Source organism: Vibrio sp. RC586 (assembly GCF_000176715.1).
In the GTDB taxonomy this organism is placed as follows: domain Bacteria; phylum Pseudomonadota; class Gammaproteobacteria; order Enterobacterales; family Vibrionaceae; genus Vibrio.
The window spans coordinates 57,501-115,171 of record NZ_ADBD01000003.1; the positions used below are offsets into that span (position 1 = coordinate 57,501).

Genomic DNA, 57,671 nt, shown 5'->3' on the forward strand with positions numbered 1-57,671 from the left:
AAACTTTTAAGTTCAGATTGAGCCGCTCAGTAAGCTCATCAATAAACTGATAGGTTTCGGGGAACAGATAGCCGGTATCGGTTAAAACGACGGGAATGTCACTCTTCACTGAAGTTAATAAATGAAGCATCACTGCGGCTTGGATACCAAAGCTCGATGACAGTGCATGATTGCCTTGCAGATTTTCTAGAGCCCATACGACGCGCTCTTGTGCGCTGAGGGATTCCAGATGTTGATTGACTTCCGTTAGGCGCAGCGTTTGCTGCACCTTGTTTAACGTCAATAACTCTTCCAGAGTTGGAGCGGTATGGTTAGGCATAGAAATCCCTCTTCGAGATAATGACCTCTTCGATAATGCCTGCACGGATGGTGAAGTCGCCAAATCCTTCACCGTCCAGACGCTCGCTAGCCCAGCGTCCCACCAACTCATCAATTTCTTGAAGGGTTTGCGTGTCGGTAATGTTCTCTTTATACATCTTAGGAATGCGCGTTCCATTTCGATTGCCGCCTAAATGGAGGTTGTAGCGACCCGGCGCTTTACCGACTAGGCCAACCTCAGCCAACATGGCTCGACCGCACCCATTCGGGCAGCCCGTCACACGCAGAATTATGTTCTCTTCTTTTGGTAACGCATGTTTTGCCAAAATACCTTCCACTTGCGTAACAAAAGAAGGGAGAAAACGCTCGGCCTCCGCCATGGCCAGTGGACAGGTTGGGAAGGCCACACACGCCATTGAGTTGATGCGCTGCTCACTCACACCATCATCGATCAAACCATGACTACGCGCGAGCTGTTCAATATGCTGTTTCTGATCCGCTGGCACACCAGCCACAATCAAGTTTTGGTTAGCCGTCATGCGGAAATCGCCTTGATGAACCTTAGCAATCTCTGCCACACCCGTTTTCAGTGGTTTACCCGGGAAATCCAACAAACGACCATTTTCAATAAACAGGGTTAAATGATGTTTACCATCGATACCTTCAACCCAACCAATCCGATCACCACGACTGGTAAACTCATAAGCCCGGCTTGGCGCAAACGCAATTCCCGCGCGTTTTTCAACTTCGGCTTTGAATACCTCAGCCCCTACACGATCTAAGGTGTACTTGGTTTTGGCATTTTTACGGTTAGAACGGTTACCCCAATCGCGTTGCGTACTGACCACCGCTGCCGCAACCTCCAAGGTTTTCTCCAGAGGAATAAAACCAAAGTCATCGGCACGACGAGGATAGGTTGAAGTATCGCCGTGCGTCATCGCAAGCCCCCCCCCCACCAACACGTTAAAACCGACCAACTGGCCATTTTCACCAATCGCGACAAAGTTCAAGTCATTGGCGTGCACATCCACATCATTGTGTGGCGGGATCACAACAGTAGTTTTGAACTTACGCGGCAAATAGTTTGAACCTAAAATCGGCTCTTCATCTGGCCCTTCGATCTTTTCACCATCCAACCAAATCTCTGCATAAGCGCGTGTTTTCGGTAGTAGGTGCTCGCTGATCTTTTTCGCCCACTCGTAGGCTTGCAGGTGCAGTTCAGATTCCACGGGGTTAGAGGTACACAAAACGTTACGATTCACATCCCCTGCGGTCGCAATCGAATCGATACCAATACTGTTCAGAGTTTGGTGCATCAGTTTGATATTCGGCTTGAGTACCCCGTGAAACTGGAAAGTTTGTCGTGTGGTTAAACGGATACTGCCGTACAGAGTCTGTTCGGTCGCAAACTTATCGATCGCGAGCCACTGGTGAGGAGTGATGATCCCCCCCGGCATACGAGCACGGAGCATGACATTGTGCAAAGGCTCAAGCTTCTGCTTACTGCGCTCAGCACGGATATCACGGTCATCTTGCTGATACATGCCATGAAAGCGGATGAGCTGGAAGTTGTCCGCGGTAAAACCGCCAGTAATGCGATCTTGCAGATCTTGCTCGATCGTACCGCGTAGAAAATGACTCTCACGCTTTAGGCGTTCATTATCCGACCATGGGCCGAGCACTTCGCCAAGCACTTCTTGTACTGATGGGTTTTGATTTGTGCTCATTAGTAGACATCCCTTTGATAACGTTTTGCTTTACGCAGTTCACTCACATATTCTTCGGCTTGCTCACGACTCAAGCCACCTTGTTGCTCTACGACAGTAATCAATACCTGGTGCACATCTTTCGCCATACGTGATGCATCACCACACACGTAGAAGTAAGCACCTTCCTGTAGCCACTGCCACACCAACTCCGCCTGCTCTAACAAACGATGCTGTACATAGACTTTTTCATGCTGATCGCGGCTGAAAGCAACATCTAAGCGGTTAAGCACACCAGACTTAAGATACTTTTGCCACTCAACTTGGTAGAGGAAATCTTGGGTAAAGGTGCGATCACCAAACAACAGCCAGTTTTTCCCTGCTGCACCACGGTTTTCGCGCTCTTGAATAAAGCTGCGGAAAGGTGCAATGCCCGTTCCGGGGCCAACCATGATCACCGGAGCATTATCATCACTCGGCAACTTGAAGTTGTTATTGTGCTCAACAAACACTTTAATCGGAGCACCCTCTTCTAACTGATGAGCTAAGAAGCTGGATGCGCCACCAAAGCGCTGTTCTCCCTCATGCTCATACTCAACAACCCCAACCGTAAGATGCACTTCTTCACCCACCTCACTTTGACTAGAGGCAATAGAATAAAGACGCGGTGTTAAGCGACGCAAGAGTGACAACAGCTGAGAAGCTGAAAGCGAGATTTTTTCTTCGCGCAGCACATCTATGACTTGAGTGCGAATCGCGTATTCACGTAATTGCTCTTTATCCTGAGCTAAAGACTTTAGCTTTTCGCTTTGCGCAAGTTCAGCATATTGCGCCACCAACTGCGGATTGGCTGCAGTAATTTCGTAATGATGAGTGAGCGCCGTGTGCAGTGAGAGTGTTTCACCATCCACTTGAACTTGTTCATTACCAGAGAGGCCAACGCTATCCAGTAATGCATCAACCAGTTGTGGGCGGTTCTCGTACCAAACACCTAACGCATCACCCGGTTGGTAAGTGATACCTGATTCAGCCAAATCAATTTCAATGTGACGCACATCTTTACCAGAATCACGACCAGTAATTTTTTGGCTAGTCAGTAAGCTGGCAATGTAAGGTTGCTCTTTACTATAAAGCTCACTGGTCGCACTGGTTGTAGCTTGCTGTGGCAAGCCAGCGACTGAAGTTAGCGCTGCCAATTCTTCTTTTAGAATACCCAGTACTTTTGCGCGCCACTCAGCGGCAGAAGTTTGATAATCCACATCGGCATCTAAGCGTTCAACAAAACGCTGAGCACCCAAATTCTCTAAAAACTGGTCAAAATCTTTGCCGGTTTGACAGAAAAACTCATAACTCGAATCACCAAGCCCTAACACGCCATATTTAAGGTTGGGCAGCTTGGGCGCTTTTTTCGATTTTAAGAATTCATGCAAAGTCAATGCATTATCAGGAGCTTCTCCTTCACCATTGGTTGAAGCAACAAAGATCACATGAGTTTCTTTAGCTAAGTCTTTGCCTTTGTACTCACTCGCGTCAAATAACTGGGCTTGGATGCCTGCGGCTTGCGCCTCTTTTAATAGCGCTTGAGCAACACCTTTAGCGTTACCTGTTTGCGAAGCAAAAATAATAGTTAACTTGCCTGCTGCTGCCGCCAACGGCAGTGTTTGCGCTGAAGACAATTGAGGAGCATTCAGCGCATTGGATTGACTGAGCCCCCAAAAATAACCACTCACCCAAGCCAATTGCTGGGGATTGAGTTGGGTAACTGTCTGTTGAAGTTGATTAAGTTGTAGATCATTTAACGGACTAGCGAGCCCAGCTAGTGCCGGAGGTAGAGTGTTTCCTAAAGACATCGTCACGACTTCCCTATTCATTGCATGACGATAGATTAATCACTCTTTTTAATAACAAGAAAGAATAGATGTGAATGTTTTATAACTTTTCGACTTAACCGTCTCACTAATGGTTTTCAATTCGAACCTGACGAAACCCGACCGCCATGGCGGATTGTGAAGCACTATCGAGATCGATATAGCGACACTCTTCGCCATTTTCATCAGTTAACAACACAAATCCACCCATTTGATGGCGAAATTCGACAATCCATTCCCCCTCTTGAAAGGAGGGCTCAATAATCGCCTCAACGAGTTGTTGCGTTTGATATAGCTCTCTTAACTCAGAAATAGTCATGTTGCTCTCCAATCCTTAGCTGATGAATAAAAGGTAAGCATGGTCCAGATAGCAAAAATGAGCCAACCTGTGGCTCATTTGAAAGGAATTCATTAAAGCAAAGCTCAATAATGAGAAATCAATTAGAAACTAAATTGTGCTCCAAGGAACCAACCATCAACAAAAACAAAAGACTGCTTAACATCCACTGACTGCTTGGCAAGCTCCGTAAATTCAAGATCCACCACGCGATAACCGGCCTTAAACGCCACATCTCCCGCAGCAATCGGCAAACGATACTGAACACCAGCCATCACATCAGAAGATTTCAAATCACTATTGTTACCAAAATCAAATTGGCCAATCAGATCAAACTGCGTGTTAGGAATAGTGATTTCTGCACTGGCGTACCAGTTAAAAGTGGTTTGATCAAAATCGTAGCGGCGCGCGTCTGGCGCTTGATAATCACTATTCGCGTATTGGGTCAGAGTGATACCCGCATCAAACCTCATCAACTCACGATCGAGCAACTGGTAGTAGAAGGTGTAATCGTACTTATCGAAAGAGGCAAAATCCGCTTCAAGATTGGTGTAGCGTAAATTCACATTCGGCAAATATGGCAGTTGATGCTCAAAGGCGACATGCAGGTTGGGGCGTTAGCATCATCACGACGAGTGTTATCAATCTTGGTACTCGTTAACCACATATCTGCGCCAACAGTTGCGGTAGAAGATGACCCTGCAGCAAAAGCTGAAATAGGCGCGATCATCAATGCAGAGACCAGTGCCGCCAATGCAGTTTGGTTCATGAGCTATGCTCCGTTAAGTTTCGATTAAAGGATGATTAAGGTCAGAGATGGTAACACAAACCTAAAATCAACAAATCATTTTGTCATCACTTAACGGGAAGCACTCACTCTATCTCGCATTAACCAGATCACGACTAAAATGACCACCAGCCAAGGTAAGAGTTTCAATACTATGCCTAACATACCGAACAGTGCCATCACCAAAAAAGCCAATGCTATTGCACCAAATACACTCACAAGGGTGATCCCAGTAACCAACAGTGTCGCGGCAAAGACCAAAATAAAGATCAATTCAAACATGTTTTATACCCTCTCTAGATATTCATCTGTGATAAGCAGATTTCAAGCCAACTATAGACGACAAGCAACTGCATGATTTTGAATAAAAAATAAAGCCAATCGTCTGTAAGACAGATTGGCTTTACGAAAATTGTGCTAATTTCGCTAATATTTAGTGTTTTTTACACACCCAACTCTTGGTAAGGGATTTTTGCCAACGCTTGTTCGACAACTTCTAATCCAGCACCCAGTTTATGTGCATTTTCACTGATATGACGTCGCCATTGACGAGCACCTGGCATATTTTGGAACAGCCCTAACATATGGCGAGTCATATGACCAAGATGTGTACCTTGCGATAACTCACGTTCAATATAAGGCATCATTTCATGGATCACTTGCGAGCGTTTTTTCACTGGGGTATCCAACCCGAAAATTTGCTGATCAACTTCTGCAAGCAAGTAAGGGCTTTGGTACGCTTCACGCCCAATCATCACACCATCAAGATGTTGAAGATGCAGTTTCGCTTCTTCCAACGTTTTCACACCACCATTGACCGCAATAGTTAAGTGCGGAAAATCACGTTTAATTTGATACGCTCGTGAGTAATCTAATGGCGGAATTTCACGATTTTCTTTCGGGCTTAAGCCACTCAGCCACGCTTTGCGCGCATGAATAGTAAATTGTTCACAACCGCCTTTCTCTGCCACAGTAGCGATAAATTGGGTTAAAAACTCATACGAATCCTGGTCATCAATACCGATACGGGTTTTTACTGTCACCGGAATATCGACGACCGAGCGCATAGCCGCCACACATTCCGCGACCAAGTCAGGCTCAGCCATTAAGCAAGCACCAAAACGGCCATTCTGCACACGATCAGAAGGACAGCCCACATTCAGGTTAATTTCATCATAGCCACGATCTTGCGCCAGCTTGGCACAATGCGCTAAATCCTTGGGATTAGATCCACCAAACTGCAATGCCACAGGATGCTCTTCTTGGTTATAAGCCAGAAAATCGCCACGACCATGGATGATCGCGCCAGTGGTGACCATTTCAGTATACAGAAGCGTTTGTGAAGAGAGTAAACGATGGAAGTAACGGCAGTGGCGGTCGGTCCAATCGAGCATCGGAGCGACTGAGAGTCTGCATGAGTGAGTCATAGGTGAACGTCCCCATTTCAGTCTAAAAACAACCACCGCGCGGTGGCGAAAAATCAAAGTCCGGCATTTTAATCGTATCTTGGCTGAAGTGCTAATTTTTGTTCGCTATGCCCTAGCATGAAATCGCAAACTCACGAGGGTTACTCAGTACATAATGTTCATCGTGAGAAATGCGTTGTGAATGAAACCTGCGTCCCAAGCCACAGGGGTTAGTTGTATCGTTTTTGAGCCAAATAGGGTAATTTACGCTTATTCAATGAGATGACTTGAACTACCACCCACTTTTTACGTGGATTTTATTTAGACTCTCAACGATATTCATCTCTACATAGTATATTATTACTTAAGTCCAACAGTGATGGTGATGGTTTTGGACAACAAGCTAATCAAGCAAATTGAAGAAATATGTGCAGCCAGAGGGGTTCGACTCACCTCGCAGCGTAAAACTGTATTTGAGTTGATCTGTGCCAGCAAACGTTCATCGAGTGCGTATGAGTTGCTGGAAGATCTTAAAAAAAGTGAACCACAAGCTAAGCCTCCGACTGTATATCGAGCACTGGATTTTTTGCTAGAACAAGGTTTTATTCACCGAGTTGAGTCCACCAACAGCTTTATTTCTTGCTGTTCATGTAACGCCCATAAGCATTTCTCACATCTATTGATTTGTGACCAATGTGGTAACGTGATTGAATCTCGAGATGATAGTCTGGTAGCCTTGCTAGCAAGTAACGCGGAGAAACACGGTTTTACGATAAGCAATCATGTCATCGAGTCACATGGAGTTTGTCAAACCTGTCTCTCGAAAGAGAAAAAGCAACAATAGAAGAAGGTTATGCGCGCTGAATTTGTAAACCCGTTTTTAGCGTCTTTAATGAACGTGTTGAAAACCATGGCTTCCCTTGAGTTAAAGCCACAAAAACCACGTATCAAGAAAGATGAAATTGCTCGCGGCGATGTTTCTGGTCTGATCGGTATGATTGGCCCAACAACACGTGGCTCCATGTCTATCACCTTTGATGAAAGCCTAGCGCTGGAAATTATGCAGAATATGCTGGGTGAACGTCCTAATGGTCTCAATGAAGAAGTCACCGACATGGTTGGTGAGATCACAAATATGGTGACAGGCGGAGCTAAGCGTATTTTGGCTGAAAGTGGCTTTGACTTTGATATGGCTACCCCTGTGGTTGTGTCAGGCCGAGGGCATACCATTCGTCACAAGTGTGAAGGAGCGATCATTATCATGCCGTTTTCTTCACCTTGGGGTAATGCGTTTATCGAAATCTGTTTCGAATAATTCAACGCATCAATTTATCCTTGAACTAGCGTTAAAACCAAAGATCTCTGGATTCAACACCCACGATGAAACTTGCAAAAACCGGACATCTGCTGTCCGGTTTTGTTTTGCCTGTCAATAGGTTACCACCTATCTCATAACAGCATGCTGCCAACGTCAACTCACAGTATGTGGTTGGATACTCCATCGGAATGCTCATGACTTAGTGCAATAGGAAACTAGAGAAAAAAGGCCTTACATTGTAAGGCCTTGGTATCAAAAACGTTTTAGCTCAGCACAATTAAGCACGAAAGGCTTTAAAAGCGTTGATCAAACCGTTGGTAGAACTGTCATGCGAATTCACATCCGCATTATCCGCCAGTTCAGGTAGGATCTGGTTCGCCAATTGTTTACCTAATTCGACACCCCATTGGTCGAAACTGAAGATATTCCAAATCACACCTTGTACGAAGATTTTGTGTTCGTACATCGCAATCAAGTTACCCAGCGTGCGTGGTGTAATTTGCTTGACCAGAATCGAGTTGGTTGGACGGTTACCTTCAAACACTTTGAATGGTACTAACGCTGCGATTTCTGCCGCCGACTTACCTGCTTTTTCTAATTCAGCTTGTACCGTTTGTGCTGATTTACCAAATGCCAGTGCTTCGGTTTGCGCAAAGAAGTTAGACATCAGTTTTTGGTGGTGATCGCTCACTACGTTATGACTGAGCGCCGGAGCAATAAAATCGCACGGGATCAGCTTAGTCCCTTGATGGATTAACTGGTAGAAAGCGTGCTGGCCGTTAGTGCCTGGCTCACCCCAAATAATTGGGCCAGTTTGGTAAGTCACAGGGTTGCCATCACGGTCAACGTACTTACCGTTAGATTCCATGTTGCCTTGTTGGAAGTAAGCCGCGAAGCGATGCAGGTACTGATCGTAAGGCAGAATTGCTTCTGATTCTGCACCGTGGAAGTTGTTATACCAAATACCAATCAGCGCCAAAATCACCGGAATATTGCTTTCAAACGGTGTATTCATGAAATGCTGATCCATTTCATGCGCACCCGTCAACAACTCAACAAAGTTGTCGTAACCAATAGACAGAATGATAGAAAGACCAATCGCTGACCACAGAGAGTAACGACCGCCTACCCAATCCCAGAATTCGAACATGTTGTCGGTGTCGATACCAAACTCAGCGACCGCTTTACCGTTCGTTGATAACGCAGCAAAGTGTTTCGCGACATGTGCTTCATTGCCCGCCACTTTTAGGAACCAATCACGCGCTGTGTGGGCGTTGGTCATGGTTTCTTGAGTAGTGAAGGTTTTTGAAGCCACAAGGAATAGTGTGGTTTCCGGATCCACTTTTTTCAGTGTCTCCGCCATGTGCGTACCATCAACGTTAGACACAAAGTGCATGGTCAGATGGTTCTTATAAGGTACCAACGCTTCGGTCACCATGTATGGACCAAGGTCAGAACCACCGATACCGATATTCACTACATCAGTAATCACTTTGCCGGTGAAACCTTTCCACTCACCGCCAATCACACGCTCAGAGAACGCTTTCATTTTAGCCAGTACAGCGTTCACAGCTGGCATCACATCTTCACCGTTCACCAGCACAGGTGAATTGCTGCGATTACGCAGTGCCGTGTGCAGAACAGCACGATCTTCAGTCTGGTTGATCGCTTCACCTTTAAACATGGCCGCAATCGCTGACTGAAGTTCGGTTTCTTTAGCCAAAGCAAACAGGTGCTGCATGGTTTCAGCATTCACAAGGTTTTTCGAATAATCGACCAGAATGTCTTGCCCAAAGCGCGCAGAGTATTTAGCAAAACGTTCACTGTCTTGCTCAAAAAGTGCTTTTAAGTCCATATCCTGAGCGGATTCAAAATGCGCGGTCAGCGCTTTCCAAGCTTGGGTTTGCGTTGGATTGATATTTTTCAACATGGCATCTATCCCGATGTTACTGTGGTTTTATTCCATCTCAATACAGGCTTAGCTCTGCCGATGGAATCCCCGATTTAAGCAAAAAGAATAGGTTAAAAATGCGTTTTCCGCGTGGGAATAACATGTAATTAATTTTCAGTGAATCATTATGAGCGAACTCATTTTCACCCACTTTGCGATAGGTCACGTAAACACCGACCCTAACTCATTTTTGTCTGGTAATCTGCGTCGCTCACCTTACCCTTAAACATTCACTTTGCCAATATACTTAAGGAGCTGGCTTTATGTGGCAGCAGCAACAAATCCAGTTACGCCCACGTCCACGGGGATTTCACCTGATCACTGATGAAATTGAACAACAATTACCACAGCTCAAAGCGTTAAATGTCGGTTTGTTACATCTATTTATTCAGCACACCTCCGCCAGTCTCACCATCAATGAAAATGCCGATCCCACTGTGCGCCAAGATATGGAAGCCCATTTTAACCACATAGTTCCTGAAGGTGCGCCTTACTATCGGCACATTTATGAGGGCGATGATGACATGCCTGCTCACATCAAATCTTCATTACTCGGATGCAGTGTGAGCATACCGATTTGCAATGGTCGATTGGAGTTAGGAACTTGGCAGGGAATCTATCTGGGAGAGCATAGGGATCATGGCGGAGCGAGGAGGATCATCGCCACGATTCAGGGTGAATGAGTAACCAAGAGGTTCACTCACCGACATTTGAGTAGACGGTGAGCGAGACCATAAATAACCAGGCTAAATGCCTGCTCCTGAATAAGACATTTCCACTCGCGATGTGAGTTTAGTGACTAACTCATACCCAAGCGTACCGATATGGGCGGCCACTTCCTCAACGGGAAGTTCACGTCCCCACAGCATGGCTTCATCGCCCACACAATCGGTCGCCTCTGGCCCTAAATCGACCGTCAGCATATCCATTGATACACGGCCCGCAATGGGCACGCGGCGACCATTGACTACCACAGGCGTACCATTCGGTGCAGTGCGTGGATAGCCATCTCCATAACCAATCGCAATCACACCAATTTTGGTATCACGTTGGCTGGTCCAAATACCACCATAGCCCACGCTTTCTCCTGCTTTCACTTCGCGCACTGCGATCAAGTGTGATTTCAAGGTCATCACTGGCTGATACCCCAACTCCTCAGCACTTTTTTCAGCAAAAGGAGAAACGCCGTACATAATAATGCCCGGTCTCACCCACTCGAGTTGGCTTTGAGGCCAAGCCAATAATCCTGCTGAGGCAGCTAATGAACGCTCTCCCTGACAGCCTTGAGTCAGCGACAAAAACAGCTCAGTTTGTTCTGCGGTTGTGGATTTATCTAGCTCATCAGCACAACCGAAATGGCTCATATAACGCAGCGGTTTTGCCACGTTGGCACATTGATGTAAGCGATTGACGAAATCTCGATACTGCTCTGGGCGAACGCCTAAACGGTGCATCCCGCTATCCACCTTCAACCAGACCATGACGGGGGTTTCTAGCTGAGCTTGCTCTAGCGCTTGCAACTGCTCTTCACAATGCACTACCGTCTGAATATTGTTGGTCACCAGCACCGGTAAATCACCCGGCGAATAAAAACCCTCAAGTAACAAGATAGGCTTTACTACTCCGCTAGCACGCAGTTGTAACGCTTCTTCAATTCGCGCCACACCGAAGGCATCCGCTCCAATCGCATAACGCGCGATATGACGCAGACCATGACCATAACCATTGGCTTTAACCACCGCCATAATTTTACTGTGCGGAGCTTGCTGTTTGACGCGCTGCAAGTTGTGCTGCAACGCATCCAAATTGATGTAGGCAGTTGCCGCCTTCATATAGTTCATCGAATCACTCATCGTCAAATGCAGGTCCCGCATAGTTGTCGAAACGAGAATATTGTCCTTGGAAAGTCAAGCGCACCGAGCCGATTGGGCCGTTACGCTGTTTACCGATAATGATTTCTGCCGTGCCTTTCAGAGCACTATCTGGGTGATAAACTTCATCACGGTAGATAAACATGATCAAGTCCGCGTCCTGCTCGATAGATCCCGATTCACGCAAGTCCGAGTTAACTGGTCGTTTATCCGCACGCTGCTCCAAAGAACGGTTCAACTGCGACAATGCCACAACAGGCACATTCAACTCTTTGGCCAATGCCTTCAATGAGCGAGAAATCTCAGCAATTTCTAGAGTACGGTTATCGGTTAACGCAGGGACGCGCATTAACTGCAAATAGTCGACCATGATGAGAGATAAACCACCGTGTTCACGAGCAATACGTCGTGCTCGCGAGCGAACTTCGGTTGGAGTCAAACCAGAGCTATCATCGATATACATGTTCTTCTTCTCCATGAGGATCCCCATGGTAGAAGAGATACGCGCCCAATCTTCATCATCAAGCTGACCGGTACGAATTTTGGTTTGGTCGACACGTGATAACGACGCCAACATACGCATCATGATCTGTTCTGCTGGCATCTCAAGCGAGAAGATCAGCACTGGCTTATCTTGCTCCATCGCCGCGTTCTCACACAAGTTCATCGCGAACGTGGTTTTACCCATCGAAGGACGAGCTGCGACAATGATCAAATCGGAACCCTGTAAACCGGCGGTTTTCTTATTGAGATCAGTAAAGCCAGTGTTAACCCCTGTCACCCCATCCTGCGGCGTTTTGTACAGCAGCTCAATCCGCTCTAACGTACGTTCCAAAATGCTATCGACGTTTTTCGGGCCTTCATTTTCGCTGGTACGCGCTTCGGCAATCGCAAAGACTTTACTTTCGGCCAGATCGAGCAGATCTTCGGCATTACGTCCTTGCGGATCATATCCCGCATCCGCAATTTCATTCGCCACACCGATCAGGTTACGCACCAGTGCACGCTGTGCCACAATCTCCGCATAAGCATTGATGTTGGCAGCACTTGGGGTATTTTTAGCTAAATCAGCCAGATAGGCAAAACCACCGACATCTTCCAACTGCTCACGCTGTTCAAGATATTCAGACAGTGTAATTAAATCGAGCGGTTTACCCGCTTCCAAAATCGATTTTACCCCGTCAAAAATCAAGCGATGCGGGCGACTGTAGAAATCCTGAGTCACCACGTGTTCTGAAACCGTATCCCAACGCTCATTATCCAGTAGCAAGCCACCAATGACGGATTGCTCAGCCTCTAATGAATGCGGGGGAACCTTGATTGCATCAACTTGTGCATCAGAAGTTTTACGGTTTCGATTATCAGTACGTGGATCTGCCATGACTTCGCTTTAAGTAACTTTTGAATGTCCGCCATTATAACGAGAATCCGTAATTTGTAATTAAACCTGAGAAAGTTTGTGTGCAAGCTAACCAGAATTGACCTAGGGTTGACCCAAAGCAAGCTCTGAATTTTTACTATGCCACCTCAATGTTCATCAAAGAGGTTGTTGTGTCCAAAAAATCACTTTTCTGCATGAGTTTGGTGCTATCCGTTGGTGTGCTGGCAAATGAAAACTCTAGTGAAGATAAGGACATCAGCCTACCCTCTCCTTGGAAAAACCAAGTCGAATTTGGCTATCAGGCTCACTCCGGCAACACGGAATCTGAATCCATCAATTCACGGATCAAATCAGAATACACCTCTGGACGTCACCGAACCTACGGTGAATGGAAGTTTTACAAACTCGACAAAGATGGCAAAGAAGACAAACGTCAATCGACCTACGCGCTACAAAGCGACTACAAACTCAGCCCGAAAACCTATTTGTATAGTAGCTTTTATGGTACCGATTCTCGCTATAGTGCTTATTTCAAAGATTACACCCTCTCAGGTGGTTTAGGTTACCAATTCGCTTATACCGATGATGTGGTACTGGAGCTCGAATTGGGGCCTGGTTTTCGTTACCAAAAACCCAACTTAGATGAAATCGATGATGATGATATCGTGTTTCCCGATCTGGTAGAGGAAGCCATTTTTCGGGGAAATCTCAAAGCGGAATGGCAAGCTTTAGATAACCTCAGATTCGAGGCAGAAATGACCATGGTCGCGGGTGAAAGCAACACCAGCCTTGATAGTGATGTGAGCTTAACCAATGAGATTACTGACCATATTGCCCTGAAAATTCGCCAGTCACGTCAATATCACGATCGGGTACCGGAAGGTTTAAGTAAGGCAGACAGCGTAATTTCGGTCAACCTACTGTTTGAGTTCTGAATTTTACACATAAAAAAACACCAGCCGAAGCTGGTGTTTTATATTCGTCAGTAACTGAAATTACTCAGCAACAACTTGTACTTTCGCAGTTGCGAAAACTTCAGAGTGAAGTTGAACGCTAACTTCGAATTCACCAACGTTGCGCAGAGCGCCTTCAGGCAGGCGAACTTCGCTCTTAGATACTTTAACGCCAGCTGCAGTGATTGCATCAGCGATATCACGAGTACCGATAGAACCGAACAGTTTACCTTCGTCACCAGCTTTAGAAGCAATAACAACTGCTTCCAGAGCGTTAACTTGGTCAGCACGAGTTTGAGCAGCAGTCAGTTGCTCAGCAACTTTTGCTTCCAGCTCTGCACGACGGCTTTCAAACATTGCAACGTTAGCTTTAGTTGCCATTACTGCCTTACCTTGTGGGATAAGGAAGTTACGAGCGTAACCAGATTTAACGTTTACTGTATCGCCAAGGCTGCCTAGGTTACCGATTTTATCAAGTAGAATAACTTGCATTGCTTAATCCTCTTTCTTAATAAACGGTGCCGATTACTGATGCTTGTCAGTGTACGGCAGTAGAGCTAGGTAGCGAGCGCGTTTGATTGCACGAGCTAGCTGACGCTGATATTTAGCGCTTGTACCAGTGATACGGCTAGGAACGATTTTACCAGCTTCAGTGATGTAGTTCTTGAGAGTTGCTACGTCTTTGTAATCAATCTCTTGTACGCCTTCTGCAGTAAAACGGCAGAATTTACGACGACGGAAGAAACGAGCCATGGGCTATCTCCTGATCTATATTTGAGAAATTTTGTCGGCATGCAGCACTAATTTACCTACGCCATTTCGGCTGGTTTGGTAAGCCACAAAACCGCTTACCAAAATGCTACTGCCTTGTACTAAATTTTGAGTTAATGCATCTGACCTAACCCCACTCACCACCACCGGTAACCGACAAAAAACTTGTCGCGGGAGGTCAGCTTCTACCATCGTAGAGTGATGCTCTAGCCAAAAATGGCAATGTTTAACACCCGATGGACTTTGGCTTCGAACCGGAGCTTTTGCGACAGTGCCGCTCAACTCGATTCGATTGGTCATCAAACCATTACTCAACGTCTGCGTCGAATTTCACTTCGTCACGCTTAACACGCTCTTCACGAGCTTTCAGCATGATTGAAGGTTCAGTGATAGCAGCTTTAGTACGCATGATCATGTTACGTAGAACTGCATCGTTGAAACGGAAAGCAGTTTCTAGCTCATCAACCACTGCTTGATCAGCTTCAACGTTCATCAGAACGTAGTGAGCTTTGTGCAGTTTGTTGATTGGGTAAGCCAGTTGACGGCGACCCCAATCTTCTAGACGGTGGATTTTACCGCCCGCTTCAGTGATTGAGCCAGTGTAACGTTCGATCATACCAGCAACTTGCTCGCTTTGATCTGGGTGCACCATGAATACGATTTCGTAATGACGCATTATTTGCTCCTTACGGATTATTCAGCTTCCAGAGTTGGCCCGGTCATCCAGAGGAAGCAAGGAACTAATGATAATTGACCGAGAATTAAGGAGCGGGAATAGTACAGAAAGGAAGCAGCTTTAGCAAGGGAATTCTCTGGGGAGCGCAGGAAAATCACAAGGCAGAAAAACACTCTCTTCTGCCTCGTAATACTGAGTAGCTCACATTATTCTTCATCCACAAACTGAGCTTGTAGGTAGTTTTGGATACCTGTCATGTCAATAAGTCCAAGCTGGGTTTCTAACCAATCAACATGCTCTTCTTCATCTTCCAAGATATCTTGAAATAGGTCCCGTGAAACGTAATCACGCACTTTTTCTGCGTAAGCGATGGCATCTTTCAGATCGGGAATTGCTGCTAACTCAAGTTTGAGATCACACTCCAACATCTCTTGCACGTCTTCACCAATCATCAATTTACCAAGATCTTGTAAATTGGGGAGCCCTTCAAGGAACAAGATACGCTCCACGATATGATCTGCGTGTTTCATCTCATCAATCGATTCGTGATATTCCTTATCGGCAAGATGTTTTAACCCCCAATCTTTGTACATTCGTGCATGTAGAAAGTATTGGTTGATAGCAATTAACTCATTAGCGAGCACTTTATTGAGATGTTGAATAATGACCGGATCACCTTTCATAGCATAGCCCTCCTCTTTGGCTCTATTAACTGTAGAACCAATTAGAAGAGAGTCAAAAAGTGTTGCCCGTTAACTTGCCATTTTGAACTGGCTAATCAGTGATTCCTCAATGATCTCTTTAGCTTGGCGCACACACTTCCCACACTGTGAACCCAGTGCAGTGCAACGCTTAATACCTTTGATATCCGTTATCCCTTGCTCGGCAACCAATCTCCTGATCTTTTTGTCTGAGACACTATGACACAAACAGACGTACATAAAACAACCTCAACAAATCCATGCTCGAAACATAAAAGAGAATCACTCTTATTTCCACCGCGTTTGCTATTTTGATCAGATCGTATAGTTATAAGAAAAATAAAGAAATGGTTTGGAATACGGATAAGGAAAGAGGGAGTCAATATCAGTTGTCTTTCGAGGAAACTAACATGCTATTTTAGCTGTAAAGGGAAAGATGTGGCAAAAGCAAAAATAGGCGAAAATGCTTATAACTAAAAATGAAAAAGGGAAGCCGAAGCTCCCCTTTTTCGATGCAGCATTGCGCGGCAAGATTAACGCAATTAAGCGATGATCTTCGCTACAACACCAGCACCTACAGTACGACCACCTTCACGGATCGCGAAACGTAGACCTTCGTCCATCGCGATTGGTGCAATCAGGTCTACAACCATCTTGATGTTGTCGCCTGGCATTACCATTTCTACGCCTTCTGGAAGCTCGATGCTGCCTGTTACGTCAGTTGTACGGAAGTAGAACTGTGGACGGTAACCTTTGAAGAATGGAGTATGACGGCCACCTTCGTCTTTTGACAGTACGTATACTTCTGATTCGAACTTAGTGTGTGGGGTGATTGAACCTGGCTTCGCCAGTACTTGACCACGCTCTACTTCGTCACGCTTAGTACCACGTAGTAGTGCACCAACGTTCTCACCTGCACGACCTTCGTCAAGCAGCTTACGGAACATCTCTACACCTGTACAAGTAGTAGTTACTGTGTCTTTGATACCTACAATCGCAACTTCGTCACCTACACGCAGAATACCACGCTCGATACGACCTGTTACTACTGTACCACGACCTTGGATTGAGAATACGTCTTCGATTGGCATCAGGAATGCCATGTCTACTGCACGCTCTGGCTCTGGAATGTAAGAGTCTAGCGCTTCTGCTAGTTCTACAATCTTCGCTTCCCACTGTGCTTCACCGTTTAGCGCGCCTAGTGCAGAACCTTGGATTACTGGCAGGTCATCACCTGGGAAATCGTACTCAGAAAGTAGCTCACGCACTTCCATTTCAACCAGCTCTAGAAGCTCTTCATCATCAACCATGTCACATTTGTTCATGAATACGATGATGTAAGGAATACCTACCTGGCGACCCAGCAGGATGTGCTCACGAGTTTGTGGCATTGGACCATCTGTCGCAGCAACAACTAGGATACCGCCGTCCATCTGTGCAGCACCAGTGATCATGTTCTTAACATAATCCGCGTGTCCTGGACAGTCTACGTGTGCGTAGTGACGGTTTGGTGTGTCGTACTCTACGTGAGAAGTATTGATTGTAATACCACGCTCACGCTCTTCTGGTGCGTTGTCGATTGACGCGAAGTCACGAGCTTTACCGCCGTAAACTTTAGCAAGAGTAGTACAGATAGCTGCAGTTAGAGTTGTTTTACCGTGGTCAACGTGGCCGATAGTACCAACGTTTACGTGCGGTTTCGTACGTTCAAATTTTTCTTTAGACACGATCGTGTTCCTTCCTAGTTATGATTCGCTTTGGGTAGCTGTACCCAAAGCGCGCCAGAAATTGCTATTTTATGCGCCAACTCACGTCAGCGCAATAGATTCGTTATTAACCAACAACGGTTAACCACGCTCTGCGATAATTGCATCAGCAATATTTTTCGGCACATCAGCGTACTCAGCAAACTCCATAGAGTAAGAGGCACGGCCTTGTGTGGCAGAACGCAGGTCAGTCGCATAACCAAACATCTCAGAGAGTGGGACTTTAGCGTGGATGATTTTCAGTCCCGCAGGACCTTCATCCATACCTTCGATGATACCGCGACGACGGTTCAGATCGCCAACAACATCACCCATCCAATCTTCTGGTGTAGTTATTTCAACTTTCATTAACGGCTCAAGAAGAACAGGTTGCGCTTCAAGCGCACCTTTCTTGAATGCCATAGAACCAGCGATTTTAAACGCCATTTCGCTGGAGTCGACATCGTGGAATGAACCATCAAACAGGGTAGCTTTGACATCCAACACTGGATAGCCCGCTAACACACCGTTGTTCATTTGCTCCTCGATACCTTTCGCAACTGGGTTGATAAATTCTTTTGGAATCACACCACCCGCGATTGCGTCAACGAAGACAAATCCTTGACCAGGCTCAGCAGGTTCAATTTTCAGCCATACGTGACCGTATTGACCACGACCACCTGACTGACGAACGAACTTACCTTCCACTTCCGATTTACCACGAATGGTTTCACGGTATGCCACCTGAGGTTTACCTACGTTACAATCGACACCAAACTCACGTTTCATGCGATCGACGATAATATCTAGGTGAAGTTCACCCATACCAGAAATCAGCGTTTGACCCGTTTCAGCGTCAGTTTCTACGCGGAATGATGGGTCTTCTGCGGCTAGTTTACCTAGAGCAATACCCATTTTTTCCTGATCGGCCTTAGAACGAGGCTCTACAGCGATCTGAATAACTGGTTCAGGGAACTCCATGCGCTCCAGAATCACAACATGATTCGGATCACACAAAGTATCGCCCGTGGTGACATCTTTCAAGCCGATGGCCGCTGCGATGTCTCCCGCACGAATTTCTTTGATTTCATCACGCTTATTGGCATGCATCTGTACGATACGACCAAAGCGCTCTTTCTTTTGCTTCACGGAGTTGTAAACCGCATCACCCGAGTTAACCACTCCAGAGTAGACGCGAATAAAAGTCAGTGTGCCAACAAAAGGATCGGTAGCAATCTTAAACGCGAGTGAAGAAAACGGTTCGTTGTCGTCAGCGTGACGCTCAACACTGTTTTCTCGTTCATCAATACCTTTGATCGCAGGAACATCTGTCGGTGATGGTAGAAACTCAATCACTGCATCCAGTACCGCTTGTACGCCCTTGTTCTTAAACGCACTACCACAAGCTGCGAGAACAATTTCGTTATTGATGGTGCGCTGACGCAGAGCTTGTTTGATCTCTACTTCGCTAAGTTCACCATCTTCAAGGTATTTTTCCATCAACTCTTCACTGGCTTCGGCTGCTGCTTCCACAAGGTGGTTACGCCACTCTTGGGCAAGCTCAAGCATATCCGCAGGAATTTCTTCATAAGTGAAGCTCATGCCTTGATCGGCTTCATTCCAGTTGATGGCTTTCATCTTGATAAGGTCGATGACACCTTTGAACTCTTCTTCTGCACCAATGTTGAGTTGGATTGGAACAGGGTTCGCACCAAGACGATGTTTAATTTGGCCTACTACGCGTAAGAAATCTGCACCTGCACGGTCCATTTTGTTAACGAATACCATGCGTGGAACGCCGTATTTGTCAGCTTGGCGCCAAACGGTTTCAGACTGAGGTTCAACACCTGATGTGCCACAGAATACGACCACTGCACCATCAAGCACACGAAGTGAACGCTCTACTTCGATCGTAAAGTCAACGTGTCCAGGGGTATCAATGATGTTGATGCGATGTTCTTGGAATTGCGCTTCCATACCACGCCAGAAGGTGGTGGTAGCCGCAGAGGTAATGGTAATACCACGCTCTTGCTCTTGGACCATCCAGTCCATAGTCGCAGCACCATCGTGAACTTCGCCAATTTTGTGAGAGAGGCCAGTGTAGAACAGAATACGCTCAGTAGTGGTTGTTTTTCCTGCATCTACGTGAGCACAGATACCGATGTTACGGTAGCGCTCAATAGGAGTTTTACGAGCCACGATTGTATCCTCTTACTAAGGTCAACCTTAGAAAATAGAAATGTGCTGCGAGAGAACCTCGCAGCACAGAAGGTATTACCAGCGGTAATGAGCGAACGCTTTGTTCGCTTCTGCCATACGGTGAACGTCTTCACGTTTCTTAACAGCAGAACCTTTGTTTTCAGCCGCATCCAGCATTTCAGCAGCCAGACGAGCAGCCATAGATTTTTCACCACGCTTACGCGCAGCTTCAACCAACCAACGCATTGCCAGAGCATTACGACGTACTGGACGTACTTCAACTGGCACTTGGTAAGTTGAACCACCTACACGGCGAGATTTAACTTCTACCGCTGGGCGAACATTTTCAAGAGCTTCTTCAAAAACAGCTAAGTGGTCTTTACCAGACTTCTCAGCCATAGTGTCTAGTGCAGTGTAAACGATTTTCTCTGCAGTAGATTTCTTACCGTCAACCATAAGGATGTTAACGAATTTTGCCAGCAGTTCAGATTTGAACTTTGGATCTGGAAGGATCTTACGCTGACCAATGACGCGACGACGTGGCATGGAATATTCTCCGTTGTCTTCTTCAGGTTTTTTCCAAAACTTTTCAGTTTTTTCAAAAAATTCAAATTAATTTAGTGTTTGGCCTTACTTAACGGATTCCATTAAGACTTAGGACGCTTCACACCGTACTTAGAACGAGCTTGTTTACGGTCGTTCACGCCAGCACAGTCAAGTGCGCCGCGAACAGTGTGGTAGCGAACACCTGGAAGGTCTTTAACACGACCACCACGGATCAGTACAACACTGTGCTCTTGTAGGTTGTGACCTTCACCACCGATGTATGAAGTAACTTCAAAACCGTTAGTTAGACGTACACGACATACTTTACGAAGTGCTGAGTTAGGTTTTTTAGGTGTAGTAGTATAAACACGAGTACATACACCACGCTTTTGTGGGCACGCAGCTAGTGCTGGCACGTTGCTTTTAACAACTTGCTTAGCACGTGGCTTACGAACCAACTGGTTAATAGTTGCCATTAACTAGCTCCTGATTTACTTAAAGTAAGCTTGTGAAAAATCTACCCCGACTCATGCAAACAGATTGCACAAATAGGGACGCAAAATTCTATGCAGCAGTGGGAGGTGTGTCAAGAAATATACAGATCTTTTTTCCTGATCCTGCTGTAGCTTTGTTTAGCCGACATTTTTCAGAAAAAGAACTTCTACCATGTGATTGATTTATCATGATTTATTGTCAAATCAACAAAATCGTTCATGCTCACAATATGAATACTGGGATCAACGTTTTTCAGCCAACCACGCGCTTGCAGATCCTCCTGCAGTACCGACCACGCGATCTGATCATGCATACTCATTCGATAAGGCGATTGAACTGCAGCAGCGTACACCGCATTTTCAGTTAGCAATACGGCATCACCCGGCAGCAAATACGCAACGACTAAGGGCAATTTTTCAAGGTGCTTGACGATATGCAGCATGTGAGATCCTTAAAAAGTTAGCAATTGATCGTAACTACGCAGTAAATGCGCTAGTTCTTGTGATTCCAAGACTTCTACATCTATCAGCAGATCTTGTTCACTCAGCCCCCAACGCTGCAAACTCTGTTGGCAGACATAGCGCGCTTCGACATCGTACAGATCCAACAACTTGAATGCCGCGATATAGTCACGACTTAGAATCACTTCTGGTTGCTGATTTTTCACGAGCTGCAACACGCCTTCGCCAACAAAAAACAGGGCTTGCTCGTCACTGTAAGCTGACGTGGCGAGAATGGCATCAAGCCCTTCTCGCCCTGCGGCGGTTCCATGCGGTGGAGTATGGAATACCCATGCGACTTTATTCAAAACTGCACCACCCTATCTTGTTCTAATAACGCTTGTGCGAGGCTACCTAACCCAGCCTGAGTGAAATGAGATGCGAGGTTATGGCTACTTAAACCGTGTTGTTGAGCCTCTTGCTCACTTACCACCCCGCGACGTAGCGCCGCAGCGACACAGGTTTCAAGTTGCACGTTATGTGCTTGGGCGAGCGTTTGCCAACCTTGCAGTAAGTCGAATTCGTCATTGGCTGGTACATGGGTTGCCGAACCATTCAGCACACCATCTTGATAAAAGAACACACTTTTCAACGTATGCCCTTTGGCTATCAGCATGTTGGCAAATAGATAGGCATTACGAGCTGATTGGGTGCCGTATTGCGGCCCGTCAACCACCAAGGTGTAAGTGAGAGGGATCACTTCTCATCATCCTCAGTTTTGCGCTGACGAATATAGAGATAAACCGTGTGCTTTGAGATATTCAGACGATCTGCAACACGGTTGATCGCATCTTTGATGTCGAAGATGCCTTTATCGAACAACGCCATTACGATCTGACGGTTTTTGGTGTTGTTGGAGACCGATTTATCGCCATTGATTTCTTCGATCGTACGTTCTACGGTTTGATCCACTAACTCTTCAACGTCACTGGCGAAGTTCACCGAAGAAGCCGCTTCTTGTGCTTCCTGAGTTGGCATGAAAGATTTCAGCACTTGTGAGAAAGGAGCATCAAGGTTGACGTTGATACACAACAAACCAATCACTCGGTTATCGCCATTACGGATCGCCACGGTGATCGACTTCATCAATACGCCACCTTTGGCACGCGTGAAGTACGAGCGAGAAAAGTTACGCTCAGACCCTTCAATATCACGTAGCATTTTCAGCGCCATGTCAGTAATCGGTGAACCCACCTGACGACCGGTGTTTTCACCATTGGCAATTTTGATCGCTGAAGTATTCAAATCTTCAAGCGAGTGTAAAACGATTTCACAAAATGGGCCAATCAGGCTAGCAATACCATCAACAACTGCCTCATAGGAACGAAGAATCACCTTATCGTGCTCGGTAAATGGCTTGACGTGCACCGATTCCATCTCCAGCAGTAAATCGACATTCATGGTTTCTGTCATAGTCACTGTGCTTAAACCTTAGGATGAAAAATCAACAAATTGCTGTAAGTTTATCAGAAAATTTTAAACCACGATTCTGCAATATTACCAACAAGTGATTTAGAACAACTTCTTATTGAGATCAGCATATAAAGAAAGGCCTGAACACTGTCAGGCCTTAGCAACTCATTGACTCGCACATACACTATGCGAATGTTGAATTAGCGGTTACTGGGTCGCATCTTTACCGTTTTCAATCTTCAGCAATTCCACTTCAAACACTAAGGTTGAGTTCGCTGGGATCGTTGGAGTATCTTGCTCACCGTAAGCCAGTTCAGGCGGAATAACCAGTTTGAATTTAGAGCCTACTGGCATCAATTGAACACCTTCTGTCCAGCCTGGGATCACACGATTAAGTGGGAACGTAGCTGGCTCGCCACGCTCATAGGAGCTGTCGAACTGAGTGCCATCCGTCAGAGTGCCTTTGTAGTGAACTTGTACGGTATCTGTATCTTTTGGCTTATCGCCTTCAGCCGGAGTCATCACTTGGTAAAGCAGGCCAGATTGAGTTTTCACTACGCCTTGCTCTTTCTCGAATTGGGCGCGGAATTCATCACCTTTCTTCTTATTTTCTGCTGCTTTTTCTGTCGCTTTCACTTGCATGGTTTCAGCAACACGCTTATCCAAAGCTTCAAGAGCTGCGCGTGTCTCTTCTTCACTCATTTCTGGATTACCAGCAAACACATGTTGAATACCTTTCAACACCAGATCTTTATTCAGATCAATACCAATTTCACTTGGTTTTTCAATGCTAGTCTTAAGGTAATTAGCAAACGACACACCAATCGCGTAAGCCGCTTTATCGTCTTCAGACTTAAATTCTACTGTTTTTGCTTCTGCCGCTTGTGCAGCCGGTGCAGTTTCCGTTTTTGGTGCTTCTTCTTTCTGGCAACCAACCGCGAGTATTACCGTCGCAGCCAGCAGTGACACTTTAAAAAGTGATTTCATCGAGGTCTCCAATTATGAGGTATTCCTTTTGGCGCTGTGCACAAAAACCAGCAACTCACTGGTGCACAACAAAGAGTTGTACCAATATAGCGGTATGTTTCATGATTGTCTTTACACAACAAACGGATAATTAGACTTGATGCGAAGAATTTATCAATCAATCTGCTACTTGCTTGTCATATTAATGTTAAGCGGATGTTTTTTTGCCGATCAAGCAGAACAACAATGGAACTTAGCCCCTGAAGGTTCTACGGCCTTTGGTTTAAGCCGAGATGGGCGCTTCGCATTAATTTATTCCAAACAACAGCAGCTCGTGTTGTGGGATCTGCAAGAAGACAAAAAACTGTCCGACTTAGGCGCACAAGATCCGCAGGCCAATCCCGTTTCCAAGATCCGGATTGCTGATACTGGACGCTATGCCATCACCGCTAGCCAAAATAACTTCGCGGTGTGGGATCTGGCTTGGACCCAAGCTAAAGGGCTTTGGTCGATTACCGATGGTCTGATCCGAGATGTGGATCTCTCCAGCGATGGTGAACAAGTATTACTGGGATTGACCAATGGCAAAGCCATTTACGTTGACTTAGTCAGCGGAAGACGCATGGAGTTCCTTGCTCACCGTGAAAAAGTGAATTCCGTGGCACTCTCCGCCAATGGACGTTATGCCTTGACGGGGGGAAACGATTATCGCGCTTACCTGTGGGATACCAAGACAGGGAAAATTCTTCGCCAATTTGATCATGAGCAACGCGTCAACCGAGTTGCGTTACAGAGAGAGGGCAAATTAGCATTTACTTCCGATGATGGTAATCAAGCGCTTATTTGGGATTTAACATCACAAAATAAGCCCATCCAACTGCGAAGTTTTAGACGGCAACTGGTTTTTTCTACCGCACGCTTTTCCGATAATGGTAAAAAATTAATCACAGGTACACCATCAGGACTCGTTGAAGTGTGGAGCAGCCAAGATGGAAAGAAAATCGCCAGCTTTGAATCAGCAACCAAAAAAGATAGCGGACCCGCACAAGCTGTCGTGTATGATGCCACCTTTGATACCCAGCACCGTGCCGTAGCAGGCAGCTCAGCAGGTATTGCTCAAGCTTGGCGTGTGGAGAACTGACAAATGCAACAATTATCGCTAACCCAACTTCAAGAACGTATTGAAGACTTAGAGTGCAAACTCGCTTTTCAAGAACAGACAATTGAAACCTTGAATGATTCTCTGACCCAGCAGCAGTTATTGATCACCAGAATGCAAGATCAAATGAAGTATGTGGTCGGGAAAGTCAGAAACATCGATACATCCAACCTCGCCGATCAGGCTCACGAAACCCCACCACCACATTACTAAACGGTCCAACGCCTACGTTAGCACGAGAACTCATCTGGCAAACACGTAGGCGATGACTGCTCCAGCAACCACCAAACACCCGCCGATACGGCGTAATTGATTGTCCGGTTGTAAACTCAATTGCGCCACCATCTGCCGCCACCCCCTCGGCGCCAATAATGGCCCCAAGCCTTCAACAATCAGCACTAAACCCAGTGCAACCCAAAGTGTCTGTGACATATTGACTCCAAATAACAAAGGCCCCTTACGGAGCCTTTTAAAAAGTGACGTTATGCTTACTTGGCTGCGGCGCCTTTGGCATTATTCATGTATTGGAAGAACTCACTGTTCGGATCCAACACCAGAATGTCATTTTTGCTATTGAACGATTTTTCGTAAGCGCGTAATGAACGCAGGAAGCTGAAAAACTCAGGATCTTTCTTGTAGGCATCCGAGTAAATCTTCGCGGCTTCTGCATCGGCGGTACCACGAGTAACACGCGCGGTTTTATCGGCTTCAGCAAGAATCGTGGCGACTTCAAGCTCTGCTTGAGCACGGATCACTTCCGCTTTTTCACGACCTTGTGAACGGTGCTTACGAGCTACTGATTCACGTTCAGCACGCATACGGCGATAAATTGATTCACTGATTTCATCTGGTAGGTTGATCTTCTTCATTCGGAAGTCGACCACGTACACCCCTAAATCCTTCATCGCACTTTCACGCGTATCGTTAAGCACTTCAGACATGATTTGATCACGCTGACCATCAATCTCAAGCGCTTCTTTCGCCGCTTCTGTGGTGACTTCAGAAGAATCTGAGTTTGCAGGTAATACCGCCACATTACGCGGGCCAGACACGATCTGCTTGATTTCACGCGCACCGATTTCAGAGCGCAATACGTCAGTCACTTTACGCTCCAACAGGGCTTCTGCGGTCAACGCATTACCACCACCGGTTGCCAAGTAGTATTGGCCAAAATCTTCAATACGCCACTTTACGTAGGTATCGATGATCACGTCTTTTTTCTCTGACGTCACAAAACGGTCTGAACGGCCATCCATGGTTTGAATACGCGCATCTAAGGTTTTCACACGGTCAAACAGTGGCATTTTAAAATGCAGGCCCGGTTCGTAAATCTTCGCCAGATCGTTATTGTCTTTCAACACTCGACCAAAACGGATCACGATGCCACGCTCACCTTCTGGGATCACAAACATCGACATCAATAATGCAGCGACAACCAAAACGATAGTAGGGATTAATAACTTACGCATTCTTAGTATCTCCCTTGACGTGTAGTGCTACGCGACTGAGTATCGGTGTTCGTTTCTGTCGTTTGCTGTGACTCAAGCTCAATCTGATCATACGATGATGACGATTTGCTTGGACGCGGCTCGGCCTTTTTACTGTCTTGACCGGCTAACTTATCAATCGGCAGATAAAGTAAGTTACCGCTCGATTCAGAATCAATCAGCACTTTCGAAGTGTTGCTATATACCTCTTCCATCGCATCCAAATAGAGACGATCGCGCGTCACTTTCGGCGCGGCTTGGTATTCTGGCAGCAGTTTTTCAAATTGAGCTACCTGACCGAGCGCTTCATTAATCGTACGCTCATTGTAACCTTGTGCTTCTTTCTTCAAACGCTCAGCACGACCCGTTGCTTTCGGCAAAATTTCGTTCTTGTACGCTTCGGCTTCACGAATGAAACGCTCTTCATCCTCACGCGCTGCAATCGCATCATCGAAAGCGTCTTTAACTTGCTCTGGTGGACGCGCCGACTGGAAGTTCACATCAACAATCATCAAGCCCATATCATAGCTATCAATGATTTGATTGAGTGTCTGCTGAGTGCTTTGGCGAATTTGCTGACGACCACTGGTCAGAATGCTGTCCATCAATGAATCACCAACCACTGCACGTAACGCAGAGTCAGTCGCTTGACGCAAGCTGTCATCCGCATTTGTCACTTGATACAAGTACTTATACGGATCTGAGATGCGATATTGCACATCCATCGAAACGGTCACCACGTTTTCATCTTTGGTCAGCATCAAACCCGATGCGCGCAGTGAACGAATCGCTTGTACGTTAACTGGGGTCACTTCATCAATAAAGCGCGGACGCCAGTTCAAACCTGGATCAACAATGCGGTCATATTTGCCAAGGCGTAGAACAACACCACGCTCTGCTTCACCAATGGTATAGAAGCCAGTGAAGAACCATACCGCAGCAGCAATAGCAGCAATCACGCCAAAACCAATCGCGCCACCACCCGTCAGCGAAGGCCCTTTACCACCTTTGCCACCAAATTTCCCACCCAGCTTTTGACTCAGCTTATTAAACACTTCGTCTAAATCAGGGGGACCTTGATCTCGGCCACCTTTGTTACCGCGATTGTTGTTCCCCCATGGGTCATTATCGCGGCCATTATTGCCGTTATTATTACCAGGCTCATTCCACGCCATTAGAAAACTCCATCATTTGATATGACGTTATACTCTAGCAGTCCTTTAAGTAACTATAAAGTCACATAAATCTGCTTGCTCTCGTTTTTCTAGTCTAGCCCAATCGACCTGTTGCATCCGCACAGTGATCAGTAAATTGCCTTCCGGATCATACTCTTCCTGTTGAATGCAGTTCATTTGGAAGAATGTGCTACGGATACGTCCTTGATGTCGCGGCGGAATACGTAGATTGTGCTCCACCACTTGGCTTGCCAAACGTTCACTCAATGCTTCAAAGAGTAATTCAATACCGGTTCCCTGCATGGCAGAGATCCACACGATCTTCGGAACGCCTTCATCATCCCGCTCAATACGCGGTGTTTGCTCTTCCAGATTATCGATTTTGTTCATCACCAACAGCGTTGGGACTTCATGGGCATCGATTTCCTGCAAAACAGTCTCTACCGCTTGGATATTCTCACGAAAGCGTTCATCACTGGCATCAACAACATGTAACAAAATGTCAGCTTCTTGTGTCTCTTGTAACGTCGCTTTAAAAGCCGCGACAAGATCATGCGGAAGATGACGAATAAAACCCACCGTATCGGCTAGTACCGCTGGGCCAACATCCGCCAGATCGATTTTACGCAAGGTAGGATCGAGCGTTGCGAACAGCTGATCCGCTGCATACACACCAGCTTCAGTGATTCGGTTAAACAGGGTTGATTTCCCTGCGTTGGTATAACCCACCAACGAGATGGTTGGAATTTCTGCACGGCTACGAGCACGGCGCCCTTGTTCACGCTGTTTGGCCACTTTTTCTAAGCGGCGCAAAATCGCTTTAATTCGTTCACGCAGTAAACGTCTGTCTGTTTCAAGCTGAGTTTCACCCGGCCCACGTAAACCAATCCCACCTTTTTGTCTTTCTAAGTGCGTCCAGCCACGAATTAAGCGAGTAGAGATATGGCGCAACTGAGCCAACTCGACTTGTAGCTTGCCTTCATGGGTACGAGCACGTTGAGCAAAAATATCAAGGATAAGGCCTGTGCGATCAATCACACGACACTGGCATAGTCTTTCGAGGTTACATTCTTGGGCAGGAGAAAGAGCATGGTTAAAAATCACCACGTTAGCACCGTGCATTTGCACTGCTTCAGCGATTTCTTGGGCTTTGCCCTCACCAACAAAATATTTAGGGTGAGGGGTTTGACGACTGCCTGTTACGACATGCAGTGTAGTCACCCCTGCGGAAGAGATAAGCATTTTACATTCGCTCAGATCTTCCCACTCACCCCGTTGCGTGAAGTTGACATGAACAAGTACGGCTCGCTCACCGGCTTCATAACGGTCAAACAAGCGATCAACTCCTTAAGTTATTGTGCAAAGAATTATTCTTCAGACTTCTCTGCTGGACGATCTGATGCTGGGCGGTCGCCGCTGTGGTGACTCACTGGACGAGCAGGAACCACAGTAGAAATCGCGTGCTTGTAAACCATTTGGTTTACCGTGTTCTTCAGCAGGATCACAAATTGATCAAATGATTCAATCTGGCCTTGCAGCTTGATGCCGTTGACAAGGTAGATAGAAACTGGGATACGTTCACGACGTAGTGCATTCAGAAATGGGTCTTGTAGAGATTGCCCCTTAGCCATTTTATTTTTTCCTTATTTTGTCTTTTCTAGTAATTATTTAGCTAGCGGTGCAGCAGAATTATATGCAGCCTTGCATCTGAGCTAAACGAATCAAAATCCCCGTTGCTACCGATGCTCAACAGAGTACCAATAGCGGATCCTTTCCGGGGTACATCACGCAAAAGCGATCACATTATACACAGCTTATTTCGTTGGACGCTATCGCATTCGAGAGTGTTTCAACGGCTTGATCAACGTTTTCGCTATCTAACCAAGTTAAATCATCCCAGCTGCGTAACCAGGTGATCTGTCGCTTGGCCAATTGACGGGTGGCGCAGATTCCACGATAGATCGCTTCGTCTAAGGTGCCGTGACCGTCTAAGTAATCCCACATCTGTCGGTAACCGACGCAGCGAATAGAAGGAAGATCCGGATGAAGATCGTCTCTGGCATATAATGCTTTAACCTCTTCTTCAAACCCTGATTCGACCATCTTCTCAAAACGAAGTTCAATCCGACGATGGAGTTCTGCCCTTTCCTTGGGAGCAATTGCAAACTGCAGCACCCGATAAGGAATTGCTTCCCCTTTGGTTTGCGTCAGTTCAGTAAGAGTTTTACCTGAAATTCGATAAACTTCCAATGCTCGCGACAATCTTTGTGGATCATTGGGATGAATTCGCTGTGCTGAGACGGGATCAATCTGTTGCAGTTGATCATGTAACGCCTGCCAGCCTAGCGTTTCCGCTTCCAGTTCGATCTGCTGGCGAATCACGGGATCCGCGGCAGGTAGTGGTGATAACCCTTCGAGTAAGGCTTTAAAGTAGAGCATTGTGCCTCCCACCAACAGTGGGATTTTGCCCTGAGCGACGATATCCGCCATCTCTTTTAATGCATCACGACGAAAATCGGCAGCCGAATACGCTTCACTCGGATCGAGAATATCGATCAAACGGTGTGGTGCAAGTGCTAACTCTTGAGCATCGGGTTTTGCGGTGCCTATGTCCATCCCTCGATAAATCAGTGCCGAGTCGACGCTGATGATCTCCACCGGATATTTCTGACGTAAGCGAATGGCTAAATCCGTTTTGCCAGAGGCCGTTGGGCCCATTAAGAAGAGGGCGAGAGGTAACTTTTGAGTCATGAGTGTAATGCTGTAATTGAGGCGGAAAAATCCACCAAAGTAATAAAATGCGGGTCTTGTAAAGGCAAGTTGCCTTGCCAGAGCTGCTCCAGCTCTGCGATCAAGCCGATCGCCTCGGCTAAAGTGTAGTCTCTTTTTTCTACAACGATGCGTTGAGTTAACCAATCGGCCAACGCTTGATGGCTCAAGGCTTGGCTTTCCGAGCAACTCGCCGCGTAAGATAACAGATCCGGCAGCAATTGCTGTAAATTTTGCTGGCGCAGCGGCTGCGGAACCGCCATCACCATAATGCTGTGATTGGTACGCGTTTTCAGTTCAATCCCCAGTTGCAACAAGGCCGATGAGTGACGCTGCACGACTTGCCATTCCAGTTCACTCAGTTTTAGCGCAAGTGGCACAAGCAGTGGCTGTGCTTTCAGCGCACCATGCTGAGCATTGAGTAACCCGCGCAGTTTGAATTGCTGAGCTTGGTATAGCGAGATAAGCACACAGCCTTGTGGGCTACTCATCAACAGATACTGCCCCGCCACCACTTGAATAGCCTTGCCCAGTTTTTCTATCGTGATACCCGCTTGCTCTTTTCTAATTACAGAAAGGTTAGTAGAGGCAGCGTGAGGCACCTCATCAGGCAAATCGGGAGTTTGCATCAAGGTTTGATAAACCTCGACCTCTTTTTTACTCACGGATACTGAGCCGAATTTTTCCTTGTTCGAACCGGCAGGCTTTGGTGAAGCAACCCACGGATTGGCGGCAGCGCGTTCTCTCAGCTGATAATTCTCGCTCTCACCTTCAGGGTTATCGCGCGCAACTTTGCGTGGATAATCAGGCGAACTTTGCACGGCTTGCCACACTCTGTCTGGCACGGATGTTTCTATCGCTATCGGTTCAACCGTATCAGCAACCTCTTCCGCCTGTGATGAATGGAAGGCGCCTTCATTCACTGCAGGTGCAATCACTTGCTCGCTTTGTACCAACGCACTGCTTAATGCTTGGTAAATGAAATCGTGAACGAGGCGTGCTTGATGGAAGCGCACTTCATGTTTGGCCGGATGCACGTTGACATCCACTTGATGAGGATCGAGCTCAATAAACAAAACATAGGTGGCAAATTGATCGGCACGTAAGCTGGTTTCGTAACTTTGTCGAATCGCGTGATTGATAAGCTTATCGCGCATCATCCGGCCATTTACGTAACAGTATTGCAGATCGCTCTGCTGACGCGCGCCTTCAGGTGTGGTGATCCAACCATGCAGTTTAAGGCCTTGGTGTTCTAACTCAATGCGCAGCATATGCTGCACAAACGAGTTGCCACACACCGCAGCTAAACGTTTTTCCTGCTGCGGTAAAGTCGTTGCGGCGCGATACTGACGCACGATTTTGCCGTTATGGCGCAAGGTAAAGCTAACATCAAAGCGGCTCAGCGCAATCCGCTTGAGCAGCTCATCGATATGAGTAAATTCGGTTTTTTCGGTACGCAGAAATTTACGCCGCGCGGGAGTATTGAAGAACAGATCCAGCACTTCCACTGTCGTACCTACTGGATGAGCAGCAGGTTGTAACTTCACCGCCATATCGCGGCCTTCACTGTAGGCCGACCATGCCTCCTCTTGAGTCACGGTGCGCGATGTCAGCATCAAACGAGATACAGAGCTGATACTTGCTAACGCTTCACCACGAAAACCAAGGCTCATGATCGCTTCCAGATCATCCAGTGTATGGATTTTAGAGGTCGCGTGACGGCTCAGCGCCAACCCCAGCTCCTCTTTATCAATTCCAGAGCCATTATCTCGGATACGAATGAGCTTCGCGCCACCCTTCTCGATGTCGATATCGATCCGAGTCGCTCCTGCATCAAGGCTGTTTTCCACCAGCTCTTTCACCACCGAAGCGGGTCTTTCTACTACTTCACCAGCTGCAATCTGGTTGGCTAAGCGAGCCGGTAGAATTTGGATCGTCATAATCGGTTATTTATTCGGGATAATCAGTTGCTGCCCCACCAACAGTTGGTCAGAGCGCAGCTGGTTGGCTTGGCGAATGCTATCAATGCTGACATTGTATTGATCGGCAATTTTGCTCAGGTATTCACCACGCTGTACTTTGTGCTTACGCAGCGGTTTATCTTTCAAACTCACGGTTATTTTCAGCTTCTGCCCGAGCACCAAAGTATCCGATTTTAAATTGTTCTCTTTTTTGATCGAGGCCACTGACACTTTATAGGTACTAGAAAGCTTGCCAAGAAAATCACCGGATTTGACCACATGAGTAATGGTTTCAGTTTCTACCGGATTACTCACCGTAGGAACTGGGATTGGCGTCTGGGCTCCCGGAATAGTCAACCATTGCCCAACCGTGATCGTCGAGGATTTAAGTTGGTTGGCCTGCTTTAGCGCATCCACACTCACACCATATTGATTGGCGATCAGTCCGATTGACTCACCACGCTGCACTTTGTGCTTCTGCACTTTACCACGATTGGCAAATCGGGTGCCTTCTGGGGGATTATCTTCAAAATACTGAACAATCGCCGTGGCTAATGCACGGGCTAACTTATCTTGATGGGTACGTTGAAACAGCAGTTTTTCTTCTGAGGGGTTGGAGATAAACCCAGTTTCAACCAACACTGAGGGAATGTCCGGTGATTTTAACACCGCCAAACTCGCGTTCACAGGTTCCGCTTTATGCAAATGAGCGACTTTACCCATTTCACGCAAAATATTCGAGGCGACTTTATACCCTTCTTTCTGTGAGTGGCTAAATTGCAGATCCAACAAAGTTTGGCTGACGTTGCGATCGTTATTGGCTTTCGATAACACTTCTCCGGCCCCACCGAGCAATTCAGATTGCTGCTCATGGTTTTCAACCCAACGGGCAATTTCGGTATTGGCACGGCGAGTATTGAGCACAAACACCGAACCACCACGAGGCTGCGGTGTATGGAAAGCATCCGCATGCACCGAAACCAACAGATGTGCTTTACTGCTACGGGCAATTTCTGTGCGTTTATTGAGATTCACAAAATAGTCACCACGGCGAGTTAGTACCGCTTTCATCCCCGGTACCGCATTGATTTGATCAGCCAGTTTTTTCGAAACACTGAGGGTGACATCCTTCTCGTATTTGCGCGTTGGGCCGATTGAACCAGGATCCTCACCACCATGCCCAGCATCAATTGCCACCACAATGTCATCATTGCCTTGTAGTTGAGAAGCATCTTTGCTGACTTGCGCCGCAGAGGAATTTGATGTACTTGGTGAGCTGGTCTCTGCTGCTTTGCCATGTGGCATATCTACGACAAGGCGATGCCCATATTGTCCACCAGGAGTGGGGGCCAGTTTGAATAAGGCTGGGGTAGTGTTCTGTTTCAGTTCAAACACTAGGCGAAACGTGCCTTTTTCAGGAGGAGAAGAAGCCCGAATCTTAGATAGAACTCCACTTTCCGTGACATTGACGGGTAGCTTAGCGCGAGAAGACGTTTGCTTAAGATCGATCACCAAGCGATCAGGGGAGCTCAACACAAAGTAGCTATAGTCCACTTCAGATTTAACGTCTAAAACCACCCGCGTTTCATCAGGAGATGGCCAAACACGGGCTCCTTCTAAAACATTAGCCCACGTTTGCGGCGCCAATGTAAATAGAACAAGTCCACAGAGTAAGAATACAAAACGGCTAACGTTCAACATAACTCCAACTGGCTCAATAGTTCGCATCCATAGTCATTATTGGCAGTCAGCGTTGCGATCCGCTGCTCACCGTCATAGCGCAAATCAAGATCAAGATCCGCATGGGGTAAAAGTCCATGCCCTTTTTCTGGCCATTCAACCAAGCAAATCGCATCCGTAGAAAAGTAATCGCGGATACCCATAAATTCGAGCTCTTCCGGATCCGCCAAACGATACAGATCAAAGTGATAAACCTGCCATTCACCTAGCTGATAGGGTTCAACCAGTGCATAGGTGGGGCTTTTGACATTGCCGTTGTGGCCTAATGCCCGAATAAAACCGCGGCTAAATGTCGTTTTTCCCGCGCCAAGATCACCATGCAGATAAAGTGTGGTTTGTTGCGAACAAATAGCGGCTAACGCTCGGCCTAGTTCAATAGTGGCTTGTTCATCTTTCAGGGAAAAAATCTTGCTATTCATTACACTTTTCTCGACAAGGTCGTCATTGACTATAAAGAAATCAAAAGAACAGGAATAGTAAACTGGGTTGGAATTGAGAGACAAGATCTGTTCTGTTAACAAAGCGAAAAATATCCATGATCCCGTAAGATCTCGCCGTGATTAATGCTAGATGCAGAAAAGAAGATCCGCTAAGATCCTCGCCCCTTTCCGTGAGAACGCCTGATGGACTATCAATTACTCGCAAATCAGATCAAACAATGGGCGATCGAACTCGGCTTTGAAAAAGTCGGAATTTGTGACATCGACTTGAGCGAACACGAACAAGCTTTGCAACGTTGGTTAGATGCAGGCTACCACGGTGAGATGGATTGGATGGCCAGACATGGCATGATGCGCGCACGCCCAGCGGAGCTTCTGCCAGGCACAGTGCGTATTATCACTGCACGTATTAATTATTTACCACCTCAAGCCCAGTTTGCTTCTAACTTAAGTGATCCTAACCAAGCTTATATCAGCCGTTACGCTTTGGGACGTGATTACCATAAGCTTGTTCGGAACCTGCTCAAAAAACTGGGAGAAAAGATCGAACAAGAAATAGGGCAATTGGGTTACCGCCCTTTTGTTGACTCCGCCCCGATTCTTGAGCGCCCTCTCGCACAAAAAGCGGGATTAGGTTGGACGGGGAAACATTCGCTTATCTTGGATAACGAGAACGGGTCTTGGTTCTTCTTGGGGGAGCTACTGGTTGATATTTCATTACCGGTTGATGAACCGAGCGATAATCAATGCGGCAAGTGCACAGCTTGTATTACAAGCTGCCCAACCAACGCCATTGTGGCAGAAGGTGTCGTTGATGCGCGACGGTGTATCTCCTATCTGACCATCGAATTTGATGGTGTGATCCCTCTTGAATTTCGGTCAGCCATGGGCAACCGAATTTACGGATGTGATGACTGCCAACTCGTTTGCCCTTGGAATCGCTTTGCCCCTATAACTCAGCAAAGTGACTTCCATCGCCGACAGAGCCTGAACAATGCAGATTTAGTGATGTTATTTGAATGGGATGAAGCGACCTTTCTGAAAAATATGGAAGGTTCTCCTATCCGCCGAATCGGCCATCAGCAGTGGCGGCGCAATCTGATCATCGCGATGGGAAATGCACCATACTCTCCGCGTATTGTCGATACACTCCAGCAATATCTAGGGCAAAGTGGACTGCTTGACGAGCATATTCACTGGGCTTTAACTGAACAACACCACAAAACATCCGTTTCGCGTCAACATACACGCTTGATTCGCATCATTGAAAAAGGGCTCCCAAGAGATGCGTGAGCAAGTAACTTACATAAGCAGAGAAAGGATTGTTTGATGCCCATCCCAATTTGCGCAGTGTGGACAACATTTTTAATCAGACGCTGTTTTCTATCGTCAAAGAAAGTTAATCACAGCCTAGGTAAATGACTAGGATCAATTTTTGGTAAGGTAATGATCTTAAAGTCGAATTCTCACCTTACATAAAAACAAAAAAAATCAAACAAAAACAATATCTTACACGACAATCTTTTAATATCACTTCAATGAAGGCGAGCAAAGATCCTTAAGCAAGTCAACTAGAAATATTTAGATTCAGAGTTTATCAACTATTTTATCCACAGTTTTTTTTTGTGGATAAGTCTGTTAATGAAGAGAGCAATGCAAGCAAATACCGATACTCAACAAGAGTTGATCGGATAAGCTTAACAAGTAATTAGACATAGATGAGTATGAACAAAATTAAGCAGATGCTTAATAAATTACCCACTAGGGATGATGCTTCACAGCATTATAGAAGAGCCTTAGCAAAGTGCTAAGTGATCTAAAAAGAAAAATCTGCGCATAAGCACAGTCTCTCTTTTTTAAAGAATTGGTTGCGGGAGCTGGATTTGAACCAACGACCTTCGGGTTATGAGCCCGACGAGCTACCAAGCTGCTCCATCCCGCGTCCATATGTGTCACTGTTAAGCACAATGAGAGCTTTTAAATTGGTTGCGGGGGCCGGATTTGAACCGACGACCTTCGGGTTATGAGCCCGACGAGCTACCAAGCTGCTCCACCCCGCGTCCGTATGTGTCACTGTTAAGCACAGTGAAGGCTTTAAATTTGGTTGCGGGAGCTGGATTTGAACCAACGACCTTCGGGTTATGAGCCCGACGAGCTACCAAGCTTGCTCATCCCGCGTCCATATATATCGCTAAACGCAATAAAACTTTTCTTCAGTTTTCTGGGGTATGGTAGAAACTGGAGCGACACACGAGGTTCGAACTCGTGACCTCAACCTTGGCAAGGTTGCGCTCTACCAACTGAGCTAGTGTCGCATTTCATCGTTAAGTACGATGACAACTATCAATTTGGAGCGACACACGAGGTTCCCTTCTTTAAAACAAAAAGGCGTGACCTCAACCTTGATAAGGTTTGCTCATCAACTGAGCGAGTATGGCGCACTTCATCGTTGAGTACGATGACAACTTAAATGTGGAGCGACACACGAGGTTCGAACTGGTGACCTCAACCTTGGCAAGGTTGCGCTCTACCAACTGAGCTAGTGTCGCATCAACAACGTTTTCCGTTGTTTAGGGCTGCGAATTATAAGTGCATTTTCTTGTGATGCAAGAGCTTCTCGTGAAAAAAACTCTTTTTTTTTCGCCTGCCGAAAAAGCACGCAAGATGTCGAACTATTGTGCTCTTCAAGCGTTTGAAAGCACCATTTTAAATCTTGAATACCGCCTTACGATAGAACTGAAGCTCGGCGATCGATTCTCGAATATCATCCAAAGCAAGGTGGCTACCTGTTTTACTGAACTCTTTCAGCACTTCCGGTTGCCAACGACGAGTCAACTCTTTGATGGTACTGACATCGATATAACGATAATGGAAGTACGCTTCCAAACGCGGCATATGCTTGTAAAGGAAACGTCGGTCTTGACCAATACTGTTGCCACAAATCGGTGATTTCCTCTCCGGCACCCACTGCTTTAAAAACGCGAGCGTTTGATCTATGGCTTGTTCTTCGCTGACTTGGCTGGCACGCACTCGTGCCACCAAGCCACTCGCGGTGTGAGTTGTGGTACACCACTCATCCATTTTGGCGAGTTCTGATTCTGGTTGATGAATCGCAATCACTGGGCCTTCGGCTAAAATATTTAACTCACTGTCAGTAACAATGGTCGCCATCTCAATGATTTTGTGCGTTTCAGGATCGAGTCCTGTCATCTCTAAATCAATCCAAATCAGATTCTGGTCGCTAAAAGACATAATGGTGCGCCTATAGGGGTTTATTCACAAAAGAGGTACTATACCCAAATTCAGATCGACAGGATACGTATCAAATTGAGATTTGGTACGCCATTTAATATCCAGCAGAGAGTAAGTAGAACACTGTGGCAAAAAAGAAAAAGCTCACACACGGTCAAGTTCGCCGAGTTAGACACAACCAAAATAAGAAACTCAAGCAAGAAGAAGCCATCGTTTGGGATGAAACCTTATTGGGCAATGCTCAACAAGGGTTGGTGATCACTCGCTTTGGCCAACATGCCGATATTGAAGACCCAGCGACAGGCGAAATTCATCGCTGTAACCTGCGCCGTGGTATAGAAAGCCTCGTGTCTGGCGATAAAGTGCTGTGGCGTCCCGGCGCAGAAACGCTTGCGGGCATTTCTGGTGTCGTTGAGGCAGTCGAAACACGCAGCTCCATCTTGGTACGCCCTGACTATTACGATGGCCTCAAGCCCGTTGCGGCAAACGTGGATCAAATGGTGATCGTATCATCCGTATTGCCAGAGCTCTCTCTGAATATTATTGATCGCTACTTGATCGCCTCTGAAACCTTGGGCATTGCTCCACTCATCGTGCTGAACAAAATTGATTTGCTTAGCCCCGAGCTGCGTGAGCAATACACCACATGGTTAAATGATTACCGCGCGATTGGCTATGACGTGCTGTACGTCAGTAAGAAAACCGGTGAAGGGATTGCAGATCTTGAAGTGAAACTGCGCGATCGCACTAACGTGTTTGTCGGTCAATCGGGGGTTGGCAAATCTAGCTTAGTCAATGCACTACTTCCTGAGCTGGAAGAAGATGTGGAAGAAGGCGCGATTTCTGAAACGTCTGGTTTAGGCCAACACACCACCACCGCCGCTCGACTCTATCACATTCCAAGTGGCGGTAATTTGATTGACTCTCCCGGAGTGCGTGAGTTTGGTTTATGGCATTTAGAAAGCGATGATGTCACCAAAGCTTATGTCGAGTTTCGCCCTTATTTAGGAGGCTGCAAATTCCGTGATTGCAAACATGGGGATGACCCCGGTTGCTTGCTGCGTGCCGCAGTAGAAAAAGGCGAAATCAGCGCTCTGCGTTTCGACAATTACCATCGTATTGTGCTGAGCATGACGGAAAACAAAGCCAATCGACAGTATTCGCGCAGCAAAAAAGCCGATCTGTAAGAGCAAATTGTTAGCAAGTTTAGAGCATCTACTGACAGAAGGCGCGATTTTCAGTAACATCTCGCGCCCATCACTAATGTATTGGAATGTAAACCATGGATAAGATTAAAGTTGGACTGCAATATTGGATTCCACAACATGGCCTGACCCGCTTGGTTGGCAAGTTGGCGTCTGCGCGGGCAGGCAGCCTAACCACGGCCATCATCCGCTGGTTCATCAAGCAATATAACGTCAATATGGACGAGGCACTGCACTCTGATCCGGCCCACTTCAAGACGTTTAATGAATTTTTTGTGCGTGAGCTAAAAGCTGGCGTGCGTCCTATCGCGGAAGGCGAAAAGGTGATCACTCATCCTGCCGATGCGTGCGTGAGCCAGTTTGGTGCTATCGAAGACGGCAAACTGATCCAAGCGAAAGGCCCACACGTTTTCAGCCCAAGAACTGCTCGGTGGTGATGCCAAACTTGCGGAAGAGTTCCGTGATGGGGATTTTGCCACTTTGTATCTCTCTCCACGTGATTACCACCGCGTACATATGCCTTGTGATGGCACGTTACGCCAAATGATCTACGTACCGGGCGATCTATTCTCTGTGAACCCTCTGACCGCGGAAAATGTACCGAACCTGTTTGCTCGCAATGAGCGTGTGGTGTGTATTTTCGATACTGAATTTGGCCCAATGGCACAAGTGCTGGTTGGCGCCACAATTGTCGGCAGTATTGAACTGGTTTGGGCAGGCACCGTGACTCCGCCACGTGGTAACACCGTGTATCGTTGGGACTACCCAGCTAACGGCAACCAAGCTGTGGTTCTGAAAAAAGGCGAAGAGATGGGTCGCTTTAAACTGGGCTCCACCGTGATCAACCTGTTTGCCAAGCAAGCCATTCGCTTTGATGACAGCATGGTGCTGAGTGCACCAACTCGTATGGGTGAGCCTTACGCACACCAAGCTTAATATACGATTTGGAGTTACAGCCAACACCGCTGCGGGTTCAAGTAGGAAGACTCAACATCCCAGCTTCGGCTGGGATGTTGTCTTTTGAAGCTCGCCACACATCTGTACTGTCATCCACTGTAAAAGATAAAAATTTAACCGCCCTCTAAGACCCCTATTTTTCAATCGCTTACTCTAGGCTTTCAATCCAGCGAAGAGGAAGTGCCAATGCCAACACTGGAACGAGGTATGCTCGTCAAACTCCTGATCTGTTTCTTACTGCCATTAGGCGTACTGATGATGCCGATTGATGCGATCCCCATTCAAGATCTCACCTTGGTTCAACACCGTTTACTCGCTATTTTTCTTCTTGCCGCACTACTGTGGGTGTTGGAACCTGTTCCTGTGTTTGCCACGTCGATCCTGATCATAGCCCTTGAACTCGTCATGATCTCCGATAAAGGCTTGCATGGTTTTCGAGTGCCAGACCCTCAGCATCCGCTCGGCGAGCTCCTTAAATACACCGATATTTTCAGTGCGTTTTCCTCTCCCATTATCATTTTGTTTATGGGTGGTTTTGCCTTAGCGATTGCCGCATCTAAATATGAATTAGATAACAACCTAGCACGCGTGTTGCTCAAACCTTTTGGCCATCAGCCTAAATACATCATGCTCGGTTTAATGTTGATTACCTCGGTTTTCTCAATGTTTATGTCCAATACAGCGACCACCGTGATGATGTTGGCGCTGCTGGGTCCTATTGTCGCCTCAGCCCCCAAAGGGGATTTAGGCATCAAAGCTCTGGTGCTGTGCATTCCGATTGCAGCCAACACAGGGGGCATCGCAACCCCGATCGGCACGCCACCTAATGCCATTGCATTGCAGTATTTAACTGGAGCAAACAGCATTGATTTTCTGTCATGGATGATGATGGGATTGCCGTTTGTACTGGTACAGCTGACGATTGCTTGGTTCTTACTGCAAAAGCTTTTCCCCTCCTCACAAGCCACAATGACCTTGAAACTCAAAGGCGAATTTCAACGCGGCTGGCGAGCCATACTGGTCTACATCACGTTTGCTTTAACCATAGTGCTGTGGATGACTACTACATGGCACGGCATGAACACTTATGTGGTGGCGATTATTCCACTGGCCGTGTTCACCCTCACTGGCATCATGGGCAAAGAAGAACTGAAACAGATCAACTGGGATGTGCTTTGGTTAGTCGCCGGTGGGATCGCGATTGGCATCGGCCTTGAACAAACGGGACTCGCCCAAGCATTAGCACACGCCATCGATTATCAATCTCTCTCACCTATGCTGATTGTGATTGCTCTTTCGTTGGTGTGCTGGCTGATGGCTAACTTTATGTCTAACACGGCGACTGCCAACTTGATCATGCCGATTGCCGCTGCGATTGGTACTTCGATGAGTAGCCTTGAGCAAGTCGGCGGCTTACAAGCATTGTTAGTCGTGGTGGCTTTTTCTGCGTCACTGGGAATGATTTTGCCCGTTTCGACACCACCAAACTCACTCGCTTACTCAACGGGGCTTATCGAAAGCAAGGATATGGCCAAAACTGGCTTAGTCATTGGGGTGATTGGGCTTGGCATCGTCTATCTTATGGTATTCCTACTCGGATAAAGCACCGCTATCCCCCTCTCTTTCACAGCTTGTCATCACTCTCGAGATGGCAAGCTGTGAACCTTCTAATCGCACTGAAATTGCTTTTGTCTTCCTGATCGCTTAATGGCATATTGAGTGCCCTCATCACTCCCAACTGCAAGGATGACGCAATGGGTTACGAATGGCTGGCACTTGCCGCAGCCTGTCTTTGGGCTATCGCCAGTTTACTTTCTATCACGCCCGCGAAACACCTCGGCTCTTTTGCTTATAGCCGCTGGCGTATGGGGTGTACCTCCGTCATTTTAACGACCATTGCCCTATTCACCGGTGGTTGGTTAACCGTACACAGCAGTGCGATTCCAGCCATGATGCTGTCTGGTTTGATTGGGATTTTTATCGGTGACACCGCGCTTTTTGCTTGTCTGAATCGCATGGGGCCAAGACAGTCCGGCTTACTCTTCTCCTGTCATGCGGTGTTTTCTGCCGTGCTCGGTTATTTCCTGTTTAGTGAAAGCATGACTAAGCAAGAGCTATTTGGCTCAACCTTAGTGTTTAGCGGCGTGTTGATGGCAATTTTCTTTGGTCGTCGCGGGCAAGCAGGGCCAAGTTTGGATAGCATCAATGGCAGTGTGTGGGTGGGGATTGGGCTCGGCTTAACCGCCGCATTATGCCAAGCCCTCGGGGGTATTATTGCCAAACCGGTGATGCAAACGGAGATCGATCCCGTTGCTGCCTCTGCGATGCGGATGATCACCGCCTTTGCAGCTCACTCTTTACTGCGCTTAACCGGCGCGCGCATTGCTCGTCCTACACAAACCATCACGCTCAATATCTTTTTGGTCACCGCGCTCAACGGCTTTATTGCCATGGCGGTTGGTATGACGCTGATCCTCTACGCTCTGCGTGAGGGGAATGTCGGTATGGTCGCGCTACTTTCTTCCACTACGCCGATCATGCTGCTGCCACTGCTTTGGATCTACACCAAACAGTGCCCAAACCGCTATGCTTGGTTAGGGGCTATCGTTGCGGTTACTGGTACCAGCTTATTGGTGTCTTAAAACCGATTTTGATCAATAGGCTACATTTACTTGCATTGATAGAGAGAATCATTGATCTTAACCGGATGCAAAGCGTCTAGATTGTAGTAAAATTACGCTAATTTTACGTTTCAGTTATTTTGATTTTGACGAGGTTAGAACTATGTCAGCTAAGAAGCCAATGGCTCTGGTGATCCTAGATGGTTGGGGTTACCGCGAAGACAACGCAAATAACGCGATCAACAATGCGCGTACACCTGTGATGGATAGCCTAATGGCCAACAACCCTCACACTCTGATTTCTGCTTCTGGTATGGACGTAGGTCTACCTGATGGTCAAATGGGTAACTCAGAAGTGGGTCACACCAACATCGGTGCTGGCCGCATTGTTTACCAAGACCTGACTCGCATTACCAAAGCGATCATGGATGGTGAATTCCAACAAAACGAAGTTCTGGTAGCTGCCATTGATAAAGCAGTTGCTGCGGGCAAAGCGGTTCACCTGATGGGTCTGATGTCTCCAGGTGGCGTACACTCACACGAAGACCACATCTACGCAGCAGTAGAAATGGCGGCCGCACGCGGCGCAGAAAAAATCCACCTGCACTGCTTCCTTGACGGTCGTGACACACCACCACGCAGCGCAGAAGCGTCACTGAAACGCTTCCAAGATCTGTTTGCCAAATTGGGCAAAGGTCGTATCGCTTCTATTGTAGGTCGTTACTACGCAATGGACCGTGACAACAACTGGGATCGCGTTGAAAAAGCTTATGACCTACTGACTCTGGCACAAGGCGAGTTTACTTGTGACTCTGCCGTTGAAGCACTGCAAGCCGCTTACGCTCGTGAAGAAAACGACGAGTTCGTGAAAGCGACCGAAATCCGCGCAGCGGGCCAAGAGTCTGCCGCGATGCAAGATGGCGATGCACTGTTGTTCATGAACTATCGTGCTGACCGCGCGCGTCAAATCACCCGTACTTTCGTACCTGATTTCGCAGGCTTTAGCCGTAAAGCATTCCCTGCGCTTGATTTTGTGATGTTGACTCAATACGCCGCAGACATCCCACTGAAGTGTGCGTTTGGCCCAGCATCACTGGAAAACACCTACGGTGAGTGGCTATCAAAAGCCGGCAAAACTCAGCTACGCATCTCTGAAACTGAGAAATACGCGCACGTGACGTTCTTCTTCAACGGCGGCGTTGAAAATGAATTCCCTGGCGAAGAGCGTCAGCTGGTTGCTTCACCAAAAGTCGCAACCTACGACCTACAACCAGAAATGAGCTCTAAAGAGCTGACCGACAAGCTGGTTGCAGCGATCAAATCAGGTAAATACGATGCAATCATCTGTAACTATCCAAATGGCGACATGGTTGGTCACACTGGCGTTTACGATGCTGCAGTGAAAGCGTGTGAAGCGGTAGACGAGTGTATCGGCCGTGTGGTTGAAGCGATCAAAGAAGTGGATGGTCAACTGCTGATTACTGCTGACCACGGTAACGCGGAAATGATGATCGACCCAGAAACGGGCGGCGTACACACTGCGCACACTAGCCTGCCTGTACCGCTCATTTATGTTGGTAACAAAGCGATCAGCCTGAAAGACAACGGTAAACTGTCTGATCTGGCACCAACTATGTTGGCGCTGTCTGATGTGGAAATTCCCGCAGACATGTCAGGCCAAGTGCTGTACAGCTAAGCTGCCTCAATGATGAAAGCCCTGAATACTCAGGGCTTTTTTGTACCTTTTTACCATTGAGTGCGATGAGAATTGCAAACTTTTGACATCATAGGCTCGCCACCTGCCAAGCTTTGGGTATACTGAATCACTCTTTTCAATCCACTAACTCCAGATCAAAATCAATGACACCTACTGCGCCGCATGCGATTTTCAGTGACTTTCGAGGTAAAACCCTGACCCGTCGTTTGTTGGCTTGCCTGCTATTTATGGTTGCACCTCACCTTGGAGCGGCAACTCAGCAGGAACTGACTGGAGTAAAAAGTGAAATCTCTCGCCAACAACAATCCTTGGCGGATCAACAAAAATCGCTCGATCAGCTACAGCAATCTCTTAAGCAACAAGAGCTTGGCATCAACAGTATCGAAAATCAGATCACCAAAACCAAAAACGATCTTGAGAATGCCAATCGCAACATTGCTCAGCTCAACAGCAATATTCAAGCACTCGAAAATCAGAAACAGCAGCAAGCCGAAAAACTTGAACGCCTTCTACAAACCTATTACCTGACGCAACGCTCATTGACGAATGGCCAGTTTTTCCATCGCAGCGCTGATGAAGATCGCATCAGTCAGTACTATCAACACTTGGCAAAAAGCCGTGCACAAGCCATCGAAGCGTTAGAAAAAACGCGTACTGATCTGCATGCCAACCAGCAGCAAAGACAAGCTGAGCGCGAACAAATTGAGAAATTACTGGCAGAGCAGACCCAACAGCGAGACAAGCTCGCCAAAACGCAAACTGAGCGTAAGCAGACCGTAAAGAAAATCGAGAGCAGCATTTCTGGCGACAAAGTGTATCTTGCTGAATTGCAGCGCAACGAAACTCGCCTCAAAGCTGAAATCGCCAAAGCCGCCAAACGAAATGCGGTACTGATGAATGGCATTGCAAGTCAACGCGGTAAACTACCGTGGCCGCTGAAAGGTCGCGTGTTACACAACTTCGGTGAACGCCAAACAGGGCAGATTGATTGGAAAGGTTTGGTCATTGATGCCAACTATGGTCAAGAGGTCAAAGCAGTTTATCCCGGCACGATAGTGTTTGCCGAATACCTGCGTGGTTATGGCTTGGTTGTGCTCCTCGACCACGGCAAAGGCGATATGACACTGTATGGTTTTAACCAAACTCTACTCAAAAAAGAGGGCGATAAGGTCATCGCTGGTGAAACCATTGCCCTTGCCGGTGATACCGGAGGTCAAGCGCGTCCTGCCCTCTATTTTGAGATTCGCCGTAATAGCCGTGCGGAAAACCCTTCTCAGTGGTTACAACGCTAACGAGCGTAAAAGTGTTCCACAACTTGGATAACGTCATCCAATAAAGCTTGGGGTAGCTGGTTGATGCCACCCGCCGATTCACGACCACCACCGGAAGGAAACTGGGCACACAAAGCTCCCGCGCCTCGTTTATCGCTCAAGGGAGCACGTAAAGAGAGCGTGTAATGCTGCTCATCCGCATACGTCACAATCAAATGCGCGCGTTGCACATCCTGATTGGCAAGATGATTGGCGAATGCGCCACTGACTCGCTGCGCCGCTGCACAATCAGGCAATATCACCACCATTAAGCTTGGACTCTGATAATAAGCAGGTCGCTCAAGGGCAAAAGCAAAATCTTGCTGATAGGCGCTGCGTAATTGGTAGAAAGGCGAGTTAAGATCGGCCAACACTGCCCATGGCGTGCCATAGGCCAATAAGGTTTGATAAAGTGCCTCGGGCGCAAAATGCAGTTCAGACACCTCACGTCCATAGCCGTTGTAGTTAATCAGCGTTCCTAATTCACAAAGCTCTGCGGTTTGCACGGCATCGAATCCCGCTTCTTCAGCCAGAGTGTGTGCAACACGGTGTAGGTTATCGCCAAACGCAGCCACTATCGCCCAGTCGCGGAAACGTCCTTTCAGTAGCCGATCAATTATCAGCGCGGTACAAATATTGGCATCGGTATCAATATGCGCTTGCAGTGCAGGATGGGGAGGGATATCGCCGGGCTGATGATGGTCGACATAAAAAACACTAGCTCCGGCTTGTAGCGCACGCTGCAAGCCAAGTTGATTTTTAGCCATGGAGATATCCAATGCCACCAACTGATCACCGGCCGTCAACTCAAGCCGATCGAGTAAGGCAATATCGCGCTTCACTCCGGTCACTAACTGCGTCAATTTAGGGTACGCTAAACGCCATTGCACCAGAGAAAGGATGCCATCAGCATCCCCATTAAACACATCATAATCCACGTACGGCTTCCTTTCTGCATGGGAATGACCAGAAAACTAGCAAGTAATCCATCGTATGCCCAAGACAGATTGGTTATAACTCATGCTCAGGCATGCATGGCTCGAACACCTTCTTCAAGCAGTTGAAGTTGTTCACGGCCGGCTTTAGTAGCACAAGGTTTGACGACTGAGATCATTTGCAACATGCCTTGATGAATCACCTCTTCGGTCACTTGAGTTTTGTGTGACATCGCGGATTGATAGCCAAGCCAGCTGGAAGCAATCAGATGTAAGGTGCGTACGAGCTGCTTCATCTCACCATCTCCGAGCTGCAGCAACTGCATCTCCACAAAACCACGCATAATGTTGACCAGATTGGTTTGCAACTTCTCTTGTACCTGAATGTAATCTTCGTGCAGCGCTTCATCTCGCTGCAAAATTTCCGGCAGGTTGGCGTAAAAGAAGCGATATTTCCACATCAAAGTAAAAATCGAATCCAAATAGTGCTTAAGTAAAGAGAGACTTTCATACTGCCCTTGCAGTGGCGTAAAACGCTCAATCAACTCCGCTGAATAGAGTGCAAAAATGTCGCGCACTATCTCTTGCTTATTGCGAAAGTGGTAATACAAATTCCCTGGGCTGATCTCAATGTGAGCAGCGATGTGGTTAGTCGTGATATTACGTTCACCTTGCTGATTAAACAGCTCTAATGCCGCATGCACTATGCGATCCTTGGTTTTCATCATGATTCGCTTTATCTATCTGTCTGGATTACCGAAGTATAAAACAGTCGGGCTCAAGATGTGAAAAGCGTCTGACCTGCAGACGCTTTAATGAACTATTTCTGGTGGTAAGGCTTAGAAAGCTCATGTACCGCGTCGACAAACACACCTGCATTTTCAGGCGGAACATCAAGATGGATACCATGCCCTAAGTTAAACACATGCCCTGTCTCACCTTGGCCGAAACCCGCCAAAATGCTGGCCACTTCTTCACGAATTCGTGGTGCAGGCGCATACAGAATGGAAGGATCCATGTTGCCTTGCAGTGCCACTTTGTCCCCAACTCGAGCTTTGGCATCAGCGATATTGATCGTCCAGTCCAAACCGACTGCATCACAGCCCGTTGCTGCGATTTGCTCAAGCCACATGCCACCATTTTTGGTAAACAGCGTCACAGGTACGCGACGGCCTTCATTTTCACGAATTAAGCCATCCACAATCTTGTGCATGTACTGCAAGGAGAAGAGCTGGTAGTCACGTGGAGTTAGCACGCCACCCCATGTATCAAACACCATTACCGCCTGAGCACCCGCTTTGATTTGGGCGTTGAGGTAAGTAATCACGCTATCAGCCAATTTATTCAACAGCGCATGTAGCACAGCAGGCTCGCTGTACATCATCTTTTTGATTTTGGTGAAGGCTTTTGAACTACCACCTTCAACCATATAAGTCGCTAATGTCCAAGGACTTCCAGAGAAACCAATCAGCGGCACTTCACCTTGCAGATCTTTACGAATTTGGCGTACCGCATTCATCACATACTGCAATTCACCTTCTGGATCTGGAATGCCAATCTTATCGACATCCGCTTTGCAGGTGATCGGGCGATCAAAAACAGGACCTTCGCCAGCTGCAAAACGTAGCCCCAACCCCATGGCATCAGGGATAGTCAAAATATCAGAGAACAGGATCGCCGCATCGAGAGGAAAACGGCGCAGCGGCTGTAGTGTTACTTCAGAAGCCAATTCTGCGTTCTTACACAGCGCCATAAAATCACCCGCTTGAGCGCGAGTGGCACGGTATTCAGGGAGATAACGACCCGCTTGGCGCATCATCCATACAGGGGTGTAATCAACTGGCTGCTTGAGCAGGGCACGCAGGTAGCGATCATTTTTTAATTCAGTCATGGTGATTTCCACTTATTTTGGCTTCTTTACTTTGGCGCGTATTCTAACACCGTTTGTCCCATAAATACGGTTGGCTTTGCAAGCGGGATCAAGTTATTAACTTTCAAATCAATGCTTAAATTGCGTCCAACCCTCAATGGTGTTAAAAATTTGTTCGCTAGCGAAAACTATAATCATAAACTGAGTCCTCGACTCAGCATCTCATAACGACATCTTACTTACCCCCTCCTTAACCGGAGGGTTTTTTTTACTTCTTTAGTAGTTGGCTTGAGCAATATCAGCCAAGGTGCGTTCAATCAAAGCACGAGCGATTGTTCCTTGCGGTGCTACTGGAGGGAGATTTTTCATGCCAAACCAATTGGCATCACTCAACTCACTGTAATCAGGCTTGAGCTCACCGCTTTGATAATCAGCGAGAAATGCCATCATCATACTGGATGGGAATGCCCAAGGTTGGCTGCCAAAATAGCGAACGTTGGTCACTCTAATACCAGTTTCTTCCAACACTTCGCGCACCACACACTGCTCAAGCGTTTCTCCCACCTCAACAAAACCCGCAATCACGGTATACATGCCATTGCGATGACGCGGGTGCTGCGCGAGCAAGATCTGCTTTTGTTTACGAACGGCAACGATAATACAGGGAAAAATACGCGGGTAGTGCAACGTCCGGCAATCGTGGCACTGCATCGCTAGCTGCTGATGATTGAGATAATTGCGCCCACCACACTGTGGACAGAAGCGCATTGTCTGGCTCATATGCCCATACTGCACCGCTTTGCTAGCCGCAAGGAACAGTCCCTCATCAACACCAAGCAATTCACGTAGCGAGCTGAGTGGGCGATCCTGATCAAGATCGGCAGCATTCAACCAATAGACGGGAAAGTCTTGGTAGTGATCCACGAGGATCGCATGACTCGAAGGCAGATCCCACTGCTGCGCACTACCAAACGGGATCCGACCATCCACCAGCCACAGTTCGCTACCCGAAACCACGCACCAATAAGCGTTCTTGCCGTCACTCTTTTCCACTCTGCTTCTCCTGATTGCTTGCAGTCGGATCATTTTACTGGCAATCTAAATTCACACCACAATTTGTCAGCACAAGAATTATTGTCTATAACTTTTTGTGAGGGCAGTAGTCATATCTTATTGATATAACTAAAAAGGCAAAGGAACGATCGTCAATAACGATCCGATCATGAGGACATGGTCATGCTAAAAAATTTCAAAAACACCCAAGATCAATGGGTCGGATCAAACGATATCGTTGATCACTGGCTGGAAAAACGGCAGCATCTCATCGTGGAATACTGTAAGTTAGCGGCACTGCAACCTTGCTCTGCCAAAGCTGCTGTCTCAGAGCTCCCTTCTCCACAGGCTTTGTTGTACTTTTGCCAAGAATTGTTGGACTACATATCTGAAGGCCACTTCAAGATCTACGATATGGTCATGGATAAATGGCAAGCCACCGGTTTTAAAGCGACCGATGAAATCAGTCAGGTGTACGCCAAAATTGTCGCTACCACGGAGCCGCTGTTGAACTTCAATGATCAGTACGCCACCGTCAGTGAGTATGATGAACTGCTCGATTTGGATCGCGATCTATCACAAGTTGGTGAAGTCCTAGAAGCTCGATTCTCCTTAGAAGACCATTTAATTCAATTGATTGCTGATAGCCTTGCTGTACCTCCCGGAGCTTAGCGCTGCAGCTTGATTTTAAGTTCATCACTTTTTCAATCAGCGATGAATACCTAAATAGCAAAAATATACCAACAAAAAAGGCACCGCAAGGTGCCTTTTTTCATAGCTTGATGACTTACTCGTCGTCAGAAGAGAAACCTGCATTCAACAGTGCAGCGAGGTTGTCAGTCGCTTGTTCAGCCGATGGACCTTGCTGTTCTTGTGCACGTTTGGCTTGACGATCTTGGTGGTACGCAAAACCTGTACCAGCCGGGATCAGACGGCCAACGATCACGTTCTCTTTCAGACCGCGCAGATCGTCACGCTTACCAGATACCGCTGCTTCAGTCAGAACGCGAGTGGTTTCTTGGAACGATGCTGCCGAGATGAAGGACTCAGTCGCCAGAGATGCTTTGGTAATACCCAGCAGCTCACGCTCGAAACGAGCTGGCTCTTTGCCTTCTTCAACCAGTTTACGGTTAGCGATCTTCACTTGTGAGTACTCAACAGTCTCGCCAGGCAAGAACTCTGAGTCACCCGCGAAGGTGATCGTACACTTACGCAGCATTTGACGAACGATAGTCTCGATGTGCTTATCGTTAATCTTAACGCCTTGTAGACGGTAAACTTCCTGAACCTCGTTCGCGATGTAAGTGGTCACTGCATGGATACCACGCAGACGCAGGATATCATGTGGCGACTCTGGGCCGTCCGCAATCACATCACCACGCTCAATGCGCTCACCTTCAAACACGTTCAATTGACGATGTTTAGGGATCATCTCTTCGTAAGTGTCACCACTGTCACGAGTAATGATCAGACGACGCTTACCTTTGGTCTCTTTACCGAACGATACCGTACCTGAGTGCTCAGCCAGAATCGCAGGCTCTTTTGGCTTACGCGCTTCGAACAGATCAGCAACGCGTGGCAGACCACCGGTGATGTCCTTGTTACCGCCAGACTTCTGAGGAATACGAGCCAGTGTATCACCCACATTCACTTCAGCGCCGTCGTCCAAGTTCACAATCGCTTTACCTGGCAGGAAGTATTGAGCTGGCATATCAGTACCTGGGATCAGGACATCTTTACCATTTGCGTCAATCAGCTTAATCGCTGGACGCATATCTTTACCTGCTGCAGGACGCGCTGCGGCTTCAGTCACTTCACTTGAAGACAGACCAGTCAGATCGTCAGTTTGACGAGAAACGGTTACGCCATCGATCATATCCACAAACTGTACGCGACCTGCCACTTCAGTGATGATTGGCATGGTGTGCGCTTCCCAGTTTGCAACAGTTTCACCCGCTGCAACTGCATCGCTATCGGCTTTGCTCAGCATAGAGCCGTATGGCAGTTTGTGTTTCTCTTTGGTACGACCAAATTCGTCAATAATGGTCAGCTCAGAAGCACGAGACGTGATAACTAGCTTGCCATCTTTGTTGATTACGAACTTCGCGTTATGCAGTTTCACAGAACCGTTGTTTTTCGCTTGGATGCTGTTTTCTGCTGCTGCTGTTGATGCCGCACCACCGATGTGGAACGTACGCATCGTCAGCTGTGTACCCGGCTCACCGATTGACTGTGCCGCGATAACACCGACCGCTTCACCTTGGTTCACCAAGTGACCACGTGCAAGGTCACGACCGTAACACTGTGCACAACAACCGAAGTCAGAATCACAAGTTACGACTGAACGTACTTGGATTTGGTCAACTGAGTTATCGTTGATCACCTTACACCACTTCTCATCAAGCAGCGTATTACGTGGGATCAGCACTTCTTCTGTACCTGGTTTGAGGATATCTTCCGCAACCACACGGCCCAGAGCAAGTTCAGTCAGAGCCACTTTCACGTCACCACCTTCGATGTGTGGTGTCATCACCACGCCTTCTAAGGTGCCACAGTCGTGTTCAGTAACTACAACGTCTTGCGCAACGTCTACCAGACGACGAGTCAGGTAACCAGAGTTCGCCGTTTTCAGTGCCGTATCCGCCAGACCCTTACGAGCACCGTGCGTTGAGATAAAGTACTGAAGAACGTTTAGACCTTCTTTAAAGTTTGCCGTGATTGGCGTTTCGATGATCGAGCCATCTGGACGCGCCATCAGACCACGCATACCCGCCAACTGACGGATCTGAGCAGCAGAACCACGAGCACCAGAGTCGGCCATCATATAGATGCTGTTGAACGACTCTTGCTTTTCTTGTTCGCCTTGACGGTTGATCACCTGCTCAGAAGAGAGGTTTTCCATCATCGCTTTCGCTACGCGATCGTTGGTTGATGCCCAAATGTCGATCACTTTGTTGTAGCGTTCGCCAGCAGTAACCAGACCAGACTGGAACTGCTCTTGAATTTCGCGTACTTCTTCTTCCGCTTCAGCAATTTCAGTGTACTTAGCCGCTGGTACTACCATATCGTCGATACCAACCGATACACCAGACAGTGCCGCGTAAGCGAAACCGGTGTACATGATTTGGTCAGCAAAGATAACTGTGTCTTTCAGACCCAGCTTACGGTATGCCTCGTTCAGCAGGTTAGAAATTTGCTTCTTACCTAGCTTTTGGTTCACCAAACTGTATGGCAGACCTTTCGGTACGATTTGCCACAACATGGCACGGCCAACGGTCGTGTCAATCATCTTGGTTTCAGTCGTCAACTTACCGTTTTCATGCTTGATGGTTTCGGTAATACGTACTTTAACGCGAGCGTGCAGCTCAGCAGTCTTAGTACGGTACGCCTTCTCAGCCTCAGCAGGGCCAGTCAGGTACATACCTTCGCCTTTCGCGTTGATCTTTTCACGGGTCATGTAGTACAGACCCAGTACAACGTCCTGAGACGGTACGATGATTGGATCACCTGACGCTGGCGACAAGATGTTGTTAGTTGACATCATCAGGGTACGAGCTTCCAACTGCGCTTCAAGCGTCAGAGGAACGTGTACCGCCATTTGGTCACCGTCGAAGTCCGCGTTATACGCCGCACACACCAGTGGGTGCAGTTGGATCGCTTTACCTTCGATCAGAACGGGTTCAAACGCTTGGATACCCAAACGGTGAAGTGTTGGTGCACGGTTCAGCAGTACTGGGTGTTCACGGATAACTTCATCCAAGATATCCCATACAACCGCTTCTTCGCGCTCAACCATTTTCTTAGCAGCTTTGATTGTCGTTGCTAGGCCACGAGTTTCCAGCTTGCTATAGATGAATGGTTTGAACAACTCAAGAGCCATTTTCTTCGGCAGACCACATTGGTGCAGACGCAGGTATGGACCTACGGTGATAACCGAACGGCCTGAGTAGTCAACACGTTTACCCAGCAGGTTCTGACGGAAACGACCTTGCTTACCTTTGATCATGTCAGCCAGAGACTTCAGAGGACGCTTGTTCGAACCAGTGATCGCACGACCACGACGGCCGTTATCCAACAGAGCATCCACAGACTCTTGCAGCATACGTTTTTCGTTACGTACGATGATGTCTGGTGCAGCCAGTTCAAGCAGACGCTTCAAACGGTTGTTACGGTTGATTACGCGACGGTACAGGTCGTTCAGATCTGACGTTGCGAAACGACCGCCATCCAGTGGAACCAGTGGACGTAGATCAGGCGGCAGAACTGGCAGTACAGTCAGGATCATCCATTCAGGTTTGTTACCTGATGCAACGAACGCTTCAACCAGCTTCAGACGCTTAGTTAGCTTCTTACGTTTGGTTTCAGAGTTAGTGGTGTCCAGCTCTTCGCGCATCTGCTCAGCTTCTGCCTGCAGATCCATAGATGACAGCAGATCTTTGATCGCTTCTGCACCCATTTTCGCGGTGAACTCATCGCCCCACTCTTCCAAACGGTCGAGGTACTCTTCCTCAGTCAGCATTTGACCACGTTCAAGGTCAGTCATGCCTGGCTCAGTCACTACGTACATTTCAAAGTACAGTACGCGCTCGATGTCACGCAGGGGCATGTCCATCAGCAGACCGATACGAGATGGCAGAGACTTCAGGAACCAGATGTGTGCAACTGGAGAAGCCAGCTCGATGTGGCCCATACGGTCACGACGAACTTTAGTTTGAGTGACTTCAACGCCACACTTCTCACAAATCACGCCTCGGTGTTTCAGACGCTTATATTTGCCACAAAGACATTCGTAGTCTTTTACCGGGCCAAAAATACGCGCACAGAACAGACCATCACGCTCAGGCTTGAACGTACGATAGTTGATGGTTTCAGGTTTTTTCACTTCACCAAAAGACCATGAACGGATCATGTCTGGTGAAGCCAGACCGATTTTGATCGCGTCAAATTCTTCAGTCTTATGCTGTGCTTTTAGAAAGTTTAATAAGTCTTTCACATTCAGCTCCTGTAAGGAGTTAAAAGGAACTCACTGCGATTGGCAACGAGCACCTTCCTACCGAAACCCTAAGGCTTCCCCTTGCGGGGAAACCTTAGGGTTTATTATTCGTCTTCTAGCTCGATGTTGATACCCAGCGAGCGAATCTCTTTCAACAGTACGTTGAACGATTCTGGCATACCAGGTTCCATCGCGTGATTGCCATCTACGATGTTCTTATACATCTTAGTACGGCCGTTCACGTCGTCCGATTTCACGGTCAACATCTCTTGCAGGGTATACGCAGCACCGTATGCTTCCAGTGCCCACACTTCCATCTCACCGAAGCGCTGGCCACCGAACTGAGCTTTACCGCCCAGAGGTTGCTGAGTAACCAGACTGTAAGAGCCTGTAGAACGAGCATGCATCTTGTCGTCAACCAAGTGGTTCAGTTTCAGCATGTACATGTAACCCACGGTAACTGGACGCTCAAATGCGTCACCCGTGCGGCCATCGAACAGAGTCAACTGACCTGAAGCTGGCAGATCTGCCAGTTCCAGCATGGCTTTGATAGACGATTCAGGTGCACCATCGAATACTGGCGTCGCCACTGGTAGACCTGCACGCAGGTTTTGTGCCAGTGTACGAACGTCTTCATCACTTAATGCTGATATATCAACACGTTGACGAGTATCACCCAGATCATAAACCTTCTGCAGGAACTCACGCAGCTTCGCTAGCTCTTGTTGTTCCTTGATCATTTGGTTGATCTTGTCACCGATACCTTTCGCCGCCAGACCTAAGTGAACTTCTAGGATCTGACCGATGTTCATACGTGATGGTACGCCCAGAGGGTTCAGTACGATGTCAACCGGTTGACCGTTTTCATCGTATGGCATGTCTTCAACAGGGTTGATCTTAGAGATAACACCCTTGTTACCGTGACGACCCGCCATCTTATCACCCGGCTGGATGCGACGTTTAACCGCTAGGTAAACCTTAACAATCTTCAGTACGCCAGGAGCCAGATCATCACCTTGGGTGATCTTGCGACGCTTAGCTTCAAACTTCTTATCGAAGTCTGCTTTTAGCTCGTCGTACTGCTCTGCCAGCTGTTCCAGCTGAGTTTGCAGTTCGTCGTTCTCTAGCGTCTGCTCTAACCATTTCTTACGTTCGATTGAACCCAGTTTCGCTTCAGTGTAACCACCGGCTAGCAGGACAGAGCGAACACGCGCCAGAAGACCGCCTTCCAGAATTTGGAACTCTTCAGTCAGATCTTTCTTCGCTTCTTTCAGCTGCATCTGTTCGATTTCAAGCGCACGCTTGTCTTTTTCTACGCCATCGCGAGTAAAGACTTGTACGTCGATAACCGTACCTGCTACTGAGTTTGGCACACGTAGAGAGGTATCTTTAACGTCAGACGCTTTCTCACCGAAGATCGCACGCAGCAGTTTCTCTTCTGGAGTCAGCTGAGTTTCACCTTTTGGTGTCACTTTACCAACTAGAATGTCGCCGCCTTTCACTTCTGCACCGATGTATACGATGCCAGATTCGTCAAGCTTAGACAGAGCCGCTTCACCCACGTTAGGGATATCCGCCGTGATCTCTTCTGCGCCCAGCTTAGTATCACGCGCCACACAAGAAAGCTCTTGGATGTGGATAGTGGTAAAGCGGTCGTCTTGAACTACACGCTCAGAAACTAAGATCGAGTCTTCGAAGTTGTAACCGTTCCAAGGCATGAATGCGATACGCATGTTTTGGCCAAGAGCCAGCTCACCAAGGTCAGTTGATGGACCGTCTGCCAGTACGTCACCACGAGCCACAGGTTCACCCGGCATCACACATGGACGCTGGTTGATACACGTGTTCTGGTTCGAACGGGTGTACTTAGTCAGGTTGTAGATGTCGATACCCGCTTCGCCTGGGATCAACTCTTCTTCGTTCACTTTTACTACGATGCGTGAAGCGTCAACTGACTGGATCATACCGCCGCGTTTCGCAACCGCTGTTACACCAGAGTCAACCGCTACGTTACGCTCAATACCCGTACCAACCAGTGGTTTCTCTGAACGCAGAGTTGGAACCGCCTGACGTTGCATGTTCGCACCCATCAAGGCACGGTTAGCATCGTCGTGTTCTAGGAACGGGATCAGCGATGCCGCGATCGATACGACTTGGTTAGTCGCAACGTCCATGTAGTCAACGTGTTCACGAGGGTGAAGACCTGACTCGCCTTTTTGACGTGCAGTAACCAACTCATCGGCAAAACCACCTTCTTCAGTCAGTTTCGCGTTCGCCTGAGCGATAACGAATTGACCTTCTTCGATCGCAGACAAGTAATCAACTTCGTCAGTGACGACGCCGTTCACTACGCGACGGTAAGGAGTTTCTAGGAAACCGTACTCGTTGCAGCGTGCAAACGCAGACAGCGAGTTGATCAAACCGATGTTTGGACCTTCAGGTGTTTCGATAGGACATAGACGACCGTAGTGCGTTACGTGTACGTCACGTACTTCGAAGCCAGCACGCTCACGAGTCAGACCGCCAGGGCCCAATGCAGAAATACGACGCTTATGCGTCACTTCTGACAACGGGTTGTTCTGGTCCATAAACTGAGACAGCTGAGAAGAACCAAAGAATTCTTTTACAGCAGCAGAAATCGGTTTCGCGTTGATCAAGTCTTGTGGCATCACGTTGTCCAGATCGCCCAAGCTCAGGCGTTCTTTCACAGCGCGTTCAACACGTACTAGACCTACACGGAATTGGTTTTCTGCCATTTCGCCGACACTACGGATACGACGGTTGCCAAGGTGGTCGATATCGTCCACTTCGCCTTTACCGTTACGAATCGAGATCAGCTTTTTCATCACTTCGATGATGTCTACTTGATCCAGCGTGCCTTGTTCATCTGCATCTTCACGACCGATTGAGCTGTTGAACTTCATACGGCCAACAGTTGACAGATCGTAACGCTCTGCAGAGAAGAATAGGCTTTCAAACAGCGCTTCTGCTGCTTCTTTCGTTGGCGGCTCACCAGGGCGCATCATGCGGTAGATTTCTACCAGTGCAGAGATGCGATCGGTGGTGCTATCAACACGCAGGGTTTCTGACATGAACGGACCGTGGTCCAGATCATTGGT

At 47.4% G+C, this 57,671-nt stretch carries 53 protein-coding genes, 5 tRNA genes and 2 pseudogenes (2 of these 60 cut by a window edge); 14 read left to right on the forward strand and 46 right to left on the reverse strand.

Annotation, left to right across the window (positions count from 1 at the left end; genetic code table 11):
- The 7 genes and pseudogenes from VOA_RS16895 to dusA form a co-directional block, all read right to left on the reverse strand.
- Window positions 1-319, reverse strand: the beginning of a protein-coding gene (locus VOA_RS16895; protein WP_001132805.1) for a phosphoadenylyl-sulfate reductase. 440 nt of this gene lie to the left of the window's left edge; 319 of the gene's 759 nt are visible here — the first part of the coding sequence; its start codon is at window positions 317-319; the stop codon falls past the left edge of the window.
- Window positions 312-2,045 carry an assimilatory sulfite reductase (NADPH) hemoprotein subunit gene (gene cysI / locus VOA_RS16890; RefSeq protein ID WP_000106300.1) on the reverse strand — a complete coding sequence of 578 codons (1,734 nt, stop codon included), beginning with the start codon at window positions 2,043-2,045 and terminating at the stop codon, window positions 312-314. The genes VOA_RS16895 and cysI overlap by 8 nt, the downstream gene beginning before the upstream one ends.
- Window positions 2,045-3,874 carry an assimilatory sulfite reductase (NADPH) flavoprotein subunit gene (locus VOA_RS16885; RefSeq protein WP_000052023.1) on the reverse strand — a complete coding sequence of 610 codons (1,830 nt, stop codon included), beginning with the start codon at window positions 3,872-3,874 and terminating at the stop codon, window positions 2,045-2,047. The genes cysI and VOA_RS16885 overlap by 1 nt, the downstream gene beginning before the upstream one ends.
- 106 nt (window positions 3,875-3,980) lie before the next feature.
- Window positions 3,981-4,211 (reverse strand): hypothetical protein, encoded by a 231-nt coding sequence (locus VOA_RS16880; protein ID WP_000155676.1) that lies wholly within the window; start codon window positions 4,209-4,211, stop codon window positions 3,981-3,983.
- Window positions 4,212-4,333: 122 nt separating this feature from the next.
- Window positions 4,334-4,998, reverse strand: a pseudogene (locus tag VOA_RS0117170) (TIGR04219 family outer membrane beta-barrel protein).
- Between the two features lie 90 nt (window positions 4,999-5,088).
- Complete coding sequence (gene pspG / locus VOA_RS16875; RefSeq protein ID WP_000462392.1) at window positions 5,089-5,298, reverse strand: envelope stress response protein PspG; 210 nt, start codon at window positions 5,296-5,298, stop codon at window positions 5,089-5,091.
- 161 nt (window positions 5,299-5,459) lie between these two features.
- A complete protein-coding gene (dusA, locus tag VOA_RS16870) occupies window positions 5,460-6,443 on the reverse strand; it encodes a tRNA dihydrouridine(20/20a) synthase DusA (protein WP_083806176.1) in 984 nt (327 codons plus the stop codon).
- Between the two features lie 358 nt (window positions 6,444-6,801).
- On the opposite strand from dusA, the gene zur reads away from it, so the two are divergent.
- Together zur and VOA_RS16860 are read left to right on the forward strand one after the other, a co-directional pair.
- Window positions 6,802-7,266 (forward strand): zinc uptake transcriptional repressor Zur, encoded by a 465-nt coding sequence (zur, locus tag VOA_RS16865; RefSeq protein ID WP_009355701.1) that lies wholly within the window; start codon window positions 6,802-6,804, stop codon window positions 7,264-7,266.
- A 9-nt stretch (window positions 7,267-7,275) separates the two neighbouring features.
- On the forward strand, window positions 7,276-7,737 hold the full coding sequence (locus VOA_RS16860) for a chemotaxis protein CheX (protein WP_001200950.1): 462 nt from the start codon (window positions 7,276-7,278) through the stop codon (window positions 7,735-7,737).
- A gap of 280 nt (window positions 7,738-8,017) precedes the next feature.
- Here VOA_RS16860 and pgi read toward each other — a convergent pair whose 3' ends face one another.
- Window positions 8,018-9,670, reverse strand: coding sequence for a glucose-6-phosphate isomerase (gene pgi, locus VOA_RS16855; protein WP_000916651.1), 1,653 nt, complete (start codon window positions 9,668-9,670; stop codon window positions 8,018-8,020).
- Window positions 9,671-9,954: 284 nt separating this feature from the next.
- On the opposite strand from pgi, the gene VOA_RS16850 reads away from it, so the two are divergent.
- Entirely contained in the window at window positions 9,955-10,374 is a 420-nt protein-coding gene (locus VOA_RS16850) for a secondary thiamine-phosphate synthase enzyme YjbQ (RefSeq protein ID WP_000267855.1), read from the forward strand.
- 63 nt (window positions 10,375-10,437) lie between these two features.
- Here the strand turns inward: VOA_RS16850 and alr are convergent, their stop codons facing one another.
- Window positions 10,438-11,523 carry an alanine racemase gene (gene alr / locus VOA_RS16845; protein WP_005526258.1) on the reverse strand — a complete coding sequence of 362 codons (1,086 nt, stop codon included), beginning with the start codon at window positions 11,521-11,523 and terminating at the stop codon, window positions 10,438-10,440.
- A gap of 13 nt (window positions 11,524-11,536) precedes the next feature.
- Window positions 11,537-12,943, reverse strand: a complete 1,407-nt coding sequence (locus tag VOA_RS16840) for a replicative DNA helicase (protein ID WP_000774914.1) — start codon at window positions 12,941-12,943, stop codon at window positions 11,537-11,539.
- Between the two features lie 149 nt (window positions 12,944-13,092).
- Here VOA_RS16840 and VOA_RS16835 point away from each other — a divergent pair, with 149 nt between their 5' ends.
- Window positions 13,093-13,878 carry a DUF481 domain-containing protein gene (locus VOA_RS16835; protein ID WP_442852180.1) on the forward strand — a complete coding sequence of 262 codons (786 nt, stop codon included), beginning with the start codon at window positions 13,093-13,095 and terminating at the stop codon, window positions 13,876-13,878.
- 60 nt (window positions 13,879-13,938) lie between these two features.
- Here VOA_RS16835 and rplI read toward each other — a convergent pair whose 3' ends face one another.
- From rplI to fkpA, 15 genes are all read right to left on the reverse strand, one after another.
- Entirely contained in the window at window positions 13,939-14,388 is a 450-nt protein-coding gene (gene rplI, locus VOA_RS16830; RefSeq protein WP_001196056.1) for a 50S ribosomal protein L9, read from the reverse strand.
- Between the two features lie 33 nt (window positions 14,389-14,421).
- Window positions 14,422-14,649: a 30S ribosomal protein S18 gene (gene rpsR, locus VOA_RS16825; RefSeq protein ID WP_000090471.1), complete on the reverse strand. Its 228-nt coding sequence runs from the start codon at window positions 14,647-14,649 to the stop codon at window positions 14,422-14,424.
- A gap of 15 nt (window positions 14,650-14,664) precedes the next feature.
- The gene (gene priB, locus VOA_RS0117175) at window positions 14,665-14,967 is read right to left on the reverse strand and encodes a primosomal replication protein N (RefSeq protein WP_000184780.1); all 303 of its coding nucleotides are present in this window, start codon (window positions 14,965-14,967) and stop codon (window positions 14,665-14,667) included.
- A 7-nt stretch (window positions 14,968-14,974) separates the two neighbouring features.
- Complete coding sequence (rpsF, locus tag VOA_RS16820; protein ID WP_001216670.1) at window positions 14,975-15,343, reverse strand: 30S ribosomal protein S6; 369 nt, start codon at window positions 15,341-15,343, stop codon at window positions 14,975-14,977.
- A gap of 206 nt (window positions 15,344-15,549) precedes the next feature.
- Window positions 15,550-16,026, reverse strand: coding sequence for a bacterioferritin (bfr, locus tag VOA_RS16815; RefSeq protein WP_000675498.1), 477 nt, complete (start codon window positions 16,024-16,026; stop codon window positions 15,550-15,552).
- Window positions 16,027-16,095: 69 nt separating this feature from the next.
- Window positions 16,096-16,284 (reverse strand): (2Fe-2S)-binding protein, encoded by a 189-nt coding sequence (locus VOA_RS0117180; RefSeq protein WP_032468129.1) that lies wholly within the window; start codon window positions 16,282-16,284, stop codon window positions 16,096-16,098.
- Window positions 16,285-16,586: 302 nt separating this feature from the next.
- On the reverse strand, window positions 16,587-17,771 hold the full coding sequence (tuf, locus tag VOA_RS16810) for an elongation factor Tu (RefSeq protein WP_000031618.1): 1,185 nt from the start codon (window positions 17,769-17,771) through the stop codon (window positions 16,587-16,589).
- 120 nt (window positions 17,772-17,891) lie between these two features.
- Entirely contained in the window at window positions 17,892-19,988 is a 2,097-nt protein-coding gene (gene fusA / locus VOA_RS16805) for an elongation factor G (protein WP_000101806.1), read from the reverse strand.
- Window positions 19,989-20,063: 75 nt separating this feature from the next.
- The gene (rpsG, locus tag VOA_RS16800) at window positions 20,064-20,534 is read right to left on the reverse strand and encodes a 30S ribosomal protein S7 (protein WP_001138050.1); all 471 of its coding nucleotides are present in this window, start codon (window positions 20,532-20,534) and stop codon (window positions 20,064-20,066) included.
- A gap of 101 nt (window positions 20,535-20,635) precedes the next feature.
- Window positions 20,636-21,010: a 30S ribosomal protein S12 gene (gene rpsL, locus VOA_RS16795; protein WP_000201237.1), complete on the reverse strand. Its 375-nt coding sequence runs from the start codon at window positions 21,008-21,010 to the stop codon at window positions 20,636-20,638.
- A gap of 185 nt (window positions 21,011-21,195) precedes the next feature.
- Window positions 21,196-21,471 (reverse strand): sulfurtransferase complex subunit TusB, encoded by a 276-nt coding sequence (tusB, locus tag VOA_RS16790; protein ID WP_000902454.1) that lies wholly within the window; start codon window positions 21,469-21,471, stop codon window positions 21,196-21,198.
- A gap of 9 nt (window positions 21,472-21,480) precedes the next feature.
- A complete protein-coding gene (tusC, locus tag VOA_RS16785) occupies window positions 21,481-21,837 on the reverse strand; it encodes a sulfurtransferase complex subunit TusC (protein ID WP_001044901.1) in 357 nt (118 codons plus the stop codon).
- Window positions 21,834-22,229 (reverse strand): sulfurtransferase complex subunit TusD, encoded by a 396-nt coding sequence (gene tusD / locus VOA_RS16780; protein ID WP_000612693.1) that lies wholly within the window; start codon window positions 22,227-22,229, stop codon window positions 21,834-21,836. The genes tusC and tusD overlap by 4 nt, the downstream gene beginning before the upstream one ends.
- The gene (locus VOA_RS16775) at window positions 22,226-22,942 is read right to left on the reverse strand and encodes a helix-turn-helix transcriptional regulator (RefSeq protein ID WP_000140990.1); all 717 of its coding nucleotides are present in this window, start codon (window positions 22,940-22,942) and stop codon (window positions 22,226-22,228) included. The genes tusD and VOA_RS16775 overlap by 4 nt, the downstream gene beginning before the upstream one ends.
- Window positions 22,943-23,149: 207 nt before the next feature.
- Window positions 23,150-23,929, reverse strand: a complete 780-nt coding sequence (fkpA, locus tag VOA_RS16770; RefSeq protein ID WP_000838236.1) for an FKBP-type peptidyl-prolyl cis-trans isomerase — start codon at window positions 23,927-23,929, stop codon at window positions 23,150-23,152.
- Window positions 23,930-24,113: 184 nt separating this feature from the next.
- Between fkpA and VOA_RS16765 the strand changes: the two genes are divergently transcribed.
- Both VOA_RS16765 and VOA_RS16760 read left to right on the forward strand, forming a co-directional pair.
- Complete coding sequence (locus VOA_RS16765) at window positions 24,114-25,049, forward strand: WD40 repeat domain-containing protein (protein WP_009355704.1); 936 nt, start codon at window positions 24,114-24,116, stop codon at window positions 25,047-25,049.
- Between the two features lie 3 nt (window positions 25,050-25,052).
- Window positions 25,053-25,280: a SlyX family protein gene (locus VOA_RS16760; protein ID WP_001186809.1), complete on the forward strand. Its 228-nt coding sequence runs from the start codon at window positions 25,053-25,055 to the stop codon at window positions 25,278-25,280.
- A gap of 30 nt (window positions 25,281-25,310) precedes the next feature.
- Here the strand turns inward: VOA_RS16760 and VOA_RS16755 are convergent, their stop codons facing one another.
- From VOA_RS16755 to tsaE, 9 genes are all read right to left on the reverse strand, one after another.
- Window positions 25,311-25,499, reverse strand: coding sequence for a DUF2065 domain-containing protein (locus VOA_RS16755; protein ID WP_000084202.1), 189 nt, complete (start codon window positions 25,497-25,499; stop codon window positions 25,311-25,313).
- A 56-nt stretch (window positions 25,500-25,555) separates the two neighbouring features.
- Complete coding sequence (hflC, locus tag VOA_RS16750; protein ID WP_001228768.1) at window positions 25,556-26,536, reverse strand: protease modulator HflC; 981 nt, start codon at window positions 26,534-26,536, stop codon at window positions 25,556-25,558.
- A 2-nt stretch (window positions 26,537-26,538) separates the two neighbouring features.
- A complete protein-coding gene (gene hflK / locus VOA_RS16745; RefSeq protein ID WP_000312463.1) occupies window positions 26,539-27,729 on the reverse strand; it encodes an FtsH protease activity modulator HflK in 1,191 nt (396 codons plus the stop codon).
- Between the two features lie 45 nt (window positions 27,730-27,774).
- Window positions 27,775-29,064 carry a ribosome rescue GTPase HflX gene (hflX, locus tag VOA_RS16740; RefSeq protein ID WP_000460368.1) on the reverse strand — a complete coding sequence of 430 codons (1,290 nt, stop codon included), beginning with the start codon at window positions 29,062-29,064 and terminating at the stop codon, window positions 27,775-27,777.
- Between the two features lie 32 nt (window positions 29,065-29,096).
- Window positions 29,097-29,360, reverse strand: coding sequence for an RNA chaperone Hfq (hfq, locus tag VOA_RS16735; RefSeq protein ID WP_001051872.1), 264 nt, complete (start codon window positions 29,358-29,360; stop codon window positions 29,097-29,099).
- Window positions 29,361-29,532: 172 nt separating this feature from the next.
- Window positions 29,533-30,480 (reverse strand): tRNA (adenosine(37)-N6)-dimethylallyltransferase MiaA, encoded by a 948-nt coding sequence (gene miaA / locus VOA_RS16730; RefSeq protein WP_000192301.1) that lies wholly within the window; start codon window positions 30,478-30,480, stop codon window positions 29,533-29,535.
- Window positions 30,477-32,438, reverse strand: coding sequence for a DNA mismatch repair endonuclease MutL (gene mutL, locus VOA_RS16725; RefSeq protein ID WP_000155169.1), 1,962 nt, complete (start codon window positions 32,436-32,438; stop codon window positions 30,477-30,479). Before mutL ends, miaA begins: the two co-directional genes overlap by 4 nt.
- A 6-nt stretch (window positions 32,439-32,444) precedes the next feature.
- Window positions 32,445-34,160 (reverse strand): N-acetylmuramoyl-L-alanine amidase, encoded by a 1,716-nt coding sequence (locus tag VOA_RS16720; protein ID WP_000935809.1) that lies wholly within the window; start codon window positions 34,158-34,160, stop codon window positions 32,445-32,447.
- Entirely contained in the window at window positions 34,154-34,618 is a 465-nt protein-coding gene (tsaE, locus tag VOA_RS16715) for a tRNA (adenosine(37)-N6)-threonylcarbamoyltransferase complex ATPase subunit type 1 TsaE (RefSeq protein WP_001085084.1), read from the reverse strand. The genes VOA_RS16720 and tsaE overlap by 7 nt, the downstream gene beginning before the upstream one ends.
- A gap of 204 nt (window positions 34,619-34,822) precedes the next feature.
- Here tsaE and queG point away from each other — a divergent pair, with 204 nt between their 5' ends.
- Entirely contained in the window at window positions 34,823-35,932 is a 1,110-nt protein-coding gene (gene queG / locus VOA_RS16710) for a tRNA epoxyqueuosine(34) reductase QueG (protein WP_000386254.1), read from the forward strand.
- A gap of 572 nt (window positions 35,933-36,504) precedes the next feature.
- Here the strand turns inward: queG and VOA_RS16705 are convergent.
- The 6 genes from VOA_RS16705 to orn all read right to left on the reverse strand — a co-directional run bounded on the left by VOA_RS16705 (window position 36,505) and on the right by orn (window position 37,891).
- Window positions 36,505-36,581 (reverse strand) — tRNA-Met (locus VOA_RS16705).
- A 41-nt stretch (window positions 36,582-36,622) separates the two neighbouring features.
- Window positions 36,623-36,699, reverse strand: a tRNA-Met gene (locus VOA_RS16700).
- A 41-nt stretch (window positions 36,700-36,740) separates the two neighbouring features.
- Window positions 36,741-36,817: transfer RNA gene (locus VOA_RS0117185), tRNA-Met, on the reverse strand.
- A gap of 61 nt (window positions 36,818-36,878) precedes the next feature.
- Window positions 36,879-36,954: transfer RNA gene (locus VOA_RS16695), tRNA-Gly, on the reverse strand.
- 158 nt (window positions 36,955-37,112) lie between these two features.
- Window positions 37,113-37,188 (reverse strand) — tRNA-Gly (locus VOA_RS16690).
- 157 nt (window positions 37,189-37,345) lie between these two features.
- Window positions 37,346-37,891: an oligoribonuclease gene (gene orn / locus VOA_RS16685; protein ID WP_000010184.1), complete on the reverse strand. Its 546-nt coding sequence runs from the start codon at window positions 37,889-37,891 to the stop codon at window positions 37,346-37,348.
- Between the two features lie 125 nt (window positions 37,892-38,016).
- On the opposite strand from orn, the gene rsgA reads away from it, so the two are divergent.
- The 6 genes and pseudogenes from rsgA (at window position 38,017) to VOA_RS16660 (ending at window position 45,683) form a co-directional block, all read left to right on the forward strand.
- The gene (rsgA, locus tag VOA_RS16680; protein WP_001075107.1) at window positions 38,017-39,078 is read left to right on the forward strand and encodes a small ribosomal subunit biogenesis GTPase RsgA; all 1,062 of its coding nucleotides are present in this window, start codon (window positions 38,017-38,019) and stop codon (window positions 39,076-39,078) included.
- A gap of 95 nt (window positions 39,079-39,173) precedes the next feature.
- Window positions 39,174-40,032, forward strand: a pseudogene (gene asd, locus VOA_RS0117190) (archaetidylserine decarboxylase).
- A gap of 207 nt (window positions 40,033-40,239) precedes the next feature.
- A complete protein-coding gene (locus tag VOA_RS16675) occupies window positions 40,240-41,655 on the forward strand; it encodes an SLC13 family permease (RefSeq protein WP_001142585.1) in 1,416 nt (471 codons plus the stop codon).
- Between the two features lie 152 nt (window positions 41,656-41,807).
- Window positions 41,808-42,695 (forward strand): DMT family transporter, encoded by an 888-nt coding sequence (locus VOA_RS16670; protein ID WP_000540248.1) that lies wholly within the window; start codon window positions 41,808-41,810, stop codon window positions 42,693-42,695.
- A 142-nt stretch (window positions 42,696-42,837) separates the two neighbouring features.
- The gene (gene gpmM, locus VOA_RS16665) at window positions 42,838-44,370 is read left to right on the forward strand and encodes a 2,3-bisphosphoglycerate-independent phosphoglycerate mutase (RefSeq protein WP_032468130.1); all 1,533 of its coding nucleotides are present in this window, start codon (window positions 42,838-42,840) and stop codon (window positions 44,368-44,370) included.
- Window positions 44,371-44,534: 164 nt separating this feature from the next.
- Entirely contained in the window at window positions 44,535-45,683 is a 1,149-nt protein-coding gene (locus VOA_RS16660; RefSeq protein ID WP_000189106.1) for a murein hydrolase activator EnvC family protein, read from the forward strand.
- On the opposite strand, the gene VOA_RS16655 is transcribed toward VOA_RS16660, so the two are convergent.
- From VOA_RS16655 to nudC, 4 genes are all read right to left on the reverse strand, one after another.
- Window positions 45,680-46,639, reverse strand: a complete 960-nt coding sequence (locus VOA_RS16655; protein WP_000384296.1) for a hypothetical protein — start codon at window positions 46,637-46,639, stop codon at window positions 45,680-45,682. The genes VOA_RS16660 and VOA_RS16655 overlap by 4 nt on opposite strands.
- An 86-nt stretch (window positions 46,640-46,725) precedes the next feature.
- A complete protein-coding gene (locus VOA_RS16650) occupies window positions 46,726-47,361 on the reverse strand; it encodes a TetR/AcrR family transcriptional regulator (protein WP_000849943.1) in 636 nt (211 codons plus the stop codon).
- Window positions 47,362-47,456: 95 nt separating this feature from the next.
- Complete coding sequence (gene hemE / locus VOA_RS16645; RefSeq protein WP_000137601.1) at window positions 47,457-48,527, reverse strand: uroporphyrinogen decarboxylase; 1,071 nt, start codon at window positions 48,525-48,527, stop codon at window positions 47,457-47,459.
- Window positions 48,528-48,782: 255 nt separating this feature from the next.
- Window positions 48,783-49,559: an NAD(+) diphosphatase gene (nudC, locus tag VOA_RS16640; protein WP_000415646.1), complete on the reverse strand. Its 777-nt coding sequence runs from the start codon at window positions 49,557-49,559 to the stop codon at window positions 48,783-48,785.
- Window positions 49,560-49,736: 177 nt separating this feature from the next.
- Here nudC and VOA_RS16635 point away from each other — a divergent pair, with 177 nt between their 5' ends.
- Entirely contained in the window at window positions 49,737-50,231 is a 495-nt protein-coding gene (locus tag VOA_RS16635) for an Rsd/AlgQ family anti-sigma factor (RefSeq protein ID WP_000245191.1), read from the forward strand.
- 115 nt (window positions 50,232-50,346) lie between these two features.
- On the opposite strand, the gene rpoC is transcribed toward VOA_RS16635, so the two are convergent.
- Together rpoC and rpoB are read right to left on the reverse strand one after the other, a co-directional pair.
- Entirely contained in the window at window positions 50,347-54,552 is a 4,206-nt protein-coding gene (gene rpoC / locus VOA_RS16630; protein ID WP_000654000.1) for a DNA-directed RNA polymerase subunit beta', read from the reverse strand.
- A 104-nt stretch (window positions 54,553-54,656) separates the two neighbouring features.
- A protein-coding gene (gene rpoB, locus VOA_RS16625) for a DNA-directed RNA polymerase subunit beta (protein WP_000263113.1) crosses the window boundary here: on the reverse strand, window positions 54,657-57,671 show its 3' portion. It continues 1,011 nt past the right edge of the window; only the last 3,015 of its 4,026 coding nucleotides appear in the window; its start codon lies off the right edge, out of view — the gene reads right to left on this strand; it ends in the stop codon at window positions 54,657-54,659.

Excerpts from the sequence above, each read along its gene's own strand:
- cysI (WP_000106300.1), bottom strand. The coding sequence starts at position 2,045 with ATGAGCACAAATCAAAACCCATCAGTACAAGAAGTGCTTGGCGAAGTG.
- VOA_RS16885 (WP_000052023.1), bottom strand. The coding sequence starts at position 3,874 with ATGTCTTTAGGAAACACTCTACCTCCGGCACTAGCTGGGCTCGCTAGT.
- VOA_RS16880 (WP_000155676.1), bottom strand. The coding sequence starts at position 4,211 with ATGACTATTTCTGAGTTAAGAGAGCTATATCAAACGCAACAACTCGTT.
- pspG (WP_000462392.1), bottom strand. The coding sequence starts at position 5,298 with ATGTTTGAATTGATCTTTATTTTGGTCTTTGCCGCGACACTGTTGGTT.
- dusA (WP_083806176.1), bottom strand. The coding sequence starts at position 6,443 with ATGACTCACTCATGCAGACTCTCAGTCGCTCCGATGCTCGATTGGACC.
- zur (WP_009355701.1), top strand. The coding sequence starts at position 6,802 with ATGGTGATGGTTTTGGACAACAAGCTAATCAAGCAAATTGAAGAAATA.
- VOA_RS16860 (WP_001200950.1), top strand. The coding sequence starts at position 7,276 with ATGCGCGCTGAATTTGTAAACCCGTTTTTAGCGTCTTTAATGAACGTG.
- pgi (WP_000916651.1), bottom strand. The coding sequence starts at position 9,670 with ATGTTGAAAAATATCAATCCAACGCAAACCCAAGCTTGGAAAGCGCTG.
- VOA_RS16850 (WP_000267855.1), top strand. The coding sequence starts at position 9,955 with ATGTGGCAGCAGCAACAAATCCAGTTACGCCCACGTCCACGGGGATTT.
- alr (WP_005526258.1), bottom strand. The coding sequence starts at position 11,523 with ATGAAGGCGGCAACTGCCTACATCAATTTGGATGCGTTGCAGCACAAC.
- VOA_RS16840 (WP_000774914.1), bottom strand. The coding sequence starts at position 12,943 with ATGGCAGATCCACGTACTGATAATCGAAACCGTAAAACTTCTGATGCA.
- VOA_RS16835 (WP_442852180.1), top strand. The coding sequence starts at position 13,093 with ATGTTCATCAAAGAGGTTGTTGTGTCCAAAAAATCACTTTTCTGCATG.
- rplI (WP_001196056.1), bottom strand. The coding sequence starts at position 14,388 with ATGCAAGTTATTCTACTTGATAAAATCGGTAACCTAGGCAGCCTTGGC.
- rpsR (WP_000090471.1), bottom strand. The coding sequence starts at position 14,649 with ATGGCTCGTTTCTTCCGTCGTCGTAAATTCTGCCGTTTTACTGCAGAA.
- priB (WP_000184780.1), bottom strand. The coding sequence starts at position 14,967 with ATGACCAATCGAATCGAGTTGAGCGGCACTGTCGCAAAAGCTCCGGTT.
- rpsF (WP_001216670.1), bottom strand. The coding sequence starts at position 15,343 with ATGCGTCATTACGAAATCGTATTCATGGTGCACCCAGATCAAAGCGAG.
- bfr (WP_000675498.1), bottom strand. The coding sequence starts at position 16,026 with ATGAAAGGTGATCCGGTCATTATTCAACATCTCAATAAAGTGCTCGCT.
- VOA_RS0117180 (WP_032468129.1), bottom strand. The coding sequence starts at position 16,284 with ATGTACGTCTGTTTGTGTCATAGTGTCTCAGACAAAAAGATCAGGAGA.
- rpsG (WP_001138050.1), bottom strand. The coding sequence starts at position 20,534 with ATGCCACGTCGTCGCGTCATTGGTCAGCGTAAGATCCTTCCAGATCCA.
- rpsL (WP_000201237.1), bottom strand. The coding sequence starts at position 21,010 with ATGGCAACTATTAACCAGTTGGTTCGTAAGCCACGTGCTAAGCAAGTT.
- tusB (WP_000902454.1), bottom strand. The coding sequence starts at position 21,471 with ATGCTGCATATCGTCAAGCACCTTGAAAAATTGCCCTTAGTCGTTGCG.
- VOA_RS16775 (WP_000140990.1), bottom strand. The coding sequence starts at position 22,942 with ATGACAGAAACCATGAATGTCGATTTACTGCTGGAGATGGAATCGGTG.
- fkpA (WP_000838236.1), bottom strand. The coding sequence starts at position 23,929 with ATGAAATCACTTTTTAAAGTGTCACTGCTGGCTGCGACGGTAATACTC.
- VOA_RS16765 (WP_009355704.1), top strand. The coding sequence starts at position 24,114 with ATGTTAAGCGGATGTTTTTTTGCCGATCAAGCAGAACAACAATGGAAC.
- VOA_RS16760 (WP_001186809.1), top strand. The coding sequence starts at position 25,053 with ATGCAACAATTATCGCTAACCCAACTTCAAGAACGTATTGAAGACTTA.
- VOA_RS16755 (WP_000084202.1), bottom strand. The coding sequence starts at position 25,499 with ATGTCACAGACACTTTGGGTTGCACTGGGTTTAGTGCTGATTGTTGAA.
- hflC (WP_001228768.1), bottom strand. The coding sequence starts at position 26,536 with ATGCGTAAGTTATTAATCCCTACTATCGTTTTGGTTGTCGCTGCATTA.
- hflK (WP_000312463.1), bottom strand. The coding sequence starts at position 27,729 with ATGGCGTGGAATGAGCCTGGTAATAATAACGGCAATAATGGCCGCGAT.
- hfq (WP_001051872.1), bottom strand. The coding sequence starts at position 29,360 with ATGGCTAAGGGGCAATCTCTACAAGACCCATTTCTGAATGCACTACGT.
- miaA (WP_000192301.1), bottom strand. The coding sequence starts at position 30,480 with ATGACTCAAAAGTTACCTCTCGCCCTCTTCTTAATGGGCCCAACGGCC.
- mutL (WP_000155169.1), bottom strand. The coding sequence starts at position 32,438 with ATGACGATCCAAATTCTACCGGCTCGCTTAGCCAACCAGATTGCAGCT.
- VOA_RS16720 (WP_000935809.1), bottom strand. The coding sequence starts at position 34,160 with ATGTTGAACGTTAGCCGTTTTGTATTCTTACTCTGTGGACTTGTTCTA.
- tsaE (WP_001085084.1), bottom strand. The coding sequence starts at position 34,618 with ATGAATAGCAAGATTTTTTCCCTGAAAGATGAACAAGCCACTATTGAA.
- queG (WP_000386254.1), top strand. The coding sequence starts at position 34,823 with ATGGACTATCAATTACTCGCAAATCAGATCAAACAATGGGCGATCGAA.
- orn (WP_000010184.1), bottom strand. The coding sequence starts at position 37,891 with ATGTCTTTTAGCGACCAGAATCTGATTTGGATTGATTTAGAGATGACA.
- VOA_RS16675 (WP_001142585.1), top strand. The coding sequence starts at position 40,240 with ATGCCAACACTGGAACGAGGTATGCTCGTCAAACTCCTGATCTGTTTC.
- VOA_RS16670 (WP_000540248.1), top strand. The coding sequence starts at position 41,808 with ATGGGTTACGAATGGCTGGCACTTGCCGCAGCCTGTCTTTGGGCTATC.
- gpmM (WP_032468130.1), top strand. The coding sequence starts at position 42,838 with ATGTCAGCTAAGAAGCCAATGGCTCTGGTGATCCTAGATGGTTGGGGT.
- VOA_RS16660 (WP_000189106.1), top strand. The coding sequence starts at position 44,535 with ATGACACCTACTGCGCCGCATGCGATTTTCAGTGACTTTCGAGGTAAA.
- VOA_RS16650 (WP_000849943.1), bottom strand. The coding sequence starts at position 47,361 with ATGAAAACCAAGGATCGCATAGTGCATGCGGCATTAGAGCTGTTTAAT.
- hemE (WP_000137601.1), bottom strand. The coding sequence starts at position 48,527 with ATGACTGAATTAAAAAATGATCGCTACCTGCGTGCCCTGCTCAAGCAG.
- VOA_RS16635 (WP_000245191.1), top strand. The coding sequence starts at position 49,737 with ATGGTCATGCTAAAAAATTTCAAAAACACCCAAGATCAATGGGTCGGA.